The organism is Desertivirga arenae (genome assembly GCF_017355785.1).
In the GTDB taxonomy this organism is placed as follows: domain Bacteria; phylum Bacteroidota; class Bacteroidia; order Sphingobacteriales; family Sphingobacteriaceae; genus Desertivirga; species Desertivirga arenae.
On the sequence record NZ_JAFEWE010000007.1, the window covers coordinates 57,672 to 115,342 of the forward strand.

General features: G+C 42.3%; 33 protein-coding genes (2 of these 33 cut by a window edge). 29 read left to right on the forward strand and 4 right to left on the reverse strand.

Features of this window, described 5'->3' with window-relative positions:
* From J4N24_RS15020 to J4N24_RS15035, 4 genes are all read left to right on the forward strand, one after another.
* Positions 1–321: the final stretch of an alpha-galactosidase gene (locus tag J4N24_RS15020; RefSeq protein WP_242691643.1), read on the forward strand. It extends 1,884 nt beyond the left edge of the window; 321 of the gene's 2,205 nt are visible here — the last part of the coding sequence; its start codon lies beyond the left edge, outside the window; its stop codon occupies positions 319–321.
* Between the two features lie 28 nt (positions 322–349).
* Entirely contained in the window at positions 350–1,945 is a 1,596-nt protein-coding gene (locus tag J4N24_RS15025) for a glycoside hydrolase family 43 protein (RefSeq protein WP_207534524.1), read from the forward strand.
* A 152-nt stretch (positions 1,946–2,097) separates the two neighbouring features.
* A complete protein-coding gene (locus tag J4N24_RS15030; RefSeq protein WP_207534525.1) occupies positions 2,098–4,368 on the forward strand; it encodes a glycoside hydrolase family 3 N-terminal domain-containing protein in 2,271 nt (756 codons plus the stop codon).
* An 83-nt stretch (positions 4,369–4,451) separates the two neighbouring features.
* Positions 4,452–5,213, forward strand: coding sequence for a 3-keto-disaccharide hydrolase (locus tag J4N24_RS15035; RefSeq protein WP_207534526.1), 762 nt, complete (start codon positions 4,452–4,454; stop codon positions 5,211–5,213).
* Positions 5,214–5,608: 395 nt separating this feature from the next.
* On the opposite strand, the gene J4N24_RS15040 is transcribed toward J4N24_RS15035, so the two are convergent.
* Positions 5,609–6,562 carry a proline dehydrogenase family protein gene (locus J4N24_RS15040; protein WP_207534527.1) on the reverse strand — a complete coding sequence of 318 codons (954 nt, stop codon included), beginning with the start codon at positions 6,560–6,562 and terminating at the stop codon, positions 5,609–5,611.
* 105 nt (positions 6,563–6,667) lie between these two features.
* Between J4N24_RS15040 and J4N24_RS15045 the strand changes: the two genes are divergently transcribed.
* The 23 genes from J4N24_RS15045 (at position 6,668) to J4N24_RS15160 (ending at position 49,345) form a co-directional block, all read left to right on the forward strand.
* Positions 6,668–7,093 carry a winged helix-turn-helix transcriptional regulator gene (locus J4N24_RS15045; protein ID WP_207534528.1) on the forward strand — a complete coding sequence of 142 codons (426 nt, stop codon included), beginning with the start codon at positions 6,668–6,670 and terminating at the stop codon, positions 7,091–7,093.
* A 439-nt stretch (positions 7,094–7,532) separates the two neighbouring features.
* A complete protein-coding gene (locus J4N24_RS15055; protein WP_207534529.1) occupies positions 7,533–10,385 on the forward strand; it encodes a M16 family metallopeptidase in 2,853 nt (950 codons plus the stop codon).
* A 266-nt stretch (positions 10,386–10,651) separates the two neighbouring features.
* Positions 10,652–11,212, forward strand: coding sequence for an RNA polymerase sigma-70 factor (locus J4N24_RS15060; RefSeq protein ID WP_369806232.1), 561 nt, complete (start codon positions 10,652–10,654; stop codon positions 11,210–11,212).
* A gap of 146 nt (positions 11,213–11,358) precedes the next feature.
* On the forward strand, positions 11,359–12,327 hold the full coding sequence (locus J4N24_RS15065; protein WP_207534530.1) for a FecR family protein: 969 nt from the start codon (positions 11,359–11,361) through the stop codon (positions 12,325–12,327).
* 162 nt (positions 12,328–12,489) lie between these two features.
* Positions 12,490–15,936 (forward strand): SusC/RagA family TonB-linked outer membrane protein, encoded by a 3,447-nt coding sequence (locus J4N24_RS15070; RefSeq protein WP_207534531.1) that lies wholly within the window; start codon positions 12,490–12,492, stop codon positions 15,934–15,936.
* An 11-nt stretch (positions 15,937–15,947) separates the two neighbouring features.
* A complete protein-coding gene (locus tag J4N24_RS15075) occupies positions 15,948–17,357 on the forward strand; it encodes a RagB/SusD family nutrient uptake outer membrane protein (RefSeq protein WP_207534532.1) in 1,410 nt (469 codons plus the stop codon).
* Positions 17,358–17,377: 20 nt separating this feature from the next.
* Positions 17,378–18,133: a DUF4843 domain-containing protein gene (locus J4N24_RS15080; protein ID WP_207534533.1), complete on the forward strand. Its 756-nt coding sequence runs from the start codon at positions 17,378–17,380 to the stop codon at positions 18,131–18,133.
* Positions 18,134–18,158: 25 nt separating this feature from the next.
* Complete coding sequence (locus J4N24_RS15085) at positions 18,159–19,694, forward strand: PKD-like family lipoprotein (protein WP_207534534.1); 1,536 nt, start codon at positions 18,159–18,161, stop codon at positions 19,692–19,694.
* Positions 19,695–19,704: 10 nt separating this feature from the next.
* Positions 19,705–20,940, forward strand: a complete 1,236-nt coding sequence (locus tag J4N24_RS15090; protein WP_207534535.1) for a hypothetical protein — start codon at positions 19,705–19,707, stop codon at positions 20,938–20,940.
* A gap of 44 nt (positions 20,941–20,984) precedes the next feature.
* On the forward strand, positions 20,985–22,268 hold the full coding sequence (locus tag J4N24_RS15095) for a TlpA family protein disulfide reductase (protein WP_207534536.1): 1,284 nt from the start codon (positions 20,985–20,987) through the stop codon (positions 22,266–22,268).
* 14 nt (positions 22,269–22,282) lie between these two features.
* Complete coding sequence (locus J4N24_RS15100) at positions 22,283–24,247, forward strand: alpha/beta fold hydrolase (protein ID WP_207534537.1); 1,965 nt, start codon at positions 22,283–22,285, stop codon at positions 24,245–24,247.
* A gap of 735 nt (positions 24,248–24,982) precedes the next feature.
* Positions 24,983–27,859, forward strand: coding sequence for a glycosyl hydrolase 115 family protein (locus tag J4N24_RS15105; RefSeq protein ID WP_207534538.1), 2,877 nt, complete (start codon positions 24,983–24,985; stop codon positions 27,857–27,859).
* A 216-nt stretch (positions 27,860–28,075) separates the two neighbouring features.
* Positions 28,076–31,720 carry a T9SS type A sorting domain-containing protein gene (locus J4N24_RS15110; RefSeq protein WP_207534539.1) on the forward strand — a complete coding sequence of 1,215 codons (3,645 nt, stop codon included), beginning with the start codon at positions 28,076–28,078 and terminating at the stop codon, positions 31,718–31,720.
* A gap of 240 nt (positions 31,721–31,960) precedes the next feature.
* The gene (locus tag J4N24_RS15115) at positions 31,961–33,082 is read left to right on the forward strand and encodes a glycoside hydrolase family 43 protein (RefSeq protein WP_369806233.1); all 1,122 of its coding nucleotides are present in this window, start codon (positions 31,961–31,963) and stop codon (positions 33,080–33,082) included.
* Between the two features lie 354 nt (positions 33,083–33,436).
* Complete coding sequence (locus J4N24_RS15120; protein WP_207534540.1) at positions 33,437–34,582, forward strand: TlpA disulfide reductase family protein; 1,146 nt, start codon at positions 33,437–33,439, stop codon at positions 34,580–34,582.
* 365 nt (positions 34,583–34,947) lie between these two features.
* Positions 34,948–36,345 carry a sulfatase gene (locus tag J4N24_RS15125; RefSeq protein WP_207534541.1) on the forward strand — a complete coding sequence of 466 codons (1,398 nt, stop codon included), beginning with the start codon at positions 34,948–34,950 and terminating at the stop codon, positions 36,343–36,345.
* Between the two features lie 45 nt (positions 36,346–36,390).
* The gene (locus J4N24_RS15130) at positions 36,391–38,457 is read left to right on the forward strand and encodes an arylsulfatase (protein WP_207534542.1); all 2,067 of its coding nucleotides are present in this window, start codon (positions 36,391–36,393) and stop codon (positions 38,455–38,457) included.
* Between the two features lie 65 nt (positions 38,458–38,522).
* Complete coding sequence (locus tag J4N24_RS15135; protein WP_207534543.1) at positions 38,523–39,902, forward strand: sulfatase; 1,380 nt, start codon at positions 38,523–38,525, stop codon at positions 39,900–39,902.
* Between the two features lie 260 nt (positions 39,903–40,162).
* Positions 40,163–43,384, forward strand: coding sequence for a SusC/RagA family TonB-linked outer membrane protein (locus J4N24_RS15140; protein ID WP_207534544.1), 3,222 nt, complete (start codon positions 40,163–40,165; stop codon positions 43,382–43,384).
* Positions 43,385–43,406: 22 nt separating this feature from the next.
* Positions 43,407–45,002, forward strand: coding sequence for a RagB/SusD family nutrient uptake outer membrane protein (locus J4N24_RS15145; protein ID WP_207534545.1), 1,596 nt, complete (start codon positions 43,407–43,409; stop codon positions 45,000–45,002).
* A gap of 19 nt (positions 45,003–45,021) precedes the next feature.
* On the forward strand, positions 45,022–46,353 hold the full coding sequence (locus tag J4N24_RS15150; RefSeq protein ID WP_242691644.1) for a sulfatase-like hydrolase/transferase: 1,332 nt from the start codon (positions 45,022–45,024) through the stop codon (positions 46,351–46,353).
* A 29-nt stretch (positions 46,354–46,382) separates the two neighbouring features.
* Positions 46,383–47,840: a sulfatase family protein gene (locus J4N24_RS15155; RefSeq protein WP_207534546.1), complete on the forward strand. Its 1,458-nt coding sequence runs from the start codon at positions 46,383–46,385 to the stop codon at positions 47,838–47,840.
* Positions 47,841–47,842: 2 nt separating this feature from the next.
* A complete protein-coding gene (locus J4N24_RS15160; RefSeq protein WP_207534547.1) occupies positions 47,843–49,345 on the forward strand; it encodes an arylsulfatase in 1,503 nt (500 codons plus the stop codon).
* 160 nt (positions 49,346–49,505) lie between these two features.
* On the opposite strand, the gene J4N24_RS15165 is transcribed toward J4N24_RS15160, so the two are convergent.
* From J4N24_RS15165 to J4N24_RS15175, 3 genes are all read right to left on the reverse strand, one after another.
* Positions 49,506–51,839, reverse strand: a complete 2,334-nt coding sequence (locus tag J4N24_RS15165; protein ID WP_207534548.1) for a glycoside hydrolase family 31 protein — start codon at positions 51,837–51,839, stop codon at positions 49,506–49,508.
* A 92-nt stretch (positions 51,840–51,931) separates the two neighbouring features.
* A complete protein-coding gene (locus J4N24_RS15170) occupies positions 51,932–55,054 on the reverse strand; it encodes a two-component regulator propeller domain-containing protein (protein ID WP_207534549.1) in 3,123 nt (1,040 codons plus the stop codon).
* A 53-nt stretch (positions 55,055–55,107) separates the two neighbouring features.
* Entirely contained in the window at positions 55,108–55,992 is an 885-nt protein-coding gene (locus J4N24_RS15175) for a helix-turn-helix domain-containing protein (RefSeq protein WP_207534550.1), read from the reverse strand.
* 279 nt (positions 55,993–56,271) lie between these two features.
* Between J4N24_RS15175 and J4N24_RS15180 the strand changes: the two genes are divergently transcribed.
* Complete coding sequence (locus J4N24_RS15180) at positions 56,272–56,649, forward strand: L-rhamnose mutarotase (RefSeq protein ID WP_207534551.1); 378 nt, start codon at positions 56,272–56,274, stop codon at positions 56,647–56,649.
* Positions 56,649–57,671 carry the 5' portion of an alpha-L-fucosidase gene (locus J4N24_RS15185; RefSeq protein ID WP_207534552.1) on the forward strand. Its footprint extends 630 nt past the window's final position, so 1,023 of the gene's 1,653 nt are visible here — the first part of the coding sequence; the start codon lies at positions 56,649–56,651; the stop codon falls past the right edge of the window. The genes J4N24_RS15180 and J4N24_RS15185 overlap by 1 nt, the downstream gene beginning before the upstream one ends.

Consider the following 57,671-nt stretch of genomic DNA (forward strand, 5'->3'; position numbering starts at 1 on the left):
GACCAATACAGACTTTCGAATCCGCGGGAGAATAGTGTTGCTTCAATATTGTACGTTGACGAGGAAAAGACCTCGGGAGTGATGTTTAACTACCTTGTAAATAACCGTTACGGAGAAAGTACAAAAAATCCTATAAAACTAAAAGGGCTTGATCCCGCCAGGAAATATAAGTTGAGAGAAGTAAATTTATATCCAGGGACAAGTTCATGGATTGACTCTAATCGCGTGTATTCAGGAGAATTTCTAATGAAAGTTGGATTTAATCCGGAGGTGACCAGCGGTAGAACAAGTGTGGTGGTTCATATAGAAGAGGTTAAATAGCCGGAGCTTTAACCAAAATAGCGATTATATGAAGCAAAGAATATTTTTTTATCTCTTTCTGATCGCGGCCTTATGTGCCACAAGAAGGGTTAACGCTCAGGTATGGATCCCAGATAATGGTGACGGGACTTATAAGAACCCAATTATCTATGCCGATTATTCAGATCCTGATGTGATCAGGGTTGGAGACAATTATTATATGGTTGCTTCCAGCTTCACCTGCCAGCCGGGAATTCCTGTTCTTCATTCAAAAGATCTCGTTAACTGGAGAATTATCAATTACGTTTACGATCGCTTACCTCTTCAAAAATATGATCAGGTTCAGCACGGACAGGGGTCCTGGGCCCCATCCATCCGTTATTATAAAGGGACTTATTTCGTTTATTTCTGCACGCCGGATGACGGACTTTTTATGGCTTCAAGTAAAGATCCGGGAAAGAATTGGGACCTTAATCTCATTTATAAAGTAAGCGGTTGGGAAGATCCTTGTCCTTTTTGGGACGAGGATGGAAAGGCCTACTTGCTGCACGGGAAATTAGGTGGTGGCCCTGCTATTCTTCACAAAATGTCTTCAGACGGGAAAAGATTACTGGATGAAGGGAGATTGATCTACGACGACCGCCAGAAACAACCCGTTTTGGAAGGCTTTAAATTCATGGAGAAGAAAGATGGATATTACTATTTTGCCGCTCCTGCTGGCGGCGTTTCTACCGGTTGGCAGTCTGTTTTCCGGTCAAAAAATATTTATGGGCCCTACGAAGACAAGATTGTGCTGAACCAGGGGGCAACCCCAATCAACGGACCTCATCAGGGAGGTTTGGTGGAAACTCAAAAAGGTGAGTGGTGGTTTATCCATTTTCAAGCAAAAGGTGCTTACGGCCGGATTGTGCATCTTCAACCTGCGGCATGGAGGAATGGCTGGCCGGTCATTGGATCCGATAAGACCGGAGATGGCACCGGAGAGCCTGTAGAGAGTCACAGAAAACCAAACGTTGGGAAGGAATATCCTATAACGGTTCCTCAAACCTCTGATGATTTTAGTTCCTCTAAGCTCGGTCTGCAATGGCAATGGCAGGCTGCTCCTCAAGATTTCTGGTACTCGCTGAAGGCAAGGAAAGGCTTTGTCAGGCTCAATGCTGTTAGCAATACAAAAGATAATGGAAATTTAACTCATGCAGGTAATGTTCTATTGCAAAAATTCACAGCTCCGGTCTTCACTGCAACAACAAAGCTTGAATTTCATGGAAATAAGGCGGGTGAAAGCGCGGGGCTCACTGTAATGGGTAATTATTACACCTATCTCGCTATAGAGAAGCAAGCGAAGGGCTTGACCGTTGTTCTATACGAAGGAGAGCGGGACTGGGAATGGTTGAAAATACCGAAAGCTGTTTCTTCGCAATTTATTTCATCGTCAACTGCATGGCTAAGGGTAGCTGTAACTGAAAATGCAAAGGTTAATTATTCCTATAGTCTTGACGGAAAAACCTTCTATGCGATTGGAGGAACTTTCGGAGCGCGGGAGGGAACATGGATCGGTGCTAAAGTTGGTATTGTTTGTACCAACAGAAATAGTGATACAACTGGAGGCTATGCTGATTTTGACAGTTTTATCATTTCAAAATAGCGCTCCGGTATGAACCGGGTATTTCATTCCTTTTTGTGCCTTTGTTAATTTACGAATGTAGGGTAACCGCTCTCCAATAGTACATCCTATCACACACACACACACACACACACACACACATAATATAAAACCATTCGATTCACTATTTCTGTATGAAAAAGAAATTACTTATTGTTTTGTTCCTTCTGCCTGTTTTAGCAGGTTTTGCGGTTCATAAAGATGATCCACTTCCCATTTACAAAAATAGAAACGCCCCGGTAAAGGATCGTGTTGAAGACTTGTTATCAAAAATGACGCTGAAGGAAAAAATTCAGCAGCTGCAGAATAAACCTGCAGGTAAAATCAACGAGATTGAAAGCATTTTTAAGGGTGAAAGTTGGGGCTGTACTCATGAAATGAGTATGAAAGCAAAAGACTGTGCAGAAATGTTTGAAAAGCTGCAGGACTACATGTTAAACAAAACGAGATTAGGTATTCCTTTGCTTACCGCGGCAGAAGGTATTGAAGGAGTTCTGCAGAACGAATCTACCATTTTTCCCCATGCGCTTGCTCAGGGAAGTACTTTTAATCCTCCATTAATTCAAAAGATGACTGAGGCTGCAGGAGAAGAGGCTAAAGTAATGGGAATTCATCAGATACTTTCTCCCGTTTTTGACCTGGCCAGGGAACTACGTTGGGGACGCGTAGAAGAGACTTATGGGGAAGATCCTTTTCTTGCTGCGGAAATAGGGCTTGCTTTTGTAAAGGGTTATCAGAAACATAACATTACCTGTACTCCAAAACACTTTTTAGCTCACGGTTCACCTTCCGGTGGCTTAAATTGTGCAAACGTTAGCGGAGGTGAAAGGGAGCTTAGAAGCGTATATATGTACCCTTTTAAACGCGTAATAGCAGAAACGAATCCTTGGTCAATAATGTCATGTTATAGCGCCTACGATGGCTTGGCAGTGAGCGGTTCTCCATATTACATGACGGATATTTTAAGGGGAGAACTAGGCTTTAAGGGTTATGTTTACTCCGACTGGGGTTCAGTAGAACGTCTCATGACTTTCCATCATGCAGCTGCAACAAGGGAGGATGCTGCTAGAATGTCTTTAATTGCCGGTGTGGATCTTAACGTTGATTCTTCTTATGAAACTCTGGAGCAGATGGTAAAAGACAATAAACTGGATATCATATACGTAGATCAGGCGGTGAGAAGGGTATTGACTACAAAGTTTTCCCTTGGCCTTTTTGATGGACCAACTGCCGAGCCTTCCAAAGTAGCAAAGGTTGTAAGAAGTGCAGAGAAAGTAGCTTTGTCTAAAGCAGTTGCAGACGAGAGCGCGATCCTGGTGAAAAATGACAACAATATCCTTCCTTTGAACTTGTCGAAATATAAGTCTATAGCTGTTGTTGGTCCTAACAGTGCACAAACTATTTTCGGCGATTACTCGTGGACGTATCCGGATACTAAGGAAGGAGTAAGCCTGCTTGAGGGGATGAAACAAGTGGCCGGAAGTAAAGTAGAGATCCGTCATGCTGAGGGATGCGACTGGTGGAGCCGGGATAAATCTCGCATCCAGGAAGCTGTAAGTGCCGTCCAGGCTAGTGATATTGCAATTGTGGCTATCGGAACCAGAAGTACCTTTCTTGGAAGAAGTCCAAAGAACTCGACCTCTGGTGAAGGATTCGACCTATCTTCCTTAGAGTTGCCAGGGGTGCAGGAAGATTTACTTAAAGCTATAAAAGCAACTGGTAAACCAATGATCGTAGTATTTATATCTGGTAAGCCGCTTGCCATGCCCTGGGTAAAAGAAAACGCTGATGGAGTACTGGTTCAATGGTATGGAGGTGAAAAGCAGGGTCGTACCGTAGCAGATATCTTAACAGGTGCGGTTAACCCTTCTGGTAAACTGAACGTCTCTTTCCCCAGAAGTACAGGCAACACTCCTTGCTATTACAATCACTTTATAACTGACCGTGAGGAGCCTTTTGACCGCCCCGGCACTCCCGATGATCCTAAAGGCCATTATATTTTCGATAAACCAGACCCTCTTTGGAATTTCGGTTATGGTTTAAGCTATTCAAATTTTAAATACATTGACTGCAAGCTAAATAACACTGATTTTTCGGTAAATGATATAATTAAAGCAGAAGTAGAAGTAGAAAATACCGGAACGCGCGATGGAAAAGAGGTGGTTCAGCTATATATCAGAGACAAATACAGTTCGGTAGCCACTCCAATTCAGCAGTTGAAGGGCTTTAAAAAGGAGTTGATCAAGGCTGGTAAAAAGGCTAAGATCACGATTGAAGTGCCTGTTTCTGAACTGGGTTTGTATAACGAAAAAATGAAGTATGTGGTGGAACCTGGAGAGTTTGAAATTCAAATCGGTAGTGCGTCGGATGCTATAGTATTTAATAAGACGATCACAGTTAATTGAATATATATATACACACACACACACACACACACACACACACACCTACACAGAAACACATACATATAAACTAACTAATTACGATAATGAAAAAACTCATTTTTACTTTTTTTTACCTGATCCTGGCAGCTGTAGAGGCAGAGGCTCAGGTGGGCTTGGGTGTAAAGCCAGGCAAAGGAGCAGATGTTTTATTCGATGGAACAAAAGGTATGCTTGATAGTAAGTGGACCTACTGGGAAGGACCTCGCTTTTCTGCAACTTATCCGGTAAAATGGAAAATAGTAGACGATCCTGCAGGGGAGGGAACGGTATTGTATGGAAATGATCCAGCATCTTCAGGGGGTAAATATGGGGCAGCTGATTTGGTTACCCGTAAGGCATATCGTGATTTTAGAGCACACATTGAGTTTCTTATTGGTAATCCGGGCGGAAACAGTGGCATTTACATGCAGAACAGGTACGAGATCCAGATCCTCGATGGAGATAGTACCTCTCATGGTATGGCTGCTGTGATTAATGATTCGAAATCGCCTTACTATGCTTACAATGGTCTCAGAAAGTGGAATGCCTACGATATAGTTTTCAGAGCGGCACGGTTTAAAGAGGGTAAGCTTGTGGAGAAACCCATCTTAACGATGTATTTTAATGGAAAAAAGGTTCATAAAAATCAAAGTATAAGTCAGGTTTGGGGCGGACCCTCCTCAGGATTAGATGGTGGCAACGATGGAGGAAAAGGGATTAGTGATACTCCGGGAGGTTTAAAGCTTCAGGCAGAAGGACATGATATTTACTTTAGGAACATCTGGGTAAAGGAGCTTAATCTGAAAAAAGCAGAAACCGACTTTTAACAATCTTAATAAATTGCATGTGCTGCCGAAAGGGACAGCTGGAAATAAGGGTTGAATTTCGAAAGCGGTATTTGGAAATAATGTTTGCGTAAAGCCGTTTCTTCACCTCCGGGGAAGATGCCGATGGCAGAGATGGTAATACCAGATTAAAGGTTGGGCATGCCTGCCAGCTTTTAATAGAAGGCAATATGCACGTAAAGCAGATTTGTTTTGAAAGAGTCCGGTTACGTATCAAAGAGAGTTTCTGACCCGGAATAAAGTAGTATCACTGTATTCAACTGAGCCATCCCTATACAAAGAGGCAAATTGATCTAAAAGTACTTCTTGTAAGGAATTGCAAATTAGTTACTATGCAAGATCGTTACGGGCACATCACGTGCCCTTAACTCTCTTTGTTATACCCTGATGTCTAACCCGATAATATCTAATAACGCCGTAAATACGTTTTGGGGATATTCCGCGAGCCTGTTACAAAGGTAAAGGTACCATTGGGTGCCATAAACGAAGTATAACTTAGCTGGATGACCTTCATCTTTTAGTCTGCGGAGACGTTCCGTTTGGATTCCGTGCAGTGACTCGAACTCATAATATTCTTTTTTGGATCCATGAGCCTTTATTAATGCTTTAGCTTCATTTTGTACATAAGGGTCATGTGTCGCAATGGAGCATAAATGTTCCCGCTGAAGCAGCTGATCCAAAAAATCGAGATAGCGCTGATTTAATTTACTTCCACGCGGTAAGGCCAGCTCTGGTGGCGTTTCAAATGCTCCTTTGACAAGTCGTATCCGTCCTGAAGTTTTCATAATCTCATGGAGGTCATCTTTTGTCCTATGAAGGTAGACCTGCAGGGTTATTGAAAGATTCTTAAAGATCTTAGCGGTATCAATGTAGGTGATTAACACCTTGTCTGTCTTGTAGGTGTCCTCTGCACTTATCGTTACTTCAATATTAGCTTCTTCTGCCGCTTGACAAATAGCTTCCAGATTCGCTCTGCAAAGCTCCTCCGATAATGAAAGCCCGATGTGCGAAAGATCCAGAGAAATAGTCGAGTTCAGCCTTTGTTCCTGAATGTGACGAATTGCTTTAATAAACTCTTTTGTAGCCAGGCCAGCTTCAAATTCTGTAGAGATGTTTTCTCCCATAAATTCTATAGAGCACTTATATCCTTCACGGTTATAATGCACTGCTTTTACAAGGGTCTGTTCGATCGTTTCGCCACCAATATACCTGTCTGCCGCTTTTTTAAGTACCTGGTATAATGCTGGATTGTTGAGTACAAGGTGTTTAGCATCATCGTTTAACGCCGCTTTTTTCAAAGCGGCAGCCGTTGTATTTAATAGTTCTTCCATTTTGTATTTTAAGTAACAGTAGACATATGGGTGGCGAAAGTAATTTTTAATAGTTAAGTTTACCTGAACACAACCCATTGTCTGCTACAGACAAAAATGTATGTAATGACGAAGATAAAGGAGAGGTCAACTAACAAAGCCAACCGCGAAAAGCTCTATGATTTCTGTGCTGCTATGTATGCTCTAGATATTCTGGCAGGGCGTTGGAAATTATATATTCTGTATAAGCTGGAACATGGTAGTTTGCGTTTTAATGAATTAAAACAGCTTATTCCGGATATTACTGAGCGGATGCTAACCGTGCAGTTAAAGGAAATGGAACGGGACGGACTGATCATAAGGAAGGTCTATGCTGAAGTTCCTCCAAGGGTAGAATATCAACTTACTGATAGTTCGGTTAATTTAATGCCTTTTTGGGCACAGCTTGAAAAATGGGGAAATGCTCACAGGGTACTGCAGGGTAAACTGCCTGTTGAATGCCCGGCAGATCAGGCTGGGGTACTTGCTTCTCCTGATACTTCGGCGGGATGAGGTAACATAGATAGGGATGCGTATAATCCCTACGAGGGTTATCCGGAAGAAAAACTTTTAAAATACCTCGCATTCTATAACCTGTCATCTACTCCAGGTACTGATTATAACTATTCTAATATAGGATATGCCCTAATCGGGAAATCTGGTTTTGGGTTGCCTGATGAATAAGGATTATTTTCATGATCAATTGAAAAATTTAAGGTTGCTCTGCGTTTCCTGTGGTTCGTCCGGAAAAATAAAGGGTTTTCTGTCGATAATCCGGAAATATTATAGAATATCTCCCAGTCATTGTTTCTTTTGCCGGATCTGATGATCTTTAGCCATGCGATTAATACGCCGTAATTGTACATCCACCTCTTTTTAGGATGGAAAATGGGTATAGGAGAATTACTGCAAGGTGAAAGTATTAATGCAGATAGTAATCAAAAGATAATATATGAATAAAAAAACCGCTCTTCTGCTTGGGTTATTAGGTATCGCAACCTATTCGGGAGCCATTGCTCAAAACACTGCAAAGCTTGTTGAATCCGTTGTGAAAACAGGCAGCGAACTGGTGATACCCTATCAGAAGTATGTAATGCCCAATGGGCTTACAGTAGTGCTTACTGAAGATCATTCAGACCCCATTGCTCATGTAGATGTAACCTACCATGTTGGTTCCGCAAGGGAACAGATCGGGAAGTCAGGTTTTGCGCACTTCTTCGAGCACATGATGTTCCAGGGTTCTGATCATGTTCCTAATGGTGATCACTTCCGGCTTATTACCGAGGCCGGCGGTACATTAAATGGAACAACAAACCTGGATAGAACAAATTACTTTGAGACCGTGCCCAGCAACCAATTGGAAAAAATGCTATGGCTCGAGTCCGACAGAATGGGCTTTCTGCTGGATGCTGTAACGCAGCGAAAGTTTGAAGTGCAGCGTGCTACTGTGAAAAATGAGCGGGGGCAGAATTACGATAACAAGCCCTACGGCCTGGTGATGGAAACAATAAGCAAAAACTTATATCCCTACGGGCATCCTTATTCATGGCTTACCATTGGGTACATCGATGACCTGAACCGGGTAGGAGTGAACGATCTGAAGGATTTCTTTTTGAGATGGTATGGCCCTAATAATGCCACCATTACCATAGGGGGCGACATTGATGTTAAACAAACACTAGCCTGGGTAGAGAAGTATTTTGGAAGCATCCGCCCATGTCCTGCTGTTGATAAAATGGAATTACCTGCTCCTGTTTTAGGTGCTAACAGGTACGTTTCAATGGTAGATAATTATGCAAAGCTTCCATTGTTATCGGTTACATACCCCGGAGTCAAAATGTTCCACAAGGATATGGCTGCTCTTGATGCCCTAAGCATGATCATCGGAAACGGGCCGAATTCTATCTTCTATAAGAACTTTGTTAAAACAAGAAAAGCAGTACAGGCTAGCATGTACTCCAGTAATGCAGAACTTGCCGGAACAATAGGTTTTCAGATTGTGCCATATGCCGGTTTAACCCTTACCGAAATGAATACGATCTTACAGGCTTCCCTGACGGAGTTCGAGCAAAAGGGGGTAAGTGATCAAGATTTGGAACGGTTTAAAACAACTTCTGAAGCAGATTTTATTAATTCTCTTAGCAGTATTTCTGGCAAGGTAAGCCAGCTCGCTTTCTATCAAACCTTTACGGGGGATCCGAACAAGATTGGCAGCGAGCTTCAAGCGATCAGAAATGTTTCCAAAGAAGATGTCATCCGGGTTTATAACCAGTATGTAAAGGGAAAAAGTGCTGTTATCCTAAGCGTACTCCCAAAGAGTTCAACCGTTCAGGCACTTGCTGCAGATAATTATAAGCCTGGTACTGATGCTGCGTATAAGGCTCCCGACTATGGTTACGGAAAGCAAAAATATGTTAAAGCACAGGATAGCTTTAATCGCTCTGATATGCCTGCAGCCGGTCCTAATCCGGTTCTTAAAGTTCCTTCCATTTGGACATCAAAAACTAAAAATGGAATCAGGATGATGGGAACTTCTAATAACGAAATTCCATCTGTATACATCAGCTTATCGCTTAAAGGCGGAGCAATGCACGCCGTGAAGACTCCTGAAAAGGCGGGTCTGGCGGGAATTGTAGCTGCTATGATGAACGAAGACACTCAGTCATACACCAAAGAGCAATTCAGTGCTGAGCTCGGAAAGTTAGGTAGTGAAATTGGTGTAGGGGCAGGTGCAGAAGAAATCTCCATAGGTGTTTCATCATTAACTAAAAACCTTGATAAAACCCTTGCATTACTGCAGGAGCGCTTGTTCCATCCGAAGTTCAGCCAGGAGAGCCTTGACCGCATTAAAAAGCAGGCTCTGCAGCAATTTGAAACCGCGAAAACACAGGCTGGAACTGTTGCGGGGAATGTATATAGTAAAGTGCTTTACGGAAAGGATAATATCAGGACATATGCGGTAACTGGTAACGAAAAAACCGTTGCTTCCATTACTTTAGAGGATGTTCAGAAGTTCTATAACGAGAATTTTTCTCCCGACCTTGTTTCTGTTGTTGTTGTTGGAGATATCACGGAAGAACAGGCGAAAAATAAGCTGACATTCCTGTCGGGCTGGCCGGTTAAGAAAGTCAAGCTCGCAGCTTATCCCACAGCAATTAAAGCGCAGGAGAGCAATATACTTTATCTGGTGAATATTCCGAAAGCTGCACAGTCTGAAATAAGGATTGGTTACCTTACCGGGGTTAATTACGATGCTACGGGCACGTCGTATCGCTTAGGCCTGGCTAATTATCCGTTAGGTGGAGGATTCAATAGCCGGATTAACTTGAAATTGCGGGAAGACAAGGGATGGACTTATGGTGCCAGTTCAGGTTTCAGTTCTGGTCGTTACGGTGGATCATTTACTGCATCTGCAAGTGTTCTTGCTTCTGCAACTGATAGTTCAGTGGTCGAGTTCATTAATCAAATGAAAGAGTATACATCCAAAGGTGTTACAGATAAAGAACTCGATTTTACGAGGAAATCTATCAGCCAGAGTGAAGCCCGGAAATATGAGACCAATCAGCAGAAAGCAGCTTTTCTTTCCAGCATGCAAAAGTTTGATCTGAAGCCGGAGTTCGTTAAGGAACAATCCAGAGTATTGGAAACCATATCAGTTGCTGAAATAAATAAGCTTGCCACTCAATACCTGAACACCGATAAGATGGTGGTTGTGGTAGTTGGCGATAAAGAGCGGATCATGCCGGGATTGCAAAAAACAGGATTTAAGATCGTTGAGCTAAATGCAGACGGCGAACAGATCTAAATAGATCTTATATTTTTGATGAAGCCCGTTGTGCAAATAGCGCAACGGGCTTTTTCGTTGATACTTCTCTTAATCCCCAGGGCACCCGGGCTGACAAAAATGTAGTTCCCGTAATTTGTAATAACCGAACCTATTGCGGTTTTCTTGTTGTTTGCGAATTTCAGGAAGGGCAACTGCATTTCCTTCGATGATAAGTTGACCTCTTGTAACAAATTTGTGCATTAGGTAATAAAAACTTAACTTCGGATAACCGCAGGAGGTAGGGAGTGATTTATAGAGATTCTTCGGATTCAGAACTTATTCTTTTATTAAATAATGGCGATCGTGATGCTTTTAGTGAAATTTACTCTCGTCACTGGAATGCTATGTATAAATCCGCCATTTCAGTTCTAAGAGATGAAGAGTCTGCCATGGACGTGGTTCAGGATGTCTTCTTATGGCTTTGGAACAACAAGGGAAAGCTGCGGATCGAAACATTAAGATCTTACCTGCTAAGCTCTGTCAAATACAAAGTTGCTAACCAAATCAGAAAGGGGAAAGCAAGGGACCGTTTCTTTTCGTTTATCGAGGAAACAGAGCTAACTGAAGACCCGGTAACAGATTGGGTTGAAGTGAAGGAATTACGACGTGTAATCCAACAATCTGTCGAATCGCTGCCGGAAAGATGGAGGGAAGTTTACGAATTAAGCCGGAATGAGCATTTATCCAATAAGCAGATAGCTGAAAGATTAGGTATTTCGGAGAAAACAGTAGAAAAGCACATTACATCTTCCCTTAAACGCATAAGGATTTCAGTTTCACAGTTTCTTTTTAGTCTTATTTTGTAGTAAATCTTATTAGAAATCGTCTTTTTATCCCTTTTTTCTTAAATTAAATAAAAAAATGCAAAAATGCGGTAGGGTTGTGCAGTCATTGCGTGCCTTAGATGTATAGAACCTGCTGAAGAACATGTTTGGCGAGGTCTGAAATGATAATGAAAAGGGAAGAGTTTAGAAAAATAGCAGACAAAGTTTATTTAGGTATCGCCAGTGATGAGGAGCTGGCTTTATATAATACTTATTTTAATCGCTATCAGGATTTAGCTGCATCTGATACTACTGTCGATTCTTCGGTTGGCGAGAGGATCTATAATGGAGTGATGGTAGAGTTAGATAGTCAGGCTCAGATGTTCCGTAAGTCCAGATTGCGGAAAATGTACCTACGCATGGGGGCAGTTGCTGCAATTCTTATTGCCGTATCGTATTCAACCTTTTTGTGGCAGCGAAGGTCAGTTACAGGGGAGCCCGTTGAAATTGCAGCAAAAACAGCTTCAAGGGAAAATTACCTGGTACAACTACCAGATGGTAGCACAGTAATCCTGAATAATGGAAGTACCTTAAAATATTCACCAACACTTGCGAGCGACAATTCACGGGATGTTTATCTGAGTGGTAAAGGTTTCTTTGATATTAGACATGATGCTTCAAGACCCTTTATTGTTCACTCGGGTGAGGTGGATACAAAAGTGTTAGGTACTGCTTTTGATGTTAATACTATAAACTCGGGAAAAGAGGTGATCGTGCGGGTGATCAGGGGGAAAGTAGCGGTATCAAAGGGAACATCCTTGTTAGGAACACTGACTTCGGGAAAGCAACTGGCGTATGATGCAGTTCGTAAAGAACCGGTGGTAAGTACTATTAATGCCCACAAGGCAACGGAGTGGAAAGAGCAAGACCTCGTTTTTAATGACATGAGCTTTGAAGATGCCTCGAGATTGCTTGAGATACGCTTTGGTGTAGATATCAAAATTAAGGATGAAGAGCTTCGTGAACGTCGTTTTACCACTACGCTTTATGAAAAACAAAGTTTAGATGAGTTTTTATCCCTCATATGTGATTTCAATCACGCCAGCTATAAACTAGTGGCTGGAGGTAAAGAAGTAGTAATTGAACCTTCAAATTAATTTTAAATGGCAGAAAGCAAACCCACTTAAAAAGAAAAGCCTGCATCAGCAAACATATTAGCCGTATGATTACTGCTGCAGACCCTCCTGCGATCTAAGATCGCATCGTTTCTTCATGTAAATCTCCGTCAGAGAAATTTTCACACCAAAACATTCAAATATATGAATTTAACTGCTATTGCAGCAAGTTGCAGGATTCCTATTGTCCTGCCGGAACGTAAAAGTCTATTACTCTTCATGCGAGTTACATTATTCACCATATTGTCCATGGCTTTTTCCCTTCAGATGCTCATCGCTTCTTCAGTAAGAGGTCAGGGGCTTCAGTCGACGATCGTTCAGATCGAACTTAAGAACGAAAGCTTGAGCACTGCCCTTCAGCGAATTGAAAAGCAGACTTCATTCAGGTTCCTTTACCGTAAGGATGAGATCGGAGAGGTTAGAGGTTTAAGTATCCCTAAAACAACAGGATCTGTTGAATCGGTGCTTAAACGATTACTTAAAGGTACAGATCTCAGTTTCAGACAGGTCAATAAACATATTGTTATATCATCAGGACGGGCTAGTACTCAGGAAATACCTGATGATTCAAAAGTTGTTTTAGCTGCAGATCCATTTGCAATCAGTGGAAGAATAGTTGATGAAAAAGACGATCCAATTCCGGGAGCAACAGTTTGGGTAAAAGGTACCCGTTCCGGGGCTGTTGCAACTAATAAAGGTTATTTCACGGTAACAGTGCCTGATTCTTCTGCTCTGCTCGAATTTCGTTTCATCGGGTATTTAACGTTGGAAATATCAGTAAAAAGTGGAGCTTACCGGCTGGTGAAAATGCAGCCGGACAAGAAAATGCTCGGCGAAGTAACCATCAGCACAGGTATGTTCGACCGTAAAGCTGGCTCATTCACCGGTGCTGTTTCAACTTTCTCAGGTGCTGATTTGAAGGTTGTTACTAATCAGAACGTATTGCAGGGGCTCGCCATTCTTGATCCCTCATTTCAAATAGTTGAAAGTAATGAGTTCGGATCAGACCCTAATCGCTTGCCGGTAATCCAACTGAGAGGACAAACAGGTTTTAGTAATCTAACAACGGATTATGCCAATGTACCCAACCAGCCTTTGTTTATTCTTGACGGGTTTGAAACAACTCTTCAAAAGGTATACGACCTGAACATCAATATGGTAAAGAGCATCACGATTTTAAAGGATGCCTCTGCCAAGGCAATTTATGGAGCTAAGGCTGGAAATGGGGTAGTAGTTATTGAAACCATTACCCCAAAAGCTGGTGCACTTCGCCTTTCATATAATATAAGTTCGAATATAACAGCTCCGGATCTAAGAAGCTATAAGCTGACTGATGGGATGCAGAAAGTTGAAGCAGAATACCTTGCCGGAAAATATACTTCTGCTATCCCTGAAACTCAATCCGGTTTAATTAAAACTTATGCGGCCAACCTGAAAGCTGCCCTTGACGGTGTGGATACTTATTGGCTCTCTAAACCCTTACGAAATGGGCTTGGGCAAAGGCATAGTGTTTTTCTTGAAGGAGGAGATGATGTAATGCGTTATTCGGCCAATATGAATTACAACGACCTGAAAGGAGTTATGAAAGGTTCAGACAGAGAAACGCTTTCCGGAACACTTAATCTGCAGTATCGCCTCCGTAACTTCTCGTTCAGAAATAATCTGATGATCGATCGCAATCGTGCTGAAAACTCACGCTATGGCAGCTTTTCAGAATATGCCCGGATGAATCCCTACTGGAGGATCTATGATGAGGCTGGCGCCCTTATACCTACCTACACCTCATTCGGAGCCCAGGTTTATAATCCCTTATACAATGCCTCTTTAAATAGTATTAATGACGATAAGTATACTATGATCACGGAGAACTTCTACACTGACTACAATCCGGTAAAGGATCTTCGTTTAACAGCCCGTGTAGGAATTACAAGTCAGAACAATGAAGCTAACTTGTTCTACCCTGCTATGCACACACGTTTTATGGGTATTTCTCCCACTTCTGAAGAGTACCTGAACAGAGGGGAATTTACCAGGACAAATGGCAAATTAAATACATATAGTGCAGATCTGCTTGCTGCCTATAATCTTCAGTTCGGAAAAAGTCAGCTCTTATTAAATGCGGGTTTTTCTGCAAACGAGAGCAAAACTGAAAGTACAGGATTTACCATGGTAGGTTTTCCTAATGATAATATTGTTGACATAGCATACGGTAATAGCTTTAAGCCAAATACAAAGGCGACTGGGGTTGAAAATACAAGTCGCTTGCTGGGCATAACAACTGCGCTGAATTATGCATACGATAACCGCTATCTGGCCGATCTTACCTACCGCAGCAATGCAAGCTCGCAATTTGGTTCCAATCAACGCTGGGGCGACTTCTGGTCTGCAGGATTGGGATGGAACTTACATAACGAACCCTTTCTTAAAGATCTAAAGCTGATTAACCTCCTGAAAGTTCGCGGTAGCGTGGGTAGTACAGGTACCTTGGGTTTCAGTTCCTACCAGTCTATGGCCACGTATCAATACATAACCAACCAAAATTACAACGGGGATATGGGTTTTACATTGATGGGCTTGGCGAATCCGGATTTGAGATGGCAGAAGGTAATGGATTATAATATAGGTACCGATGCAACTTTGTTCAACAGGTTAAGCCTCCGCTTCGACTATTTCATTAAAGATACGAAAGGACTGCTGACAGATCAGATCATTGCCCCCTCTGCAGGTTTCACGAATTATAAAGAGAATATCGGCGAGGTACGGAACAAAGGGTATCAGGTTTCCGCAAATATGCGTGTGTACGCAGCGAAGTCTGCTTCTGTAAACGTTTTTGTTAATGGTCAGCATGCCACTAACCGCATTCGTAATGTGTCTAATTCAATAGTAGCATTAAACAGCACTAACGACAACTTTACTCAAAGACCGGGTGAGACTCAGGCAGAGAACCAGGCCAGAAGACAACGGGTTTATTCACGCTATGTACCCGGGCAATCGATGAATGCCATTTGGGCAGTGCAATCTTTAGGAATTGATCCGACTAACGGAAGGGAGATATTCCTTAAAAAGGATGGAAGCCTTACTTACGTATGGTCTGCGGAGGATTACATCGTGGCAGGAGATAATAATCCTGATTTTACCGGAACTTTCGGAACTAACTTACGCCTGGGCAATTTTAGCGCTAACGTCACCATGAGTTACCGCTTAGGTGGGCAAACCTATAATTCGACCCTGGTTCAAAAAGTAGAAAATGCCGACTTTAATTACAATGTAGATGTGAGGGCCTTAGAGGAAAGATGGAAAACACCAGGACAGGTAAGTCTCTATAAAGACATTGCTGATATAAGCTCTACTCAACCGACCACGAGATTTGTTCAGGACCTGGATGAGTTAATCATTTCTGCAGTTGGTTTAGGATATACGTTCAACAATCCTCTGAGCAAGCTTAAGATCGCCAAAAGTGATCGCCGTTCAAATCTTACAGCGTCCATGAATTTAAATGATCTGGCAAGGTTCTCCACAGTAAAAACTGAACGAGGAACAGACTATCCTTTTGCGCGCACTATTTCTTTCTCATTACAAGCATCCTTTTAATCACACAGAAAATGAAGAAGATATTTTCATACATAATTATTCTGACAGCACTTGCTGCATTAAGCTCCTGCGAAAAATGGCTTGATGTAAAGCCGAAGTCACAGGTGGAATCGGAAGTAGCCTTTAGAGAGGAGCAGGGATTCAAGGATGCCTTAACCGGAATCTATGTAGGGCTTACAGATAACTCCCTGTACGGCAAAGAAATGACTTATGGGATGGCAGATGTGCTTGGAAGACAATATACCCAGTTAACAGGGGCTTACAACCAGTTTGCTGCATATAACTATACAAATGATACGGTAAAGACCAGGGTTAATGCCGTTTGGAACAAGATGTATAAGAATATTGCCAATGCTAACAATCTGATCACTAACATAAAGTCTGCAGATCCCGGTATGTTCACTGGTACAGATCAGAAGGTAATAACAGGCGAAGCTTTAGCTTTAAGGGCCTTTATGCATTTTGATCTGTTAAGGTTATATGCTCCGGCACCTGCATCTAGTGGCGGCTCTTCAGCCCAAGCCATTCCTTATGTCACTTCATTCGGTGTCCAAAGCGTGTCGAAACGTACGGTCGCTGCGGTAATTGAAAAAGTCCTGGCCGATTTGAATGAGGCGGCGGCGGCTTTGAAAGATGCAGATCCGATCGTTAAGGGAAGTACTATCCCTTCTACAACTACAGGTTACTTAAGGAATCGAACGTATAAATTCAACTACTACGCTGTAAAAGCCCTTATGGCCAGAGTGTATTTGTATGCAGGAGACAGAGTGAATGCATTAGCTGCTGCAAAAGAAGTAATAGAATCTTCAGTATTCCCTTTTGCCACACCCGTTACTGTTCTAAATGGAAACGATAAGGTATTTGTATCAGAGCTGATCTTTGCGCTGAATATCAATAATATCCACACGCAGGCATTAACCTACTTCAATGCGGATGCCGCTGCCCTGCTTTCAAGACTTGAAACGGAATACAGTGCAGATTTCGACAATGACGCAAACGATTACCGCTATATCTACGGCAGTGCGACAACGGCGGGTAACATAAAACGCTTTCCTACCAAATTGCTCAGCAATTCTTTTGCAGCCTACAACTTCAAAATGCCTGTTCTGCGTGTTTCGGAGATGTATCTTATAGCTGCGGAGTGTCTGAAGCTGAGTGATGCCTCTGCGGCTGCTGATTATATCAACAAACTAAGAACGGCCAGAAATAACAGGTACACCGTAGCAGCTAATGCAACAGCCGATGAAATCCAGACACAGATCTTTAAAGAGTACCGTAGAGAATTTGTGGCAGAGGGGCAGTTGTTCTATTACTATAAGCGCCTTAATGCTGCTACCATAATGTATTCGGGCATTAATGCAACAAATGCCATCTACGTATTGCCACTTCCGGATGAGGAAATAGAATACGGTGCTAATTAATCACATTCAAATTTAAGCTGATGAAGAATCTGAAACTTAATATACTGGTCACCATAGTATCGGTAATAAGCCTTTGCGCATGTAATAAAGAGGTGATGACCTATGAGAATGACCCTCGTGTTTATTTTTTCGAAAGAGCGAATGATCTTGTAAAAACACGTCTGACATTTAAATCCTATTCGTTCTTGCTGCTGCCATCTACAGTGTTGCAGGATACCTTGAAGATTAAGATTAAAACAATGGGACTACCGGCTACCCGCGACCGGATAGTGCGTGGTGAGGCAATAAGCGAAGGAACGACCGCTGTGGAGGGAACCCATTACAGGTTTATTGATGGGTTTGTTCGGGCTGGCCAGACAGAGGGAACCTTGAATGTGCTTTTGCTGCGGACTGCGGATATCAAAAGTAAAACAGCGAGTCTCAATTTGCGGATTGCAGAAACTGCAGATTTCAAGCCCGGAGTTGTTGAGGATAATTTCTTTACGGTCAGCTGGAGCGATAACTTGGTGAAGCCCTCGAATTGGGATGCTTTTATAGGCCTAAGCACTTATTTCGGTGCCTATAGTAATGTTAAATACCGGTTTATAATTGATGTTTTAGGTGTAGCTAATTTTCCACTTCAGCAAAGCGCACGCGTGCCACTGCAACCTGGTGAGTACTCAGGTGCTATGATGCTCGACCTGAAATTCAGGTTAAAAGCAGCTCTTGCAAGCTATAATGCAACAAATCCGCCACTTACAGATGAAAATGGAACTGCAGTAACTTTTCCTAATTAATAGAACAGATCCTAAAAACTATTTCATGAAGAAGATTTCAGAATATATACTTCCAATACTGTTGCTGTTTATTTCAGGTTTCTCTGCCTGTAAAAAAGATTTGGGGAACTATGACTATAGCAATAATCCTTTGCCTGTAATTGATAGCACAGGAATAGGCAACGTTTACACTATAGAACGCTATGATAGTTTGTTCATTAATCCAAAAGTAAGCTACCTGGGTGATACTTCCAGGCTTAACTACTCCTGGGTAATCTACAAAGTTATTACAGGTTCTACAACAGAAGTTCAGGAAAGGAAGAACATCTCTTCCCGTAAAGAACTAAGAACACGAATTGCCGAGCCTGTTGGAAATTACAAGGTGGAACTGGTAGTGACAGATAATGTAAATAAGCTGGTAGCCAATACAGCATTTAATGTAACTATTGCGTCGGGCATTGAATATGGCTGGATGGTGTTGCATACCCTGAACGGTGAAAGTGATCTTGATTTCATCACCTCAAGAGCAGCAATGCCGATAGCAGCGCAAGAGAAACACTTAAGGAACATTTATTCAGGGTCGACAGGGAAAAAGCTCCCGGGCGAGGGAAGATTTATTGCTCAATCACGTCGTACTACCTTTTCTGCACCTATTCAAAACTGGTTAACTGTAGCTTCTCCTTCACAGATCACACGCATACATGGCAACGATTTCTCTTTAATGCGTGAGAATTCAGGATTGTTCCTTCGTTCTGGTGAGGTGATCAATCCCCAGGCATTTTTGACAAGCTCCACCAATTTTAACGAGGTGTTGATCAATAACAATAAGTTGTATTTCAGTGCTACGCCCGATCCTCTTGGAGCCATATTTCCGGGTGCCCTTACTGGCGACTATTCCCTGGCTCCATATATTGCCGACGCTTCATCTTCCAGCATCGTTGCCGCAGTGTATGACGAAAAATACCAGCGATTTCTGCATCCGGTAAACGGAACGGCAGCTATTGCAACATTCCGTGAGCCCGCTAATCCAGCACAGCCATTTAATCTTAACAATATTGGTAAGTCTATGATCGGGATGGACAGAGGTTTCCAGAACCAGACGCTCAGTTTTTTTAAGGACCTTACAGGAAATGGCCGCTGGTTATACATCACCAATTTTAATAAAACGGATGATGGATTGATGGCAGTATCCAGAATGGATATGTCTGCCTTGCCGGAAATTACCACTGCTAAGTATTTTCAATCGAGCGAGTTTGGCTATGCGGTGTTTTATGCTACTGAACGTAGTGTTTATTTGTATGATTATCAGGGAAGTAATACGGCTTCGAGAGTGCTGAGTTATCCTGCCCAGGAAACCATTACCAGCATGAAGATCTTTAAGCCGCGGCCAACTTCGAACCTAACTACTACCGACGGTCGTTTCTTATACGTTGCTACCTGGGATGGAACAACCGGGCGCTTGTATGAATACAGCATTAACCCTACCAGCGGACAGGTTACCGCAACTCCAACACATACTTATTTCATCCAGGGGAAAATAGTAGACATGTGTCCGAAAGCAAGAGGGGGGGGAATTATATAAAACTATAGAAATGAAATTAAAACTAACAACAGGAGCTTTATGGCTCCTGTTACTCACCTTTATTTGCTTTCAAGAAGCGAATGCCCAGGATAAAAAGCCCTTTGTTGTAGAACCTGCACAATTAAAAGCAGGGGAGAAGGTTCTTGTTAAATATGACCCTGCTGAAACCGTATTGAAGGGAAAGAACAAAATTAAGGGAGTGCTATACTTATTCAGGGATTTTAAGTGGATCGCCGATGATTTGAAGATGGAGAAGAAAGGCGAGTTCTGGGAAGCCTCCTACCTGCTACCTGAAGATGCAGCACTGATGACTTGCAAGTTCAGTTCAGGAGATCTTACGGATCATGGAGGGAAGGCCACTTACACCTGGTTTATTGGAAAGAAAGATCCCTCCAAGGGCCCTGTTCCTGGTTCTTACATTGGTTGGGCTTTACTTAGGAACAAGGTGATCCGTGAAGGAAAGCCCTCGTTCCTCTCACCCGAAAGCTTCATAGGTAATGACGTGGTCGTATGGTGGTTCAACCAGGAACTTCAGTATTCGCCGGTCAGTCGCAGGCCTATGTTTCCTTTGGTGATGGAATTTCTCCAGGCTACAGATACGCTGCGCGCACAAAAAGCTGCTATACGTGAAGCTGATGCTTTGCTCTCTCAACCTGACCTCAAAGAAGAGGAATTGCTGAATGTGGTAAAAGTGTATCGGGAAGTATTAAAAAGAAATTCATCCGCCGACTCTCTAGAGCAGGTGATCTTGCAACGCTTTTTAAAAGGCCAGTTAGCGTGTGATAAGGAGATCGAGGCTATTGACAGGGAAACAAATACGCAAAGCCGCCTGAAGATGTGGGAGAACTGTAAGACAAGGTTTCCGGCGGGGCAGTTAAAATACGGACGGTCATCAGTGATGAAGAATATTTATCCCGGTCTCCTGAAAAAAATTATGATGAGTCGCCTTGCTAAGGGAGCCGCTGTAGCAGACTTGAAATCCGACGTGGAAGTTGCTCCATACTATATCTTAACTGATCTCCAAACAATGCTGGTAGAAGAAGGAAAAGCCAGAGGTAAAAAAGTTAGCAGCAAAATGTTGCCTTTAGTTCAGCAGATTAATACAGAAGTGGAAAAAGCATCAGAAGACAGGATGATCCCTGAAAGCCGCCTATTCTCTCCGTCCGAGTGGAAAGCAGGTATACTCAAAAAAGAGCCTGCAGTTTACCAGATGGCCGTTTCTCCTCAGGATCAAAATATTAAATAGAAAATAACAATCACATCATTTACAAACACACCAAAATTTTTAAGATGAAACTTTTAAGATGTCTGCCTTTTGTAGCTCTCCTGCTCAGCACAGGTATTAGCAGGGCTCAGAGTAACAATGATAAGCTAATAGAATTCAAGGCGATTGCGAAAACGCGCAATGCCGACAGTGTATTAATGCGTACTACTGCATTTATCGATAAATATCCCTACACCAAAACAGATACAGCATTTGATAAAAGCAACTGGATAGACTATGCACGTATGTATCAAACGGTAGGTATATTAACCTCAATAAAAAAGGATCTTTCAACTTACAAAAAATATGTAGCATCGGCACCATTCAACTCGCTCGCCACTATTTGGTATAAGGCGGTTGAGATCCCGTATGAACATCAGAAAAGCAGTACTGCAGAAGAGGTGCTTCCCTGGGCCAGGCTACTTATGCAGCGTATCGAGGAATTTAAAGATGGTAAACCTGTAGAGAGTCCCAATATTAGTACGGACGAATGGGATAAAATGTTCTCAGGCGTGTATGCTAACTCTTCCGCTTTATACGCCGACATTCTTCTGCATGTTAAGCAGTACAAGGAGGGACTTTATTACGCTGAAATTGCCCAGCAAAGGGCGCAGTATAAAAAGGCCCCTTTAAATGAAGTATATAGTATGCTGCTTAAAGAAACCGGGAACACTGCCCGGATGAAAGAGACCTTGATTAAAAGCATGCAGCAGAACCAGGCCTCTCCTGCTGTAATTGCGATGTTGAAAGAACAGTATATCCAGGAAAATAAGAAAGCCGAAGGTTTCGATGCGTATATCAGTGGTTTAAAAGACAATACCCTGACTGGCAAGCTTGAGGCGAAGGTAAAGGAATCAATGATAAACCAGGAATTGCCCGAGTTCAAGGCCGAAAGTAATAGGGGAGAAATGGTTAGCCTGAAAGCCCAAAAAGGTAAGGTTGTTGTACTTGATTTTTTTGCTTCCTGGTGTGCTCCCTGTAAGGAGGCTTTTCCGGGAATGGATATGGTTAGGCAGAAGTATTTAAATGATAAAAATGTGGTTTTCTACTTTGTTGATACCCAGGAGCGCAGACCTGATTACAAAGAGTACGTAGCAAAGTATCTGAAAGATCATAACTTCTCCTTTACAGTATTATTTGACGCAGACGCGAAGCTGGGTAAAAGTTTTGGAGTCGGGGCTATACCCCATAAAATGGTGATAGACCCTAATGGAAAGCTTCGCTTTTCTGAAGTAGGTTACATGGGAAGCCCTTCAGAACTCTCAGATGAAATAAGTATGATGATAGAACTTTCCCGTAAATCGAAATAAAGCCGGAAACGAACATGTTATTAAAAAGAGCATTGGCAGTGTTTATACTGCCACTACTGGTTTGCTGTTCCGCACTGGCTCAGGGTAGCAGAGCGGATAGTGTGATATTCGAAGGGGGAGGCCAGGGAATTGAGCTGGCCGGCACCTTGAGTCTGCCGGCCAAGGGAACAAATTTCCCCGTAGCGGTGATCCTTTCAGGAACAGGAAGGCAAGACCGGGATGGTACAATGGCTGGTCATAAGCTGTTCCTTGCCATAGCCGATCATCTTAATAAAAATGGTTATGCGGTGCTGAGGATGGATGATCGTGGTGTTGGTAAGAGTACCGGAGTGTACGAGGATGCTACCACAATGGATTTTGCAAATGATGCATTGGCTGCAGTTCAATTTCTGAAGGGACGTAAAGAAATAGATCCGGGGCGTATAGGATTTATAGGTCATAGCGAAGGGGGAGCAGTAATGAGCATTGCTGCTTCCAAATCAAAAGAAATTGCCTTTCTGATAAGTCTTGCTGGTCTTGCATCGAGGGGTTATGATTCGAATATGAAGCAGAACTTAGACCTGATTGAGGCAGCTGCGATACCGGAGTATGATAAGAAACGGCATCGCGAGATCATCCGGTTGATGTTTGACACCGTGTTGAAGAACGTTAACTCACCTGTACTTGATACGATCATGCGTTCTACCTTTGCTACCTGGTCTAAAAAGGACCAGGAGTATTTTAAGACTCTAAACGTCGAGTTTGACCATTTCCGGTTTCCAATAGAAAGCTATATCAGAACAGCTACTGGGCCCTGGTACCGCTATTTTATGCAGTTCGATCCTAAACCTTTTATGAAAGGACTGAAAATGCCGGTCCTGGCAATTAATGGAGATAAGGACCTCTTTGTTGCTGGTAAAGAGAATTTGGCTAACTGGAAGAACTACTTGCAGGAGGGGGGGAATAAAAATGTAACCACAGTATTGCTGCCCGGTGTAAACCATTTATTGCAGCATTGTAAAACATGTACTGCTCAGGAATATGCAAGCCTGGAAGAAACTATCGCTCCGGAAATACTGCAGACGATTACAAGCTGGCTGAAGGAAAATGTAAAACAGCCCTTACAGAAGGATAATAAGGCTTTAATTCCTCGCGCTTATTTTCCTGATGAGATGAAAGTGCCGTTTAAAATAAGGAAAGACGTGATCTATGTGGCAGCAAATCTAAATGGAAAGGAAGGATACTTTCTATTTGATAGTGGCTGTCCTTTGATTATGCTTAATGAAAGATTCGCCGCACCTTCTGCAGATGCTGAAAAAATAAATGGTTTTAGTGGCATAAATGGTGCTTTAGGAGAGGTCCATATTACCAAAGTTGATTCCCTGAAATGGGGCAATATTATTTTGAAAGACTTTCAGACTCCTGCAACAGCGTTGCAGGAGGATCCTGAAATGAGCTCTGTAAATGTCTTTGGCTTGCTAGGTCTTGAAGCCTTTAAAAATTACGAGCTAACTTTCGACTATGATGCCCTGCAAATGACTTTCAGGAGAGTTGATAAGCTGGGAAATTATGTAAAACAACCCAGCCAGGAAATTAAACCGCTTCACCAGGCTGCAGTTACAATGCAAAGACACATTCCTATTATCACTTTAAATATCAATAAAAAAGATTACCGGTTCGGGATCGACTGCGGGGCGGCTATTAATATTATCTACCCTCAGTTTTACGATGAATTAAAAACACAATTCGAAGCAGTAGATACATTAAAAATTAATGGTAATGAGGCGAATAAACTCCTAGCTGGATTCATAAAAGAAGCTCATTGTGGGCCCCTTCAGTTCAAGGAATTGTATACGGGCTTTGGTGAGTCACACTTGCTGACCAAAGGTGAAAATGCCTTGAAAATCGATGGTCTGTTGGGCACTCCTTTCTTAGTAAATTATATCACAAGTATTAATTTTCGAAGAGGCATAGTTAGCTTTTATCCACGCAGAAGCTAAGAGTGATTGGATTTATAATTGGATAATTTTAGTACGCAACAGTGATGTTACTACCTTTCTTGAGACAAATTTTTTGCACAAGCCTGCTCGTCCTTCTTTCTACATTGTTTTCCACCGACTCTTTCCGCTCAGGAAGATACCATATTGGACAGTCATCATTATAAGAAATATGCACGGGCGAAAATGGTTCCTGGAGGACGTGTTCTGTACTGTGCTATCCTTTTTTGCTGATAATTAGATCTGGCGATACTAATTATCAGCTTTTTTTAGAGGCCGTAGATTATTACATCATTTTTCTTTACTAGCCGTTAATTCTGGCCTGCCCGAAAGTAAACGCATCACCTATTCTTATCCGGTGGTTGCCAAGCCTGAGGATAAACTGGTGCCATCTGGATTAACAGCGGTGAAATTGTTAAAAAGGTGAGAGAGGGTAGCAAGCGGGGAAGATCACCTTGTATGACAATTATAAAAGCAAAGTCCTGAAGCTGTTTCCATAAATGAAGCGTTAAAGAAAGGAGTGGCTCTTTCCTGAGGAAACGTAAGATAAGTGGCTGGATGCAGAAAGGAAAATATCTGACCCTAAGTAGGAAAAAAGGCATCAAAAAATCGAATTTGAACTTTTGGGATATGAATTAAGACAAATGTGGTGTAGGAATAAAAATACTTAGCTGAACTTCGCTTGGTCACACACACACACACACACACACACACACAATCGATCCCTTAGGTAATACTATGAACAAATTCGTAACACTGCTTTTATTGCTCCCTTATTTGTCTTATTCGCAGATTATAATAAGCAATAAACATCAGAAAGCTGCCACTCACTTTTCAATAGTTGATGAAGCCTCCCCCGCTACCATCATTTACTCAGATAGTGAAAATATTCTGGTAAGGAAGTCTGCAGAATTTCTGGCTGGCGATATCGAAAAGGTCGCTGGAACAAAGCCTGCTATTTCTGCATCTGGCACAGCTAAAAATGGGAATCCGATCATTATCGGAACGGTTGGAAATAATCCCTTGATCAACCAACTGGTTACTAATAAAAAATTGGATGTTTCTCCAATTACCAATCAGTGGGAACGTTTTATTATTCAAACGGTTGATAATCCATTTCCTGGAGTGAAACAAGCTTTGGTTATAGTAGGAAGCGATAGACGAGGGGCAGCATACGGGGTGTTTACACTTTCAGAAAAAATGGGCGTTTCTCCCTGGTATTGGTGGGCTGATGCTCCGGTCAAGAAAAATGATGCTGTTTTTTTGAAGAAAGGGCGTTATGTTTCTGACGGCCCGGCAGTAAAGTATCGCGGTATTTTTATCAACGATGAGTCGCCTGCTTTCAGATATTGGGCCTTCGAGAAGTTCGGTGGTATAAATCACAAATGCTATGAGAAAATTTTTGAATTGCTTTTACGTAATAAAGCAAATTTCTTATGGCCATCGATGTGGCTCCCCACAATGTTCTATGTGGATGATCCATTGAATCCCAAAGTAGCTGATGAATTTGGGATCGTAATGTCTACCAGCCATCATGAACCTATGACCCGTGCACATAACGAATGGTCGATGTTTAAAGGAGGTGCCTGGAATTACCAGACGAATAAAGAAAAGTTGCAGGAGTTTTGGCGGGGAGGTATTAAGCGTATGGGCAATTATGAAAGTGTGGTTACGGTAGGAATGCGCGGAGACGGCGACGAGGGAATGGCTGAAGAAACTGCCGTTGAACTTTTGCAAACGGTCATTAAGGATCAGCGTGCGATTATTGCTGAGGTTACAGGGAAACCCGCAAAGAAAACTCCTCAGCTTTGGGCTATTTACAAAGAAGTGCAGGATTATTACGATAAAGGGATGCGGGTGGATGATGATATTACCGTCCTTTTCAGCGACGATAATTGGGGGAACATCCGTTATCTTCCAAAAAAGAAGGATCTCAGTCACCCAGGAGGTTACGGAATGTACTATCATTTTGACTACGTTGGTGCTCCTGTCTCCTACAGGTGGTTAAATGTAACCCAGATCGAACGGGTATGGGAACAGATGAAGCTGACGTACGAACACGGAGTGAATACGATATGGATAGCCAATGTTGGGGATATTAAACCAATGGAACTCCCGATCAGTTTTTTTATGGATTATGCCTGGAATCCTAAGAGTATCCAGGCTGGTGATCTTACCAAATATTACCAGAACTGGTCAAGGCAACAGTTTGGAGAATTGCATAGCAGAGAAATTGCTCATTTGTTGGCCCTTTACTCCAAGTATAATTCGCGCCGGGTACCAGAGATGCTCAGTCCCGATACTTATAGTCTGGATAACTACCGCGAAGCGGACAGGATAGTGGAAGAATATCAAACCTTGGTAAAGAAGAGCAGGAATATCTATCAGCAACTTCCTGCCTCTCATAAATCTGCATTTTATCAATTAGTGCTTTCTCCGATTGAATTGAGCTGTAACGTAAACGAGATGTACGTAGCTGCAGCAAAAAATAAAATGTACGCAAACCAGGGAAGAGCTTCCGCCAATATGTATGCTGAAAAGGTAAAAGAATTATTCAATAAGGACTTGGAGCTAACACGGCAGTTCCACGAAGAATTGGAAAATGGTAAATGGAATCATATGATGTCACAAACACATATGGGATATACCAGCTGGAATCATCCGAGGGTTAACGTGATGCCCGCTGTAACGAATATTAGAACAAATCCAAAAGCACAACTGGGTTATGCGATAGAATATGGACCAGCACCAGCATGGGGTGGTTTCAGTGTAGAAGCAGATCCGCTTTTCAGTACCACTTTTGCAAAATTTGACGCCATCAATAAACAAAGCTATTACCTTGATATCTTCAACATGGGTGATCAGTCACTTAACTATTCCATTGAAACTCAAAACGACTGGATCATTCTATCTAAATCATCAGGAACCATACCATATGATGAAAGGGTTTATGTAGGTATCAACTGGGATAAAGTACCCAAAGGAGAAGCAACCGGTACCTTGCTCATTAAAGGTGCAGGAAAAGAGTATGCGGTTAAAGTTCCTGTGCGCAACAATTTGGCGAAAGCAGCTGGCTTTGTAGAAAACAATGGTATTGTCTCTTTTGAGGCAGCAAATTATTCAAAGAAGGTTGATTCCAAAGATGTTCAATGGACCGTAGTACCTAATCTTGGCCGTACTGGTTCGTCTGTTATTATCGAACCGGTAACAGCTTCCCGGCAAACTCCTGGTGCTAATTCTATACGATTGGAATATGAGTTTACCATCTTTGATGGTGGTGATCTATCCATCGACGCATTTCTTTCGCCAACCCAGGATTTTAAAAAGCAGGACGGTTTGAGATATGCCATCTCTATAGATGATGAAGCTCCTCAGATAATTAATATGAACGAAGGCGAGATAAAGCCTGATTACGAATATGCCGACTGGTGGTCAAAATCTGTTGCTGATCATGTCAAAATAAAGAGATCCCATCACAAGGCATCTGCCGGTAAGCATACCTTAAAGGTTTGGGCAGTCGATCCTGGGATTGTTTTCCAAAAGTTTGTGATAAGTCGCGGCAGATTAAAGCCAAGCTATTTAGGCCCACCGGAGAGTATTTATATAAAACCTTAATTGGTAAGGGAGCTATGTCCTCCTGCATCCATCAATTGAACCTCTTAATATTCATTGCTATACTGATGATAAGAAGTTTGGTTAAAGTAGAGTTTTTTATAATCCTTTTCTGCGGGTAACTTTTTGAACTTATGTGCCAGCATTCAGAACATTAGTGATACTCTTTGCAGGAAAATTGCCGGAGTTTTGTTTCCAACCAATTATAAAATACCTAATATGAAAACAAGACTACCCAATTTAATTATTTTCCTTGGTATTGTTATTATGCTGCAAAATATGGCTTTTGCAGTAACAAGAACGGCATCAGTAAGAGTAAATAAAGCCGTTTTACATCAAAAGATCACCGGCTTTGGTGGTTTTGTTAATAGTCCCCAGTTCGGCTACAACTATATGACGGAGGCTGAAATTCGAAAGCTTTGGGGGAAAAACAGTGAAGCGGGCTATAACATCATGAGGCTCTACCTTCCTATCGGCGAGGCAAACTGGAGCCAGTCTTTAAACACTGCAAAACTTGCAAAATCTCTTGGTTTAAAGATTTTTGCTACTCCCTGGTCGATGCCTTCTGAGTGGAAAACAAATAACACGATAGCTTCAGTATTTGTAGAAAATGGAGTGAAAAAAAATGTTTACCTTAAAGAAGAACATTATTTAGATTATGCAAACTATCTGAATAATTATGTTACCTATCTGAAAAATAACGGGGTAGAGCTGGATGCAATATCTATCCAGAACGAGCCGGATTACCAGGTAGAATACGCAGGGTGTATATGGACGCCTGCTCAGATGGCAAAATTTATCAAAGAGTATGCTCACCTTATTAATTGCAAGGTGATTGCGCCTGAGGGTGTGGGTATTACAGATAATTATGCAAGTGCTTTTCTGGATCAGGGAGTACTAAACAATTTCGAAATCTTCGCGGGGCACCAATACGGGGCGATCCAGTCGGGCTTAAAGAATGTTCAGGCTCAGGGAAAAGAGGTTTGGATGACAGAGTTCCTCATTAACTGGATCGCAGATGAGGGAGCATCCAGAAATGTGAGTTGGGTTAAAGATGCATTCAGTTTCGCAAATAAACTAAATGATGCACTCCTGGCAAATGTGAATGCCTGGGTTCATTACGCTTCCAAACGGTATTATGGATTAATGGGTGACGGCACTTTTGGAACCACGAGCGGCGTTCTTACAAAACGCGGTTATGTTCTTTCTCATTTTGCAAAATATGTTACCGGAGCAACCCGTATTGAAAGTACCTGGAATGATGAATCGAATGTTTTAAAGGGCTCGTCATACTTATCCCAGAGTGGCGACAGCGTTTTCGTTTTTCTTATAAATTCATCCAACGATAGTTATTCTCTCACGGTTGATCTGCCTTTTTATACCAAATCAGGCAAAGCGGTAACAACCACCGAAACAACCGACCTATCCGAAGTTCCGGTTAGTTATGCTGAAGAGTCTTTACGGCCAAAAGTAACCATTGCCCCTTCCAGTATAACTACGTTAGTGTTCGCAAAGAGTAGTGACCGTGCGATATCACAGATGACTGGAGAACCTGTATTCTACGATAAGATAGAAAAACAACCAGTAACGAACACAGCTTTCGGAACGGCATACACCTTAAGTGGAAAAACGGCGCTTTTCAAGAATGATAATCCTCTTATTAGTTCTAATACCAATGCTACCAACGGCTATTTGAAGCTTGATCAGCCCTTCAACCGTTTAGTGTTCAGGGTGAAAAGCTTGTCGTCAACACTAAATTACAGTTCTTCGAATACTACATTATACTACATCAATAACGCAGGAGCGGTTCGTTCTTATAACTACGGCAATATCACATTCGACAAACGAAATGATTTTGACTGGGTGTTCGACATTTCCACTAATACCCTTACTGATGGCTGTACTGGCATTATAGGCTTAAGGAATGGAAATTTCAGTTCGGCGCTAACTTTTAATTTTGCAGATGTTTACTTTTCATTTGGTAATGAAAAGGGATTTAAATTCAGGGGTATATATAGTAAAGACGACAGCAATTTATTAGAGTGCCTCGATGATATTGCCTACACATCATTAGATTTTTCAGGAACAACAGGGCTTACCACTGAAACAGATTGGAATAGAGCTGCCGCAAATAAGAACTCCGTTTATTACGTGAGTGGAGACCTGAATAGTACTAAAGCGAATGTTATTAGTGGTTCAACTTGTAATAACCTGATACTTACTGATGCACCAGGGAATTTTTATTCGCCACTTAACTTCTCTGCAACAAGCGCCTCATATCGTTTTGCATCGGATGGATATAAAATGATAGTTTTACCTTTTGATGCCAATATCCCGGAGGGGCTCAAAGCTTATACATTGGAGGTGACTGATTCTAATGTAGTAGCTAAGCCAATAACTACAGGCAAAATTTCCTCCAATACTCCATTCCTGGCTAAAGGTATCGGTGAATTTACCTTTACAGGTAGCGGAAATGTTTCCTCTCCACGTGTAGTGAAAGCAGGTTCCGTAAACGGAGTTTATATTGCAGGCAGGGTACCCACTTCCGGATACTATCTTAAAAAAGAGGCTGATAAAGTTTATTTTCAGCGGGTGCAGGCAGGGGCACAAATACCAGCATCTGCCTTTAGTGCTTACTTAAGTCCGGCTTCTACAGTCACTGCTTCTATGCTGCCTTTAACCCTTGAAGAAGCGCCACTAGTGCAGGCGAGAAACCTGACCATTGAGCTTGACGAGAACGGAAATGCCCTTATCAGCGCCGCTCAGCTGGACAGCGGATCTGTCAGTTATTCAGGTCCCTTACAATTGAAAACAGACAGAAGCTCATTTTCATGTTCCGATATTGGATCTGTTGTTCCGGTAACTCTTACTGGCATTGATGGAAAAGGGTATACAGCTTCTGCCATAGGTTATATAACAGTAAAAGATACCAGGAAGCCAGAACTCACAACACCTGCCGCGCAAACCTTCTGTTTCAGCAATGCCGGGTATACATTGCCGGTTCTTCAGGCAAGAGATAACTGTGGAATTGCTTCGATGAGCTATACGATAAGTGGAGCAACACAAAGAAGCGGACAGAACGGAGACGCAAGCGGGATGTTTAATGCGGGAACATCTACTATCGAATGGCTGGTAACAGATTTAAGTGGCAACATTGCAAAGGATACAACCCTGGTGTCAGTTAATTCAGCATTTACTGCGGTGATACCTGATGTTTATGCAGGTAGCTCCTCCACGGACCAAAAAAATACGCTCTATCTTGGTTACGGTTCATCGTCGCTCAGTCTGACTGCTGTGCCGGATGGAGGAACAGCGCCCTATACTTATACCTGGAGCAATGGAGAAATTGCTTCATCTATTAAGGCTACTCAGGCTGGAACTTATTCTGTTGTTATTTCAGATGCCAAAGGCTGTCAAACTACAGCTTCGATAGACATAAGAGTTGAGGACGTCAGATGTGGTAACAACAATGATAAAGTTCTGCTATGCCACAATGGAACTAATATCTGCGTATCCTCGTCAGCAGTTAAAGCACACCTGGCGCATGGAGATAATTTGGGATCTTGTGTAAGTGCCGGCACACTTGCTATCGCAACAAACAATGAGTCGAAGGATGACTTGCATGAAAAGAAATTTACAGTGTATCCTAATCCTGTCTCCAGTACCTTGCATTTCAAACTAGATAACATTGTGATGGGTGCAAAAGCAGAGATCTACAACCTGAACGGTTCAGAGGCTCTGAGGCTTCCTCTGCTATCTGGTCCGGAGGTAGTTATACCCGTAGCAGATCTGGCAAGCGGCACATACATTCTTCGGATAATTAATGGTACTGAGATAATCTCTTCCAGGTTTGTGAAAAATTAACAGGCATGCTTTAATTCTGATTGAGGCGGCGCCCACTTTACTAAATCATATTTATGCAGCCCACTTCATACATTGAGGTGGGCTTTTTGTTTCTCAAATTCCGTTAAATGCGTTGCTACTCCTGAGTTTAGACATTTCACCCATCAATTTGCACATGCGGCGCCGTCTAAGATCCTTTTCTGAAATAGTTTTGACTCGGTTTTCAATAATGGCTGAGCAGGAAACCAAGTAGATAAATTTATGAAGCAGATGAAAGCAAAATGTATGGCGCTGAGTACTGCCCTGATGTTTTTGGCGATAACAGGCGTGGCGCAACAACTTACCCAGGCAGCAGCAGAAGGTAGTAATGAAAAGGTAAGTAAAGTAAAAAATCCTTTTGAAAAGGCTATCTCTGAACCCCTGGTGCGCGACATCTATACGGCTGATCCATCAGCTCATGTTTTTAATGGAAAAATCTATATCTATCCCTCTCATGATATAGAAGCAGGGGAAGCGGAAAAGGGTACGGGAGACCATTTTAATATGAAGGATTACCATGTCTTCTCAATGGAAAGAATTGGTGGAGAAATCCGGGATCATGGCGTTGGCCTTGACATAAAAACAATTCCCTGGGCAGGAAGACAATTGTGGGCACCTGACGTAGCGTTCAAAAACAATAAGTATTACTTATATTTTCCTCTGAAGGATAAGCAGGACGTTTTTAGAATAGGTGTAGGAGTCAGTAACAAACCTGAAGGGCCGTTTAAAGCTCAGCCAGAACCTATAAAAGGAAGTTTTAGTATTGATCCGGCTGTGTTCACTGATAATGACGGAGAGACATACATGTACTTCGGAGGTATCTGGGGAGGACAGTTGCAGCAATGGGATAAAGGGAAATTTGATCCCGAAGGCTCTAAAACTGATCTTCGAAAAAATGAAGAGCCTGCCATCGCTCCTAAAATTGCAAAACTGCAATCCAACATGCTCGAATTTGCCGAGGAGCCAAAAGATATTGTCGTTTTAGATGAAAGTGGAAAACCTCTTTTGGGCGGGGATCATGAGCGGCGATTTTTCGAAGCGGCCTGGATGCACAAATACAAGGGAAAGTATTATTTCTCCTATTCTACCGGAGATACACATAAGATCGTTTATGCCAAAGGCGACAGTCCTTATGGCCCTTTTACCTATCAGGGTGTAGTATTGAACCCGGTAGTAGGGTGGACAAATCATCACTCCATTCTTGAATTTAAGGGTAAATGGTATTTATTCTATCATGATAGTCAGCTGTCGGGAGGTAAGACACATTTAAGGAATATAAAGGTAACCGAACTGCAATACGATAATGAAGGAAAGATTTTGACAATTAATCCTTACGGAAAATAAGCTTTTGATCCCTATTTATATTTTTCGGCTGGGATTAGAAGAATTCTGACTATCCAAGGTTATCCAAGATCAATCTCTTACTGTGTTTGTCGATCTACTGTTCAAGTTCGTAACTGATCTTCTCAACCAATTCAAACCAATTTCCTTTCCTTTTATAAGAGGATTGATATGAATAGAAAATGCACTAAGTCCTGTGCTTTTGCCTTAATGTCCCAGGGTTAGGTGATGTATAATTATACTTTTGTAGGCACTCAGTTATGAATATTCTGCATTGATACCTTCAGGAGGGCTTCGAAATATGAACTTTGAGAGAATACTTACGATTAATTTGGCATTAAAAGATGATTTAACAATATGAATTACGGATTGAAACTTCTAACGGGCCTTATCATTTCTACATTGCCGGGCCTTGCTTTTGCCCAGGGTGGGCAATATAATCTCAGTGGTAAAGTAGCGCCTTTACCCGCCTCGGCCAAAGCCTACCTCTATTATGAATCCTCTGGTACTGCAAAAACCGATTCTACTTTGATTAAGGACGGATCCTTCTCATTTTCAGGTAATGTGAAAGAACCTGGTAGTTCCTATTTGATCATCAACCCTAAAGGGATGGGCATTCGCCAGAGAAATCTTCAGAGTTTAACTTTATATCTTGAACCAGGTAAGATCACTATTACCAGTCCTGATTCCTTGCCCAATGCAAAGATTGCAGGAGGAGTGATCAACAAGGATAATGAGAGCTTACAGAAATTATTGAAGCCGGTTAAGGACAAGATGGATATCCTCAATAAGGAATATGCTGAAGCAGCTCCGGAAAAGAAGAAGTCGGATGAGTTTGTAAAGTCGCTTCAGGCGCGTTATGCTGTTCTTGAAGATGAGCAGAAAGTAATTCAGAAAGCTTTTATTAAGAGCCATCCTTCTTCCGCGTTAAGTCTATTTACAGTAAAAGAGATTGCAGGAGCTGTACCTGATGTTTCTCAAATTGAGCCTTTGTTTAATTCACTTTCAGCTTCTGTAAGGGCAAGCGCGGCGGGCAAAGCCTATGCTGAAGAACTAATCAAACTGAAAACTGTAGCGGTAGGTGCTATGGCACCAGAGTTTAGCCTGCCCGATACTTTGGGCAAGCAAGTATCCCTTAGGGATTTCCGTGGCAAGTACGTGCTGATAGACTTTTGGGCAAGCTGGTGTGGTCCATGTCGTGCTGAAAATCCCAATGTTGTAAAGGCATTTAATGCTTATAAATCTAAAGGTTTTGAGATATTAGGGGTTTCATTGGATCAACCTAATGCTAAAGATCGTTGGATGAAAGCGATTCATGATGATGGTCTAACATGGACACAGCTTTCTGATCTTAAAGGTTGGAAGAGTGAGGCTGCAGCGCTTTATTCAGTGCGTGCAATTCCTCAGAATTTTCTGGTTGATCCTAGCGGAAAGATAGTAGCAACCAATGTGAGAGGTGAAGAACTCGAAAAGACCCTAAGTAAGCTTTTAGGAAAGATTTAGTGATATTTTTTATCATGTTGAGAGCTGTGACAATTGTTGCAGCTCTTTTTTTTAAAAATGCCTTTAACATTGGCGGTAATATCACTTCTGGTATATTATCACCATTCGATGATGTCTGAATAGTCTGATATTGATACTGCATGCTGATCTGCTTGTACGTACTCAATAAGGAAACCTATTAGTAATTGCTTTCCGTATGTCTTTTCATGTAACGTTGAAGTTTAAGTTACAACGGTAATGTGGAACAAAAATAAAATCGATTAGAAGTATTGTCTACTAAATCACTTGGTTATATATGTTTTTTTAAATACTATTGCCCTGTAATATACTTCCGCTGTTGAAGACAGGGAAAAAGTACATTGGGAATGAAAAAATATACTGCCTTTCTTTTGTTATTATTAACCCTACCAAGAGTCTTCGCTCAAAGTAAAAGCCCCCCTAATATCGTTGTGTTTTTTATTGATGATATGGGGCAGCAGGACCTGGGTTGTTATGGAAGCGATTTTTATCAAACTCCCGCTATTGATAATCTGGCTAAAAAAGGCGTAAGGTTTACCAACGCATATTCCGCATGTACTGTATGTTCTCCTTCAAGAGCTGCCTTAATGACTGGTAAATACCCCGCTCGCTTACACATTACAGATTGGATCCAGGGGAAACGGATGCCCTGGGCAAAATTAGCGGTACCGGATTGGAAAATGTATCTTCCTTTAGAGGAAAAAACGTTAGCTGAATCTTTAAAAGAACGCGGTTATGCTACGTGGCATGTCGGGAAATGGCATTTGGGGGATGATGAGAAATATTGGGCAGAGAACCAGGGTTTTGATGTAAACATTGCTGGTAATTTTAAGGGCTCACCTAATAAAAAAGGAGAATATAATGGTTACTTCTCTCCCTACGGTTTAAAAAGGATTGAAGATGGTCCGAAAGATGAATATTTAACAGACCGGCTGACCAATGAAGCTCTCAGATTAATTGCGCATCACAAAGCAGGAACTCCTTTTTATCTAAATCTTGCTCATTATGCAGTCCATATGCCTATACAGCCTAAGCCCGATAAGCTGGAGAAATACAAGAAATTGTTGAAAGCGCCTGATCCTCAAAAAAATCCGGCGTATGCTGCAATGATTGAAAGTGTTGATGAAAGTGTGGCAAGAATAATTACGGCCTTGGAAATGAGAAAACTGCTGGAAAACACCCTTATCGTTTTTGCTACAGATAATGGAGCTCTGGCATCTGTTTCCACCAGTAAACCTTTCCGCGAAGGTAAAGGTTGGGCATATGAAGGTGGAACCCGCACGCCTTTACTTATCTATTGGAAAGGAAAAATTGATGGTGGAAAAGTAATAAATGAGCCAGCAATCACCATGGATATTTACGCTACCATTATGCAAATAGCCGGAGCTGTTAAGCCAGCTGATGTAGATGGAAGAAGTTTACTTCCTGTGATCCAGAAAGGAATTCATTATGATCGCCCATTGTTCTGGCATTATCCTCACTACCACAACGATAAACCCCATGGTTCTGTCAGGTACCAGGATTGGAAACTTATCCAGTATTTCGAGGATATGCATTACGAACTCTATAACCTTAAAGAAGATGAAGGGGAGGGAAATGATCTGGCAGCCCATCATCCGGAAAAAGTGAAGGAGCTTGCAGATATGCTGATTGCATGGCGTGAAGAGGTGAAGGCTCAGATGCCAGCCCCGAATCCGGATTATCAGCCGGCAAAAGCACAACAAAAGGGAGCGGGAGCCGAATGATCAGGCTGTCAGTTACTACCTGTGTACCATTATCTGTAAACAACAATGAACCTCAAATTCCATCAAGCTATTTTTGTTTTAACTTCTCTGATTCTTGCTGCAGTTGTCCCTGGTTATTCACAAGAGAAGAAGCCTAACATTGTGCTTATCCTGGCCGATGATCTCGGCTTTTCGGATATCGGCAGCTATGGTGGTGAAATTCAAACTCCTAACCTTGACAAGCTAGCTGCTAAGGGGATCAGATATAAGCAGTTTTATAATGCTGCCCGTTGTTGTCCAACCCGTGCTTCTTTAATCACCGGACTTTATCCTCATCAGGCAGGAATGGGGTGGATGGCTGTAGCTGATCTTGGTACTCCCTCTTATCAGGGCTCTATCAATAATAACAGTGTTACCATTGCCGAAGTACTGAAAACAGTAGGTTACTCTACCTATATGACGGGTAAGTGGCATCTTACCAATGAACGTAAAATAGACGGTTTGGTAACAGACACCTGGCCTAAACAACGGGGTTTTGACAGGTATTTTGGTATTGTTCCCGGCGGTGCTAATTATTTTACTCCTGTTCTTTATAGTGATAATAAAAGGTATCCGGCGCCCGAAAACTTTTACCTTACCAATGCCATCTCAGATACTAGCGTAAAATATATTGACGAGCACTTTTCACGCAAAGGATCTGACCCCTTATTTCTATATGTAGCCTATACTGCACCACACTGGCCTTTACATGCTTTACAAAAGGAGATAGATAAGTACAAGGAGTTATATAAGGCAGGTTGGGACAAGCTACGTGCTGCTCGCCTCGAGAAGCAAAAGCAGCTGGGTCTTTTTCCGGAAAATACAGTTATAAGTGAAAGGGACCGTAGTGTGGAAGCCTGGAATAGCTTGCCGGAAGAAAGGAAGAATGAGATGGCTTTGCGCATGGCTATTTATGCTGCACAAGTGGATATTATGGATCAGGGAATAGGCCGGATTGTGGAGAAGCTGAAAGAGAAAAATGAGTTGGATAACACACTGATCTTCTTTTTGAGCGATAACGGTGCCTGTGCTGAATTTATAAGCAGTGGAACCAGTAAAGAAGTTAACGGTAAGGAAGATACATTTGAGAGCTATCGTATAAACTGGGCTAACTTAAGCAGCACTCCTTTTCGCGAGTACAAGCACTTTACTCATGAAGGGGGAATTGCTACGCCTCTGATTGTTCATTGGCCTAAGGGTGTTAGCTCTTCTTTAAACGGGAAGTATGTGAATGAATACGGATATCTCACAGATATCATGTCAACCTGTGTTGAAGTGGCTCAGGCACAGTATCCCTTCTCCTTTAATGGAAATAAAATAGTGCCTCAACAGGGAAAAAGCTTGTTACCGCATTTCACTGGCAGCAGTAATAGCAGAGGTCTGAATTACTGGGAGCATGAGGGTAATATAGCCGTCAGGGATGGGAAATGGAAGATGGTTGCTAAGACACCTGAAAAAGGTACTTTAACTAAGAAAGCTTTGGAGCTTTACGACCTGGACGCTGATCCTGTGGAATTAAATAATCTCGCATCAAAATATCCCGAAAAAGTAGAATCTCTTTTCAAGTCCTGGGAAAAATGGGCTAAGAATGTAGGAGCTTATCCTATAGATACCCGTGAGTATGGTTTGAGAGGGCAGGAATACAGGAAAAGGATCAATGGATCGTTCGATGATAATCTTGGAGGTTGGAACGTTAAAAAATCCAATGCAGTGCAAGGTTCTATAGAGATCGATACTACGGCTCAGATCACAGGAGGAAAATCAGCTCTGATCTCCGTTAGTCAGTCAGGTGAGCGTCCTGCAGCCCTGGCCCTCAGTTGGAGATTTGTGCCGTCAGCCGGCGAGAAGTACCAGATTCGCCTGAAGTCGAAGTCGGCCGCTAATACATCTTTCTTTCTTCGCCTGGAAAAGCCCACAGGAGAGGGTAAACTTATTGATCGGGCAATTAATACTTCAGGAAATATCGAGGAAGTTGCTACAGATGTTGTAGAAATTCCTGAAAAGGCTCCATATCAACTGGCCTTGTATTTTGGAAAGCTTAAAAGCGGAGATAAAGTGTGGATAGATGATGTTGAACTAGTTCGGATAAAATAGTACTCCTTTAATTAAAACCTCTATAAGCTGAAAACCTCAAACGAAGGATGAAAGCTTTTTAATATATGAAGAAGTTATCTAACATATTTACTACGGTTCTTTTGGCCGCTGCGGTATCTGCAGGTGCCCAGATTAAAAAACCTAATATCGTTTTCATTATGGCCGATGACTTAGGCTGGGGAGAGTTGAATACCTACGCGAGTTCCTTCAATGAAACCCCGAACCTTAACAAACTGGCTGCCCAGGGCACCCGTTTTATCCAAGCCTATGCTGCAGCACCTAATTGTTCCCCAACCAGGGCTAGTATTATGACCGGTCAGTATCCTGCGCGTGTAGGAATAACTGATTTTCTACCTGGAGGACAGGCTACTCAGAAATGGCTTGATCCTGCTAAATATGTTACCCTGAACGAAGCTCTTTCTGAAGCCGGATACCATACAGGAATAGTAGGCAAGTGGCATCTTGATACTCACTTTGCCAATTTAAAAGGAGGACCTAAGCAGCATGGTTTTGATGAGGTAATTGGATCTGAAACGAAGTATATTGCAGATGGGGATTACTTTTTTCCATATGATAAGATTGCAACGTTTGATACCGGGGCAGAAGGAGAATACCTTACAGACCGGCAGAGCAAGGAAGCTGCTGCATTTATAAAACGTAATAAAGCTAACCCGTTCTTCCTGTATCTAACATACTATAGTGTTCATAGCAAGCTGGATGCCCCGGAAGATCTTGTGAACAAATACAAAAAGAAGTTTGATGCGAAGTATGGAGATGGTCAGGCTGAGAAGATATTTGGTAAAGGTCCGGGCAGTCCTCATAGAGATAATCCTTATCTGGCAGCAATGCTTGAAAGAATAGATGCAGGGGTAGGTGAAATTATGGAAACGCTCGAAAAGAGTGGCCTGGCAGAAAACACTTTGCTGGTATTCTTTTCTGATAACGGAGGAGCCGGAAAAGGGGCCAACAATGGAAAGTTCAGGGAAGGCAAAATGTGGTTATATGAGGGTGGGATCAGGGAACCTCTTCTGATCAGATGGCCAGGTAAAGTAAAGGCGGGGGCTGTTGAAGATACCCCGGTATCTAGTGTGGATTTTTATCCTACCTTTCTGAGTATTGCAGGAGCTGCTCCCTCAAAGCAGCTGTGCGACGGCCTTGATATCAGCCCTTTGTTTAAAGGAAAGGTACTTAAACGAGACGAGTTATACTGGCATTACCCAGCTGAAACTGCTAAAACTCCTGAAAAGATGGCTAGCGTAGTCAGAAAGGGAGATTATAAATTGCTGGAGTTTTATGCAGACAATCGTCTGGAGTTATACAATCTCAAGGATGATCCATCCGAAAGTAGAAATCTGACTGAAATATTCCCTAAAAAGACGGCCAAGCTGAAGAAGCTGCTTGATGCCTGGAAAATTAATGTAAATGCCGAAAAACCAAATTTGTAAATTTTCAGGTGATAACCTATTCCCTAAAATCAGATTTGAAAGCAAAAAATGAAAGTTCCTGTATAGTCTATATGTTTTATAGTTTATATTTGTCGCCATGAATTACCAGATGAAAAGGAGGGCATTGCAGAACGTCTACTACTAATTTCAATATAAAAAAGGGAAATGCTAAGAGCATTCCCCCCTGCAATTAATCAACAACAGGCTCTCAATTGGCGTTGGTACCTGTTTTTCTAGTTAACTAATCTTATATCAAAATTATGCAAAATTTTGAGAAGGCTCTCGTATGTTCTTATGCGAAAGCTTTACAAAACGCATTATCCTTTTCCAGACGATCACGTACCCGGGCAGAAGCTCAAATGAGTCTGAGCCAAAGTTCTAAAACACAGAGAATATTTACAGGAACAAATGCAGTTCGTGGGCAAATAGTATTCGTATTTATAGTTTTCTTTCTAGGTCACTTTCTGGCAGCAGCTCAAAACACTCCACCCCTGATCAACTCTAAATTAACAGGGGTAGTTGTCGATGCACTATCTAAAGAATCACTGCCGGGAGCACTTGTAGCAATCAAAGGAACTACGCACAGGGTCTCAACAGACGCGCAAGGAAAATTTAGCTTCGTCACGGGGCAGAAGTTTCCTTATACCCTTGTTGTCTCTTATACGGGATTCAAAACAAAGGAACTGATTGTAAATGAAAGTCCGGTAACAATTGAGCTGGAAGAGTCTGTCAGCCAGTTAAGCGACGTGGTAGTTGTGGGATATGGTACGCAGAAGCGTACCTCATTAACAAACTCGGTAGCTCAGATCAGCGGCGAGGAATTAACCAAGAGACCTGTATCCAATATTCCCCAAGCCTTACAAGGACAATTACCTGGTGTTACGGTGATTGATAATGGCGGTGCTCCTGGTCGCACTACTGCCACTCTTCGCGTTCGTGGAGTAACCACTTTCAATATTAATAGTAGCAGTACATCTGGTTTTGATCTTTCAAAGAATGAGGCCCTTGTAATTGTTGATGGAATAGAACAGCAACTGAATGATATTAATCCGGATGATATCGAGACTGTTTCAGTTTTGAAAGATGCTTCTTCTACGGCCATTTACGGTTCCCGGGCCACCAATGGAGTTATATTAATAACGACCAAGAGGGCGAAAGGTAACAAGCTTCAGGTTGATGTGAACAGCTATTATGCAGTACAGCAGGCTAATAATACTCCTGAACAAATGGGCCTTGAAGATTATATGAGAATGCAGGTTGCCGCTTTTACTAACGTTGGAGCCACTTTACCCGCCAGGTTCACTGAACAGTCTATCCAAACTTACCTTACTACGGATGACAGGGAGAAGTATCCTTTGCCTAATACATGGTTTAGTAGAATGCTAAGTTCTGCTCCTCAGCAAAACTATAGTGTAGCCATCGCTGGAGGTAATGAAACTGTAAAAACCAGGGCCAGTTTGCGATACCTGGACCAGGATGGCGTGATTACAAATTTTAGCAGTAACCTGGCAGAATTAAGAGTGAATAATGACTTCCAGGCCTCAAAGAAAGTGAGTCTTAGTGGCGACTTGAATTACCGGAGGGTTAATTCACGCTATCCTACTATTGATCCGGTTAATGCCTTCTTTCATGGATCTTTATGGGCTGTGCCGAAATACGCGGACGGAACTTATGGATTAAGTACCCAGGGAAACAATCCTCTGATGACAACTGAAATAGGAGGAATGTCAGGACAATCGACCGATTATTTAAACGCGGCTTTTAAAGGTAACTGGAATATTGTCCCTGGACTTAACTACACTCTTCAACTTGCCGGACGGGCCCAATATCTCGAACGTAAAGCTTTTGCAAATGCCTTTACTAATACAGATAAGAATACCAATATCATAAGAAGGGTTCCAAATAACAGCCTCACAGAGACTCGAAATAACTTCCGGGAGTATACGATTAATAACCTCCTGACTTACGAAAGGAAGTTTAAACACCATAACCTGAAAACCCTTGCAGGATATTCAGAAATTCATAACAATCAAAACTACCTTTCTGCATATCGCGAGCGCTTCTATAATAATGATATACAGTCCATTGGCCAAGGGGCAAACGACGCTACAAAAAGTAATACTGGTAATGAAGCCGAATTTGGTTTAAAATCCTTTATTGGACGTGTAAACTACGACTTTGATGGTAAATACCTTTTGGAAGTAAATGGTCGCTATGACGGCTCTTCTAAATTTACAGGTGATAAACAGTACAGCTTTTTTCCTTCGGTTTCTGCTGCCTGGAGAATCTCCAATGAGAACTTCTGGAAAAACGGAGTTGGTTTTGTGAACGATTTTAAACTGAGAGGCTCCTGGGGTATTACGGGAAACCAGTCAGTTGATCTATATAGTTATTACTCAGCCTTAAGCGGTACCAGTTATACATTTGGAGGGACTTCAGTACAGGGATACCAACAAAATACATTAGCAAACACCGATCTGGGATGGGAATCAACAACGCAGTACGACATTGGAATTGACGCCTCGTTTTTCAAAAGCCGTCTGGATCTTACTGTCGACTACTATAATAAGTTGACTGAAGATATCCTCCTTAACTTGGATATTCCCGCAACTATCGGCTTGAATGCCCCACCGCAAAACGCAGGTTCGGTAGAGAATAAGGGTTGGGAGTTCGGAGCAATTTTTAGAAATGGAAACAGGAACTCTAAGTTTCGATACAATGTTGGTGCTAACCTTAGTATAAACAGGAATGAGGTGACTGATTTGAAGGGGACAGGTCCTTATATAACTGGCACCGACATTAATCCTCGTTATATTATCGCTAAAGGCTATCCTATAAATAGTCACTGGGGTTTTCTTACAGATGGTTTGTTTCAAACAGAACAGGAGATTGTTGATTATAAGGCAACCTATGCTGCTAACACTAAGCCAGGAGATGTAAAGTATATAGATCTTAACTCCGATGGGAAGATAGATGCCAACGACATGACTTATCTGGGTAGTGCCATTCCTAAGTTTACGTATGGCTTCAATACTAACTTAAACTATAAGAACTTTGACCTGAACCTACAGTTTCAGGGGGTAGCTAAAAATGATGTAAGACTTGCAGGGGCTTTGGCTGAAATGGGTAACCAGGAAGGTTTTACTCATCAAATGTATGCCGACTATTGGACCCCGGAAAATAGAGATGCAAGATTTCCTCGCCCTACCAAGTTTGATCTGCGGAATGTTTCTACTTCTGACAGGCTGATGCTTAACGGATCGTATCTGAGATTAAAGAACATACAATTCGGTTATACTCTGCCCACTGCATTTACCAGAAAGGCAAATGTTAACAAGGTTCGGGTATATGCCTCTGCAACTAACGTTTTCACCATTTCTAGATTAAATGAATGGAACCTTGATCCGGAGGTAGAATCAGGTCGCGCGGTGTATTATCCGCAGACCTCTTTATATACCTTCGGTATAAACCTGCAACTATAACCAGATGAAGCCAGAACATAAAATGAGATTTCAATCAAAATTAAAAGTGCCGGTTTTACTGATAGCCGCCGCACTCACTATTATATCCTGTCGTAAAGATATTCTTGACACTGTTCCCAACGACCGCTTGTCGGAGGAGTTGTTCTGGAAATCGGAGAACGATGCCAAGCTTGCTGTAAATGCGCTTTATACCCGCCTTGACAGTACTAACGTCCTTGCCTGGGACGCCATGTCTGACATCGCTCATACTAATCAGAACTTCAACACAAATGCCTACATCGAACTGGGCACCTATGATGCTACCAGTCCGAAGGTTTTAAGTGAATGGGTATTGGCATATAAGGGAATAAGGGCAGCTAATTATTTTCTTGATAATGTTGATAAGGTTCCTGTCACTACTCCTTCCCTTATCAATCAGTTGAAAGGTGAAGCAAGAACGTTACGGGCTTACCAATATATTAAACTTGCCAGCTTATATGGAGATGTCCCGTTGATTACTAAATCAATTGGTATTGAAGAGGGAAGATCCGTTTCTCGTAATCCGGTAAATGAAGTGTGGGATTTTATCGACAAGGAACTGAGTGAATCAGCAGCACTCCTGCCTCCTTCATATACTGCAGCTGCTGATAAAGGAAGGATAACAAAAGGTGCTGCTTTAGCATTAAAAGCGCGGGCCGACCTGTTTGCCGGCCGTTATGAAAATGCTGCTGAAGCGGCTTTGCAAGTAATGAATCTAAACGTATATGACCTGTATGAGAATTATGAGAAGTTGTTCAGCTACGCCGCGGAGAACAACAAGGAGGTGATTCTGGATAAGCAGTTTATTAAAGATTCATACCCTAATAACGTATTTAACCTGCTGGCCCCTTATAGTCAGACGGGTAGTAGCTCCTACGTTCCGACAAGAAGTCTTGTTGACCTCTATGAAACAAGCAATGGAAAATCTATACTGGATGGAACAAGCGGCTACGATGAGCGCAATCCTTACCAGAACAGGGATCCACGGTTGAAGTTCTCGATCTTTCTGGATGGTGATCTCCTGCCTTCAGGTATTGTCTTTCGACCTCGTTCGGATAGTGGTACCTCTGATGCTATCGGAAATACATATATCGCTTCCACAACGGGTTTTAACATTAAGAAATATATCAATAAAGAAGATTATGCTTCCCCATCGAACGGTGGTATCAATATTATCCTTTTAAGATATGCTGAAGTACTGCTTACCTATGCGGAAGCTAAAATTGAGCTGAACCAGATTGATAATACAGTATATGATGCCATCAACAAGGTCAGGAACGGACGGCAAGACGTTAAGCAGCCATCTATTGCGATCGGAAGAACGCAGGCTGAGTTGCGGGAGATTGTAAGACGTGAACGTACAGTTGAATTAGCATTTGAAGGTCTCCATTTCTTCGACATAAGAAGGTGGAAGACGGCGGAGGCTGTAATGCAAGGCCCTGTTTATGGCATTTCCTACGTAAAACCTGATAATACACTAACCACGGTGCAGGTAGTAGCGGTGAACAGAGTTTTTAATAAGGCTAACCATTATCTGTGGCCGGTGCCGCAGAAGGAGCGGGACCTTAACCCTTCTTTATCCCAAAATCCTAACTGGTAATTACTATTAAGGAGATTTTATGAGATTTAATGAAAAGGCTTTAGTAATGATCCTGACTCTGGTCTCCCTGATTCAGTTGTCTGCTCAGGCACAGAAACCGAACATTGTTTTTGTGCTGGCAGACGATTTGGGGTACGGCGACCTTAGCAGTTATGGAAATCCCGTTATTCAAACTCCTTTTTTAGACCGGATGGCTGCCAGAGGCGTCCGGTCAACTAATTATGTGGTTACGAGTCCCGTTTGTACACCCTCAAGGGCTGCGCTTCTAACTGGACGTTATCCTTCACGGATGGGACATCGCCCGGGGATTGATTGGGGACTTCCGGAAAGTGAAATAACACTGGCTCAGATCTTGAAAACCGCAGGATATAATACAGCAGTAATTGGAAAATGGCACCTGGCAGAGAGCGGCCCAGCCGCATTACCTAACAGGAAAGGATTCGATTACTATTACGGATTGCTTTACAGTCACGATTATAAGAAACCCTACGTGCAACGTGAGTATGATCTGAAGACCTTCAGAAATGAAGAACCCGATATTTCACATCCTGCTGATTCTAATCTGATTGGATTATACACCCGGGAGGCGATCGGGTTTGTGAACAGGCAAACAAAGAACAAGCCCTTCTTCTTGTATCTGGCGCATAATATGCCGCACTTGCCCCTGTCGTCATCTTTAAAGAATAAAGGCCGGTCGAAAGGAGGGCCGCTGGGAGATGTTATTGAGGAAATGGATCAGAGCCTTGAAACTATCTGGAAGGCTTTGGAGAAAAAGGGGATGGCCGACAACACAATTTTCATTTTTTCAAGTGATAACGGACCCTGGGTGAATTACCCTGACCGCATGGCGGGTGACGGAGTTACAAGACGCTGGTTTGTGGGATCTGCGGGAGGTTTCCGGGGAAGCAAGTCGGAGACATACGAGGGTGGACATCGCGTGCCTTTTATCGCTTATTGGAAAGGTCATACTCCAGCAGGAAAAGTTTCGACTGATATGATAAGCAGTCTGGATATGTTTCCTACGTTGGCGAACACGGCTCATGCTACTCTTCCGAAAGATCGTAGCCTTGATGGACAGGACATCACGAATGGGCTATTCAACAATTCCTCTCCTAAACAGCATAGAGAGATTTACTACGTTCACAATGGGCTTTGTCAGGCAGTAAAGCTTGGCGACTGGAAATATCGTGAAACTAAAATAAAGGCTGGCGACAAAGAACTACTACAGAAGGAGTTGTTCAACCTTGGGATAGATCCTTATGAACGGGTAAATGTTATTGAGGAGAATCCTGAGCAATATTCACGGCTTAAGGCACTTTTTGACAAGTTACCCACCTCTTCTGAAAATTAAAATTGAAATAATTATAAAAGCTTTAAAATATGTTGAAACGTTTACGGATCGTGCTGTTCAGAGGCCTGATCCTTTTACCAGCAGCGATGATATTCTCATCTGCAAATCCAGAAAAAGAGAAACCACAAAAGCCTAATGTTATCGTCTTTTTCCTGGATGATATGGGGTATGGCGACCTGTCAGTTACAGGTGCTTTAGGGTATAGGACCCCGAACATAGATCGGATGGCAGCAGAGGGCACACGCTTCACCAATTTTATGAGTGCTCAGGCTGTGTGTAGCGCATCAAGGGCTGCGATTATGACGGGATGCTATCCCAACCGTATTGGCATCTTTGGAGCGTTGGGCCCAACTTCTCCTATCGCTTTAAATAATGATGAGGAGACGATTGCTGAGCTTCTGAAGGAAAGAGGCTACGCAACCGGTATTTTTGGAAAGTGGCATTTGGGTAGCAAAGAGCCTTATCTTCCACTTCAAAATGGCTTTGACGAGTATTTCGGGGTTCCTTATTCTCACGACATGTGGCCCCTGCATCCCAACCAGGTAAAAGCTAACTATCCTTCGTTGTTCCTTATTGATGGGAATAAAAAAGTGAAAGAGGTTAAGAATCTGGAAGATGCTTCTACCATCACTACATCTATAACAGAAAGAGCAGTGGGATTTATACAGAAGCACAAAAATGAGTCCTTTTTTATGTATGTGCCACACCCGCTGCCTCACGTGCCACTGGCTGTTTCTTCTAAATTTAAGGGAAAAAGTGAACGGGGGCTTTTTGGTGACGTGATGATGGAAATTGACTGGTCGGTAGGAGAGATTTTGAAGGAACTTAAGAAGCAGGGATTAGATAAAAATACCCTGGTACTTTTTACAAGTGATAATGGCCCATGGTTGAATTATGGTGACCATGCAGGATCAAGCGGAGCTTTCAGAGAAGGTAAGGGAACTTCTTTTGAAGGAGGACAGCGAGTTCCTTTAATTGCAAGATGGCCAGGAGTTGTTCCTGAAGGAAGAGTGTCAGGAAAGCTGCTTTCAACGATTGATATCCTTCCGACTGTAGCGACACTCTGCGGTGCCAGAATGCCGAAGAATCGCATTGACGGGGTGGAGTGGACCGCTTTGCTGAAAGGAGATGATGCTCAAAATCCGAGAGAGACCTTCCTCTACTATTACCGGAAGAACAGCCTGGAAGCAGTTCGTAAAGGAAATTGGAAGCTTGTATTTCCGCACCCTGGTCGTACTTATGAAACAAGTAGTCCAGGCTATGGTGGAGCTCCAGGTCCTGTGAGTGAGGAAAAGAATTACCCGGCTGCATTATATAACCTGGAGAGAGACCCGGGAGAAAGATATGACGTAAGTTCCCAGTTTCCGGATATAGTATCCACCCTTTCTAAAATTGGCGATGCTGCCCGGGAAGATCTGGGAGATGACTTGCAGAACCGGGTAGGAAAGAATGTGAGAGCGGCAGGGAAGGTTAATTTAGATAAATAGAAATGAAAGCTTTTCTTCCAATCCTCTCCACCCTGGTATTATTGGCTGAGCTGGTTACCGCTCAGGTCAAGAAAGTTACCGCCAAGCGACCTCCTAATATTATTTATATCTATGCTGACGATCTTGGATACGGCGAGACAGGACCTTATGGACAGCAAAAGATAAAAACGCCTAATATAGATCGTTTAGCCAGGGAGGGAATGGTATTTACTCAGCATTATACGAGTGCACCTGTTTGTGCTCCAGCCAGGTGTATGTTAATGACAGGTAAACATAGCGGTCATTCGTACATACGAGGTAACTATGAACTGGGAGGGTTTGCAGATAGCCTGGAAGGAGGACAGATGCCTCTGCCTGAAGGAACTTATACCCTGCCAAAAATGTTGAAGAAGGCTGGATACATTTGCGGGTTAGCCGGAAAATGGGGCTTAGGCGTAGCTAATACTACTGGCTCCCCCTTAAAACAGGGCTTTGATTATTACTTCGGCTATCTTGATCAGAAACAGGCTCATAATTTTTATCCAAGTCACCTGTGGGAGAATGATAAGGTTTATAAATTAGCTAACCCCTATATTGATGTTCATCGCAAGCTGGACACCAACAATGTGCGCGACGAGGATTTTGAGTATTATAAAGGAAAGCAATATGCCCCCGATTTGATAACAGCAAAAGCGAACGACTTTATCCGCTCTAATCAGAAAGCCCCTTTTTTTCTGTATGTTCCTTACACCATACCTCACGCTGCTCTGCAGGTGCCTGATGCCTATGTAAATAAGTATAAAGGAAAGTTTGCTGAAAAGCCTTATTTAGGGCAGCGAGGATATGCTGCTGTGAAATATCCTTTTTCAACTTATGCTGGTATGATAAGTTATCTGGACGATCAAGTGGGATTGATCCTGGAACAGGTAAGACGACTCGGCCTGGATGAAAATACGATCATTATGTTTTCAAGTGATAACGGCACTACTTATGCCGCAGGGGTAGACAATAAATTTTTTAACAGCGTTGATGGATTACGAGGCTTGAAAAGTGATGTTTTTGAGGGAGGGATCCGGGAACCATTCATTGCTAGATGGCCAGGAAAGATAAGAGCGGGTGCAAGAACGGACCTTGTATCCGTACAGTTTGATTTAATGGCAACCCTGGGCGAATTAACTGGGCAAGATCCTGGAAATACTGATGGGGTATCTTTCCTCCCAACCTTATTGGGAAAGAATGAAAAGCAGCAAGCTCATCAATATTTGTATTTTGAATACCCGGAGAAAGGAGGACAGATTGCAGTGAGGATGGGGGATTGGAAAGGGGTACGGTTAGATCTTGCAAATAACTCTAATAGTCCCTGGATGCTCTTTAATCTGAAAACAGATAGAAATGAAACTAGTGACGTGGCTGCACAACATCCTGAAATTACTGCCAGGCTATCTGAAATTGTACGGAAGGAACATCAACCTGCTCACGTAAAGGAATGGGAGTTCATTGAGCCGAAATTTGAGAGCAGGAAATAGTGTGTAATCTTAGAAAATTGAAAGTTGTTAGGAGATGCCTGGAGGGGCGATTTGTAGCATTAATGTGAGAAACGTCTGCCGTCCTAAAGAATTTGTTACTCAAGGATACCCTGAAAGGATGATGTACTGCACTAATCTTAAATGCAGTACATCATGATTTTCAAAATTTTATTGTTTGTTTTTTGCCCTTATAAACAATTGTCTTGGTATGTTGACTGTCTGTAAGTCCATTGGCGTTACCGGGTTTAACAACGGAGATCCTAAATCTGCGCGTGTTTAACATTCCTGCAAAACTGCCTTTCCTGTCGGTAATAGTTAACAACTTCTGCGGATCATCCCATAAGAAATTAATAGTACTGTACCTGCCCTTTTCGTAGTTGTAATTATCATTCTCATCCTCGTACAGGGTGAAAGTTCCGTTTGTTCCCGGGTACACTCTGATCTCCAGATCGTCCCATTTTTTCTCGCTTGAGTACTGAACAGCTGGACCCCATGGAATAATTGAGCCAGCTTTTATATAGATTGGAACTATATCTTTTGGCACCTCAGGGTTTACTGTCTGTCCGCCTTTTACCTTTTCCCCGGTCCAGAAATCCCACCAATCTGTTCCTTCGGGCAGATAAACGGGCCAGGTCTTGACGTCTGGTTTGGTTACAGGAGCAACCAGCAATGAGCGCCCAAACAGGTACTCACTACCAATTTCATGTGTTTCTTTATCGGCAGGAAAATCCATCACTAAAGGTCGCATAAAAGTACCATCATTGCTCGAAACATCCCAGGAGGTGCTGTAGGTATAAGGCAAGAGCCGGTAACGAAGGTTGATCATTTTCTCCTGGGCGTCAAAACACCATTCGCCGCGATCCCCAAAATTGTATATCTCTCTTGGTATTTCGGTGCCATGCGAACGCATCATCGGGCAGAATGTGCCGAATTGCATCCAGCGAACATACAGCTCCTGGAACTTTGGATTTTTGGCACCGCCCTCCTTATTCCACCTGCCTGCAAAGAACCCACCAATGTCGCTGTTCCAGTTTGGGATACCCATCAGGGTGTAGTTTAATGCAGCAGGGATCTGCTTCTCCAACATCTCCCAGGTAGAGGCGACATCGCCGCTCCAGGTATTGGAACCATATCGTTGCTGCCCGATAAAACCTGATCTGGTTAACAGAACAACCCGCTTGTCATGACTGGTAGCCTTTTGATGAGATGCAATTCCTCCATTATGCATAAACGAAAATGCATTTTTTACACTCCGGTATGAACCGAGATGAGTAGGCAGATCAAAGTCCGACTCTTTTACATTAATATGATCAGGTTCGGTTGAATCGAGCCACCATCCATCGTTCTTGATATAACTGAAAATATTCTTATTCAGGTATTTCCAGTAGATGTTAAGGGCTTCGGGATTATAGACATCATATGGTCTTGCTCCACTTTTTGGAGGCCAGGTGTCAAAATTGATGATCATGTTTTTCGAATCGAGCTCTCGCCGTTGCGGTGTTTTTGGTCCAAAGCCTGGCCACGTTACAATAAGCAGCTTCGCGTTTAACTTGTGGATTTCATCTACCCAGCCTTTGGGATCAGGAAACCGTTCCCTATCAAAGGTCTGGGAGTTCCATGCACTGTCAGTTTTATTGTACTCTGGCCAGTATCTCCAATCCTGGATGATCACATCAATAGGAACTTTGAGGTTGCGGTATTTCCTCAGTACATCCACACCCTCTTCCTGTGTTTGATATCTCTCCTTACTCTGGAAAAAGCCATAGGCCCATAGGGGGAGCATGGGGGCTTTGCCAGTTAAGTTACGTACTTGTTTTATGATACCATCTGCGTTCCCTCCATACATAAAATAGTAGTCGGCGCAATGACCTAAGCTTTGAAAGGACAACTCGCCAGGTTTGTCTGAAAAATTGGAAATTGAATAATTATCCCAGTAGACAGCGTAGCCCTTCAGCGACATAAAGTAAGGGGAATAGGTGAACATGTTCTCGTTCTTAAGGAGGTAAGAAGAGTTTCTACGATTGAATTTATTGTCCATAACCTGTCCAATGCCATAAATAGGTTCAGACCTGTCCAGAACAAAAGAGCCTTTTACTGAATAGGAAGGTGTTCCTGCATCGTCTTTTGGATCAAAGAGCGTTGAACTGTCTTGCAAAAGCTGTTTTCCTGAGGAACCGAAAAAGGTGATGTTTCCTTTGGCAGGATCGAGCTGCACTTTGATCTTAGATGATTGGAGGATCACCTTGTTTGCTTCTTTACGGAAGGTAAGCTCTACCTTTTCCGGAGATTTGGTCACCACCAGACTTGCTTTGGAATAAGGATGCTTTTCTGGCGTTTTAAATACCCGTACGATGGAAGGAGAATAAAATTTAATCTCCACATTTTGACTACCTGTTTTGACTTTAATTCCATTACGACTCTGCACTATTTTCTGTGCAAAAGCAGAATTGATGGCAAGCGCAACACCGATTAAACTCATCAAAAATTTCTTCATATGATTGGATTAGTTTGACGTCACAAATCTAGATCAGTGCAGCACTAACGGTTAATAACCATGTTGAAAATTATAACAACCAGGTTGAAATCTTACTGATTTGGAGCTTTTTTCTCCTGTTTAGCCGATTCAAGGTACTGGGAGGGCTTCATACCGAACTCTTCCTGAAAACATTTGGTTAGATAGCTTGACGTACTAAAGCCAACCCTGTCTGCAACTTCTGCTACTGTGAGACCTTGATCTAATAACAAGGCAGCCCGTTTCAATCGAACCGATCTAATAAACGATGAAGGCGTTTTTCCTATAACATGTAAGAGCTTGCGGTATAATCCGGTGCGGTCCATCCCCATATCCTTACTTAACAGTTCTACTGAGTAGTCCGGATTGTCAAGATTCTCTTCGACATATTTCAACGCTTTTTGAATAAACTTTTCATCCTGGACAGACATAATATTTCCAGCCGGCAGGTTATCCTCGTTCCCGTCCTGGATATTTTCCCTGCGTTCTTTTTGATGTTCTATTAACCTGCGCATGTTAAGCAACAAGACCTCCAGATTGAGGGCATTTTCATCCCTGGGGATCGGAGCCAGTACGTTTTCTGAAAGTTGCCCAACCAATTCTTTCAAGCCCTGGGCCTTATTCTGAATCTCTTTGAGCTGATGTTTCACCCGTCCTTCATCTGTATGTTTCATTATAGCATCTAATGGAGAGATGATTTGGTCCAGTGGCTGATTTAGTTCTTCCTTAACATTACTCAGGAAGGCGGACTTCATCTGGTTCAACTTCTCTTTCTGTTCGCGAACCAGATTCCTGCGTTTTCTCTGCAAGTATAGCCACATCAAAAAAACAGTTAAGGTAAGGAGAAGAAGGATGTAGACGCAATAGGCGATCCCTGACTTCCAGAAAGGTGCTTTTACAGTAATTTCAATTTCAGCATAATTTCCGCTCCAATCTCTGGCATTATTAGCAGAGCTTACTCTAAAGTGATATTTGCCCGGCTCCAAATTGGTATAGCTTGCCCGGCCCTTTCCGTCGGGAGCCTGGATCTCCCGCTCGGTCTTATCGATGCCTGAAAGCTGATAACGGTAATAGGTCTGGGTTGGATTTATAAAGTTAAGAGAGCTGAATTCAAGACTGAAGAAGTTTTGATCATAGTTTAAAATGATTTTTTTAGTAATAGGAAGAGGCTTGTTCAGTATGGTATTGCCTGCGTACTCCACACCACTTTCAATTTTTTTGTTGAACAGCAGAAAATTGACAAATAGAGGTACTGTTTTTTGTTGAGCCCGCATCGTTTTTTGTGCTGGCAGTTCGTTGAATCCATCCGTCCCTCCCCAAAATATATTACCGTTTCTACCCAGATAAACAGAACGCTCAGTGAATTCATTAGCAATTAATCCGTCGTCACGTTTGAAATTATTGAAGGTATAGCGGTTGTTTTTTTGCCAGATAAGCCGCGTTATACCATTGGATGTAGAAACCCAAATTGCACCATCTTTGTCTTCGGCAATAGATTGGATATAGTTATTTACTAAGCCCTGTTCTGTATAGAAAGATCGCTGTAGCCCCTTCTGCAAGTCCCACAGATGCAAGCCATCTTTACTCCCCAACCAGATCTGTTTCCGCGAATCTACAAGGATGGCATTGATGGAATGCTTGCCCGGATAGAAATTGCTTTTTCCATTCATCGGGTTATAAACAAAGAATCCATCCCTGCAAATACCAATCACTGAATTGTTATTTACTGTTATGAGCTGTAAAACGGTGTTAACCTTTTCAGATATGTTCAACTTGACTGCCCTATAAGTTCCTGTCTGAGGATAAAAGGTGCCAAACGACTCCTCGCCCGTGCCTATGTATAAAGAGCCGTCAGGGGTTTCGCACAGAGAATAAATAACCCTGGGAGTGTTTGGAAACTCTCTTATTTTTCCATTATCTTCCATACAGATTAAGCCTTCTCCTGCAGTCGCCAGCCAAATCCGGTTTTTACTATCACGTAAGAGTGCTTTACAGTTCAGGCTTTGCTTAAATTTATTCAAAGGCTCGATCATCTGAGACTTTTTGTGGTAGCGAAACACGCCTTGCTGTGTTCCTACCAGCACAGCGCCATCCTGATCTTCTGTAAAGCAGGTAATATTAATCGTTGCGTTGGAGGCTGTCTTGAAGAGCGATTTTCCTATATTCCTGAATTTAAACCGCTCTGGATGGTAGTAGAGTAATCCCCGGTTTAGCGTGCCGAGCCACAAACCGCCTTGGTTATCATGGTAAACAGTACTTACCTCGGTATTGATGATCTGGCCGTCAACCAGTTTGAGGTCTTGAATAAACTCTTTCCTTGATAGATCGCTGCTCAGCTTCCACAATCCTTCTTTGCAAGTCACCCAGAGTTGATCCTGGGGATCGATCGAAAGATAGTTCAACCAATAATCAGTTTGCAATACTGTTTCCCATTTCCTTTCCGGAATGTTGTAGGTTAGCATAATTCCACCAGCCGCGCCGTTCTTCAATTGAAAGAACCTGTTTTTCCCTTGAATGACAAATGAAGTAGATTCATAATTTCCTGCGTTAATTGCTGGTTGGATACTCTGGCGGTAAATCTCCCTCCCTGACGCAAGATCCAAACAGATCAGATATCCGGAACGGTAAAATAAGTATAGTTTCTTATTTAATACCGCCAGATCGTATACCTGATCACTTCTTCCTGTAAGGCTGGACACCTGATGTCGAAAAAGTTTTAATTTTTTACCAGCCCGGAGATATATCAGTTCATCGTTTTTGGAAATTAGCCAGAGGTTTTTCTCGTTGTCTGCAAAAAAGTCGTCCAGGTCTTCATTAATTCCCATTACCTTCAAAAAAGCTTTTGGGTTCTCTTCAAATCGTTCCTTGTTTAGGTTGATCAGGTATAGCCGGTGCTGGTTCTTTAACCACAGATAGCCGTTACTACTTATATAGCTGTGGTGAAACCCCGAGTATCCTGAGAGCCACTGGCCGTTTTTATTAGTATAATGAAGGTATTTGAACGAGGTGCCATCGTAAATGTTAAGTAAACCTTCCGTTGTGATCATCATACGACCGTCGGGTAATTGTATAATATTCCTTACCTGATTGTCTGACAATCCATTATTGCCATCAATAGGTGTAAAGGGGTAGTCTTGGATGGCAGATGCTGCTAATGTGCTGCAAACAAGTGTTATAAAGACAATAAGGATACGCATTAAACAGGGATGTTATGATTTTTACTTAGTAACAAGACCGCATCTAATTTTATTTAACTATATCGGGAAGAACAGTTTTGTTCTTTATATTGGCCTGGAGTAAGGCCTGTTATCTTTTTGAATATCTTTGAGAAGTAAGGTACATTTTCAAATCCAGTTTCTAAAGCCACCTCTTCAGAGGGCATTTTCGTTGTTGTTAATAAGTATTGTGCCCGTTCAATACGTTTTTCATTTATAAAAGCAATTGGGCGATCTCCTGTACTTCGCAGAAAAAGTCTCGAAAAATAATCTGGGTGCTGATTTGCTCTTTCTGCCAAATGAGCTACTGTAAGGTTTTTACCAAGGTTAAGTTGGATATAGCTGATCGAGTCGAGAATTTTAGATGGAATTGTGGCCGATGTGGATTGTCTGAATGTTTTGGTTGTCAGAAACCTTGATATTAATTGAAGTAGTATTCCCTGTGTTTCCATGTAGGATGCAAGGCTCTGTAAGTTGTTCAATTCCTGATATTGTTTGTAGTAAATACTTTTCTCGTATACCCGTGGATTATCTGAGCGGTTTATTCCCCTGCCTGGGTTAATGAATAGTAGTCGTTTGAAATTTTCTGAATCAAGAATGCTCGCTTCTACTTTCATTGTTGTCCTGTTGTTAGCAAACAATGAAATACCGTCTGCAGAATCTTCAAAGAATTGAATAAAGTACTGACTCAAGTATCTTTCACATTGCAAACTGCATAAGGTAAAGCTTGGAATAATATATAAGTAGCCAGGTTCGAGTTTGATAGTCTGTTTCTGGTCAGAAATATATCCTTCGCCATCGTCAATATAGTATAACCTGTAATACGGACTAACCACGTTGCTATAATTCCATTTTCGATCAAGTTTCACGTGGTCTGCATGCAGGAGCGAAAATGAATGCTTTAGGATCTTCTTAGGCATAATCGGTTTTGTGTAATGATTGCACTACTCTTAATTCAGGAAATTTAGCCAAGTTTAAGGCTGTTGTTAGCTTGTTTTTCTGGTAATAATAAGATTTATTCGCGTTGATTTCAATTTATTAACCTAAGTTAATAATGCTCAGGTCGGTTATGTGTAAGAAAAAGTCTGGTTTGTGTAAATGTGGAGATCACATTCTCAATAGATTTGTACTAAGGACAACAATAAGGATGCCTCCTTATCCTTCAGACTAGCTGATAAAATAAATCTAAAAATTCTCTCATGAAAAGGTACTGTCTTGCACTGGATCTGGTAGATGATCCTGAATTAATCCAAGAATATGTAAGCTGGCACAGGGATGTCTGGCCTGAGATACAACTTGGGATACATGAAAGTGGGATCAGAGAGATGGAAATCTATCTGGTGGGTAACCGCCTTTTTATGATTATTGAAGCTGAGGATTATTTCACATTTGAGAAGAAGACTGTAATAGATGCCACTAACCACAAGGTGCAGGAATGGGAACAGTTGATGTGGAAATTTCAGAAACCGCTTCCCTGGGCAAAGAATGGAGAAAAATGGATACTGATGGATCGAATTTTTACGCTGGGAACAATCAAAACTCAAGAAAAACCTGGAGACAGAAACAACAGGAAGTGATGAATAGAAGAGATTTGTTAAAAAAACTTGCCCTGGCCATTCCAGCATTAGCTGTAGCTAAAGATCTTGAAGCTGCAGACTTCCTTATTAACGGATATAAAGAGAAAATGGCCCGGGGGCCATTCCAGCCAAACTGGGAGTCCTTATCCGCATTTCAAACCCCTGATTGGTTTCGAAATGCAAAGTTTGGGATATGGGCACATTGGGGCCCCCAATGTCAGCCTGAATATGGCGACTGGTATGCCAGGGAAATGTATATGGAGGGAAGCCGCCAATATAAATACCACCAACAAAAATACGGTCATCCATCAAAATATGGTTTTAAAGATGTGATCAATGATTGGAAGGCAGAGCAATGGAATCCCGAAGAGTTAATGGCCTTATATAAAAAGGCGGGGGCAAAATACTTCATGGCCCTTGCTAACCATCATGACAATTTTGACCTGTTTAAAAGCAAATATCAGAAAGGCTGGAATTCTACCAAAATAGGTCCTAAGAAGGACTTGATTGCCGGGTGGGAGAGAGCATCCAGAAACAATGGATTGTATTTTGGTGTTAGCGTTCACGCTGCTCACGCCTGGAGTTGGATGGAAACATCCCAAAGATCAGATAAAAGCGGGCCTTATGCAGGTATTCCATACGATGGCAAGCTTACCAAAGTTGATGGCAAAGGGCAATGGTGGCAGGGGCTGGATCCTCAGGAGCTCTATGAGCAATCACATCCTCTAAGTAAAAATAGTTCGGATAACGGCATGATCCACCAGCAATGGAACTGGGGAAATGGAGTGACAGTGCCTTCAAAAGAGTATTGTGAGAAGTTTTATAACAGAACTATTGATCTGATCAATTCTTATAATCCCGATCTGGTTTATTTTGATGATACAGCACTTCCCTTATGGCCGGTAAGTGATGCAGGACTTCGTATCGCAGCTCATTTATACAACCGGAGTATTAAAAAGCATGGGAAGGTGGAGACTGTTGTCTTCGGAAAGATATTGGATGAATTGCAGCGTAAGTGCATG

What these genes read in the sequence shown, in the direction of transcription:
- J4N24_RS15025 (WP_207534524.1), top strand. Translation starts at nt 350, where the DNA reads ATGAAGCAAAGAATATTTTTTTATCTCTTTCTGATCGCGGCCTTATGT.
- J4N24_RS15030 (WP_207534525.1), top strand. Translation starts at nt 2,098, where the DNA reads ATGAAAAAGAAATTACTTATTGTTTTGTTCCTTCTGCCTGTTTTAGCA.
- J4N24_RS15035 (WP_207534526.1), top strand. Translation starts at nt 4,452, where the DNA reads ATGAAAAAACTCATTTTTACTTTTTTTTACCTGATCCTGGCAGCTGTA.
- J4N24_RS15040 (WP_207534527.1), bottom strand. Translation starts at nt 6,562, where the DNA reads ATGGAAGAACTATTAAATACAACGGCTGCCGCTTTGAAAAAAGCGGCG.
- J4N24_RS15045 (WP_207534528.1), top strand. Translation starts at nt 6,668, where the DNA reads ATGACGAAGATAAAGGAGAGGTCAACTAACAAAGCCAACCGCGAAAAG.
- J4N24_RS15055 (WP_207534529.1), top strand. Translation starts at nt 7,533, where the DNA reads ATGAATAAAAAAACCGCTCTTCTGCTTGGGTTATTAGGTATCGCAACC.
- J4N24_RS15065 (WP_207534530.1), top strand. Translation starts at nt 11,359, where the DNA reads ATGAAAAGGGAAGAGTTTAGAAAAATAGCAGACAAAGTTTATTTAGGT.
- J4N24_RS15070 (WP_207534531.1), top strand. Translation starts at nt 12,490, where the DNA reads ATGAATTTAACTGCTATTGCAGCAAGTTGCAGGATTCCTATTGTCCTG.
- J4N24_RS15075 (WP_207534532.1), top strand. Translation starts at nt 15,948, where the DNA reads ATGAAGAAGATATTTTCATACATAATTATTCTGACAGCACTTGCTGCA.
- J4N24_RS15080 (WP_207534533.1), top strand. Translation starts at nt 17,378, where the DNA reads ATGAAGAATCTGAAACTTAATATACTGGTCACCATAGTATCGGTAATA.
- J4N24_RS15085 (WP_207534534.1), top strand. Translation starts at nt 18,159, where the DNA reads ATGAAGAAGATTTCAGAATATATACTTCCAATACTGTTGCTGTTTATT.
- J4N24_RS15090 (WP_207534535.1), top strand. Translation starts at nt 19,705, where the DNA reads ATGAAATTAAAACTAACAACAGGAGCTTTATGGCTCCTGTTACTCACC.
- J4N24_RS15095 (WP_207534536.1), top strand. Translation starts at nt 20,985, where the DNA reads ATGAAACTTTTAAGATGTCTGCCTTTTGTAGCTCTCCTGCTCAGCACA.
- J4N24_RS15100 (WP_207534537.1), top strand. Translation starts at nt 22,283, where the DNA reads ATGTTATTAAAAAGAGCATTGGCAGTGTTTATACTGCCACTACTGGTT.
- J4N24_RS15105 (WP_207534538.1), top strand. Translation starts at nt 24,983, where the DNA reads ATGAACAAATTCGTAACACTGCTTTTATTGCTCCCTTATTTGTCTTAT.
- J4N24_RS15110 (WP_207534539.1), top strand. Translation starts at nt 28,076, where the DNA reads ATGAAAACAAGACTACCCAATTTAATTATTTTCCTTGGTATTGTTATT.
- J4N24_RS15115 (WP_369806233.1), top strand. Translation starts at nt 31,961, where the DNA reads ATGAAGCAGATGAAAGCAAAATGTATGGCGCTGAGTACTGCCCTGATG.
- J4N24_RS15120 (WP_207534540.1), top strand. Translation starts at nt 33,437, where the DNA reads ATGAATTACGGATTGAAACTTCTAACGGGCCTTATCATTTCTACATTG.
- J4N24_RS15125 (WP_207534541.1), top strand. Translation starts at nt 34,948, where the DNA reads ATGAAAAAATATACTGCCTTTCTTTTGTTATTATTAACCCTACCAAGA.
- J4N24_RS15130 (WP_207534542.1), top strand. Translation starts at nt 36,391, where the DNA reads ATGAACCTCAAATTCCATCAAGCTATTTTTGTTTTAACTTCTCTGATT.
- J4N24_RS15135 (WP_207534543.1), top strand. Translation starts at nt 38,523, where the DNA reads ATGAAGAAGTTATCTAACATATTTACTACGGTTCTTTTGGCCGCTGCG.
- J4N24_RS15140 (WP_207534544.1), top strand. Translation starts at nt 40,163, where the DNA reads ATGCAAAATTTTGAGAAGGCTCTCGTATGTTCTTATGCGAAAGCTTTA.
- J4N24_RS15145 (WP_207534545.1), top strand. Translation starts at nt 43,407, where the DNA reads ATGAGATTTCAATCAAAATTAAAAGTGCCGGTTTTACTGATAGCCGCC.
- J4N24_RS15150 (WP_242691644.1), top strand. Translation starts at nt 45,022, where the DNA reads ATGAGATTTAATGAAAAGGCTTTAGTAATGATCCTGACTCTGGTCTCC.
- J4N24_RS15155 (WP_207534546.1), top strand. Translation starts at nt 46,383, where the DNA reads ATGTTGAAACGTTTACGGATCGTGCTGTTCAGAGGCCTGATCCTTTTA.
- J4N24_RS15160 (WP_207534547.1), top strand. Translation starts at nt 47,843, where the DNA reads ATGAAAGCTTTTCTTCCAATCCTCTCCACCCTGGTATTATTGGCTGAG.
- J4N24_RS15165 (WP_207534548.1), bottom strand. Translation starts at nt 51,839, where the DNA reads ATGAAGAAATTTTTGATGAGTTTAATCGGTGTTGCGCTTGCCATCAAT.
- J4N24_RS15170 (WP_207534549.1), bottom strand. Translation starts at nt 55,054, where the DNA reads ATGCGTATCCTTATTGTCTTTATAACACTTGTTTGCAGCACATTAGCA.
- J4N24_RS15175 (WP_207534550.1), bottom strand. Translation starts at nt 55,992, where the DNA reads ATGCCTAAGAAGATCCTAAAGCATTCATTTTCGCTCCTGCATGCAGAC.
- J4N24_RS15180 (WP_207534551.1), top strand. Translation starts at nt 56,272, where the DNA reads ATGAAAAGGTACTGTCTTGCACTGGATCTGGTAGATGATCCTGAATTA.